The organism is Spirillospora albida (assembly GCF_000718255.1).
Classification (GTDB): domain Bacteria; phylum Actinomycetota; class Actinomycetes; order Streptosporangiales; family Streptosporangiaceae; genus Spirillospora; species Spirillospora albida.
The window spans coordinates 1-55,581 of record NZ_JOFJ01000024.1; the positions used below are offsets into that span (position 1 = coordinate 1).

Below are 55,581 nucleotides of genomic sequence, written 5' to 3' on the forward strand. Positions count from 1 at the left end.
GGACGCGACCCCTGACCCACCGCACATGCGCGCCGCCGACACGGCCAGCGAGTCCGGACGCGGCCTGTTCCTCGTCGACCAGTTCGCGCGCACGTGGGGAGTCCGTCCGCTGGCCGGCAACGGCGGCAAGGTCGTCTTCGCGATCCTCGACCCCACGTGAAGTCGGGACAAAACGCGCAGGCGGGGCGGGACCGGTGTCCTGGGAGGGTCCCGGCGAGAACAGGACCGGGGTACACGGCGCTCGGGACGCCGCGCAGCGTCTCATAGGGGACGCAAATCAACAAGGAGAAACATGATGCGCAGGTCCCTTCTCGTCCCCGCCGTGCTGGCGGTCGCCCTCACCAGCGCCTGCACGGTCAACCTCGGCGACCTCGGCGCCAAAGTGGAACGGGACAAGGTGGAGGAGCAGGTGAGCACCCGGCTCGCGTCGCAGCTCGGCGGGACGCCGCGGTCGGTGACCTGCCCCGGCGACCTCAAGGGCGAGGTCGGCGCCAAGCTCCAGTGCTCGCTCGTCACCGCCGCCGGCGAGACGCAGGACGTCGCCGTCAACGTCACGTCCGTGGAGGGCTCGACCGTCAAGTTCGACATCAAGTCGACCCCGCGGTCCTCGCCGACGCCGACCCAGTCGACGCCGTCGAACGTGCCCGCCGTCGAGCGGAACGTGCTGGAGCCGCGGATCTCGGAACTGCTGACCCCCTCGCTGGGCGCGGCCCCGAAGTACGTGGTGTGCCCGGAGAACCTCCGCGGTGTGCCCGGCGTCACGATGCAGTGCCAGCTGGTCGACCAGGGCGGCGTGGAGCGGCAGGTCCTCGTGACGGTCACGTCGGTGGTCGGCACCACGGTCAACTTCAACCTGAAGCTGCTCAGCTGAGCCGCCGCGCGAGGTATCGTCCTCTTGAGTGATAGGGGACGACTATCAGTAGGCCGACGGTGGCGCAGTTGCGGGCGTTCGCCGCGCTCGCGGAGCACCTGCACTTCCGGGACGCGGCGGCCGCCCTGCGGATGAGCCAGCCCGCTCTGTCGGGGTCGGTGGCCGCCCTCGAGGACGCCCTCGACACCAAGCTGGTCGAGCGGACCACCCGCAAGGTGCTCCTGACTCCCGCCGGGGAGCGGGTGGCCCGCCGCGCCGAGATCGTCCTCGCCGAGCTGGACCGGCTCGTCGAGGAGGTCCAGGCGGTGCGGGGGCCTCTCGTCGGGCCGCTGCGGGTCGGGGTGATCCCCACCGTGGCGCCCTATCTGCTGCCGGTCGTCCTGCCCCGGCTCGCGGACGAGTACCCCGAGCTGGCGCTGGCGGTCCGCGAGGACCAGACGCAACCGATCGTCACCGAGCTCCTCGCCGGACGGCTCGACGTGGTGATCATGGCGCTGCCCTCGCCGCTTCCGGGGGTGACGGAACTCCCCCTGTACGACGAGGACTTCGTGCTGGTGGCCCCCTCGTCGTTCGATCTTCCGGCCTCCCCCGTCCCCCGGGAGATCCTGGGGAAGCTCGATGTGATCTTGCTGAACGAGGGGCACTGCCTGCGTGACCAGGCCCTGGACGTGTGCCGGGAGGCGGGGGCGCGCGCGGCCGCCGCCACCTATGCCACGAGCCTCGCCACCCTCGTGCAGCTGGTCTCCGGGGGGCTCGGCGTGACGCTCGTCCCGGAGACGGCCCTTCCGGTGGAGACGCGGCGGGCGCCCGGCCTGGCGCAGTACCGGTTCGCGCCGCCGGCGCCGTTCCGGCGGATCGGCCTGGCCTACCGGACGACCTCGCCCCGGACGCCGGAGTTCGAGGTGCTCGCGGAGAGTATTCGCGCCGCGGTGGGAATGCACAACGGTGCGGCATCCGTTCTACACCGTGAGTGATGACCGATCGTGGTCAGCGTTCGCCAGTATCGAGCACCCGATCGGTGTGACCTCTCGTGCCGCAATTGCTAACGTCGTGTGGTCGCACCGCTCCCGTGTGTGAACATCCGTTGGAGTGCCGTGAAACTGCTCGCCGCCACCCTGCTCGCCGCGCTGGTCCCCGCCGCGGCACCCGCCGTCCAGGAGGCGCCCGCCGCCCGGCCGTCGGCGACCGCCCGGCAGGCTTCCGAGCTGTGCGATCCCTCGACCGCCCGGGTGCGGACGGGTTCGGCGCACCGTGATCACAACGAGGTCACCGCGGCGGAGGCCGCCGCCGTCGACCGCGAGCTGGCCCGGCTCCGGCCCGGCACGGTGACGCGGGCGCGGATCACCGTCCCGGTGTACTTCCACGTCCTGCACTACGGGGCGCAGGGCAAGCTGTCCAAGAAGGCGATCAACGGGCAGATGCGCGTGTTGAACGCCTCGTACGCGGGCACCTACGGCGGCGCCGACACCGGCATCACATTCCAGCTGAAGGGGATCACCCGGACGGACAAGAAGTCCTGGTTCCGCAACCCCGAAGGATTCGAGCGGATCTTCAAGGCGCAGCTGCACAAGGGCGGCCCGCGGACCCTCAACCTCTACAGCGCGAAGATCCCCGGCGAGCTGCTCGGCTGGGCGACGTTCCCGTGGCGGTACAAGGCCAAGCCCAAGCAGGACGGCGTGATCATCCACTACGGCAGCATCCCGGGCGGGTCGATCGCCCACTTCAACCTGGGGTACAGCGCCACCCACGAGGTCGGGCACTGGCTCGGGCTGTACCACACCTTCCAGGACGGCTGCGGGGGCAAGGGCGACCGGGTGGCCGACACGCCGCCCGAGCGCGACCCCACCAACGGCTGCCCGACCGGCAAGGACACCTGCACCGCGCCCGGGGTCGACCCCGTCCACAACTTCATGGACTACGGGTTCGACGAGTGCATGACGGAGTTCACCGCCGGCCAGGCCGCCCGCGTCCGCCAGATCTGGTCGGCCTACCGCGCCTGACCGGCGGGAATGCCCGCCGGTGGGCGGCGTCCTAGGTGATGTCGACGATCGGGAGGTTCAGCGCTCCCGGCGCCCCCGCCGGGACGACCGGGTTCTTCGGCGGCACGGCGTTCAGCCTCCGGTAGCCGTGGCCCAGCTCGGGGCGGGCGTCCGGCTCGCCCTTGTTGGGCCACAGCGACATCGCCCGCTCCGCCTGCGCGGTGATCGTCAGGGACGGGTTCACGCCGAGGTTCGCCGAGATCGCCGAGCCGTCGACGACGTGCAGGCCCGCGTGCCCGTAGACGCGGTGGTAGGCGTCGATCACGCCGGTCTCCGGGGAGTCGCCGATCGCGCAGCCGCCGAGGAAGTGCGCGGTCATCGGGACGTCGAACAGGTCGCCCCAGCCGCCGCCGGGCATCCCGCCGATCTCCTCGGCGATGAGGCGGGTCGCCTCGTGCCCCTCCGGGATCCACGTCGGGTTCGGCTCGCCGTGCCCGGCGCCCGCGCGGACGTCCCAGCCGAACGGGCCGCGCTTCGGCCGCAGCGTGATCGAGTTGTCGCGGGTCTGCATGACGAGCGCGATGACCGTCCGCTCGGACCAGTGCCGGACGTCGAACAGCTGGATGAGGTCCTGCGGCCGCCGGAGGATCTCCTTGCCGAACTTCAGGATGCGGGGGGTGTGCTTCCCGCCGGGCTCGTCGCCGTCCACGAGGAGCGTCTGGAGCATCGCGAGCAGGTTGGAGCCGCGCCCGTAGCGGACGGGCTCGATGTGGGTCTCCGGCGTCGGATGGAACGACGACGTGATCGCGACGCCCTGGGAGAAGTCGGGGCCGGGCTGCCCGTTGCGCCGGCCGCCGCCGAGGATCGCCTCGGAGTTCGTCCGGGTCAGCGCGCCGAGCCGGTCCGACAGCCGCGGCAGCCGGCCGGTCGACTTCAGCTTGTGCAGCAGCTTCTGCGTCCCGTACGTGCCCGCGGCGAACACGACCTGCTCGCAGGTGAACGTCTTGCGGTTGCGGCCGAGCGACCCCGTCCGGACGATCTGCACCTCGTACCCGCCGCCGGGCAGCGGCGTCACCTTCGTGACGCGGCTGAGCGGCATGACCTTCGCGCCCGCCTTCTCGGCGAGGTACAGGTAGTTCTCGGTGAGCATGTTCTTCGCGCCGTGCCGGCAGCCGACCATGCACTCGCCGCACTCGGTGCAGCCCTTGCGACGCGGCCCGGCCCCGCCGAAGTACGGGTCGTCGCTCTCGACGCCGCCGCCGTCGCCGAAGTAGATCCCGACGGGCGTCTTGACGAACGTGTCGGCCTTGCCCATCCGCTCCGCGACCCGCTTGATCACCTTGTCGGCCGCGGTGATCGTCGGGTTCCGGACGACCCCCAGCATCCGCTTCGCCTGCTCGTAGTAGGGCGCGAGCTCGGCCTGCCAGTCGGTGATGTGCGCCCACTGCCGGTCCTTGAAGAACGGCGCCGGCGGGACGTACAGCGTGTTGGCGTAGTTGAGGGAGCCGCCGCCGACGCCCGCCCCGGCGAGCACCATGACGCGGCTGGCCTTCTCGCCCCGGATGAAGTGGATCCGCTGCATCCCGGTGAGGCCCAGCGCGGGTGCCCAGATGTAGCGGGACACGCGCCAGTTCGTCTTCGGCAGCGCCGCGTACCGCGCCCCGGGCGGGCCGCCCGGGTTCGTGTCGAAGCGGCGGCCCGCCTCGATGACGCCGACCTTGTAGCCCTTCTCGGTGAGGCGCAGCGCCGAGACGCTGCCGCCGAACCCCGAGCCGATGACCAGGACGTCGAAGTCGTGCTTCACGGGGGGCACCTGTCCTCTTACTTGATACGGAGCTTCTTCATGACCTTGATGCCGGTGGACATGACGTCCGCGAACTTCTCGTAGCCCACGGCCGCGGGGGGCTCGAGGTCCATGAAGTGCTGGCTCGCGACCGTCTGCACCTCGGTGAACTTGAGGATCCCCTCGGCGCCGTGGCGGCGGCCGACGCCGGACTGCTTCATGCCGCCCATCGGGGCGTCGTAGGACGCGAACGCCGCGCCGTACCCGTCGTTGATGTTGACGGTGCCGGCCTGGACGCGGGCGGCGATGCGGCGCCCCCGCGCGACGTCCTTCGTCCAGATGGACGCGTTGAGGCCGTAGGCGGTGTCGTTGGCGCGGGCGACGACCTCGTCCTCGTCGCGGAACCGGTAGACGGACACGACCGGCCCGAACGTCTCGTTCGCGCACAGGTCCATGTCGCCGTTGACGTCCGCGAGGATCGTCGGCTCGTAGAAGAGGGGGCCGATGTCCGGGCGGGCCTTGCCGCCCGCGAGGACGGTGGCGCCCGCCTCGACGGCCTGCTCGACGTGCCGGCTGACGGCCTCCAGCTGGCGGGCGTGGGTGAGCGAGCCCATCTCGGCCTCGAAGTCGAGGCCGGTGCCGAGCTTCATCGCCTTGGTGAGCTCGGCGAAGCGCGCCACGAAGCGGTCGTAGACGTCCTCGTGGACGTACATCCGCTCGATCGAGATGCACAGCTGCCCGGCGTTGGTGAAGCAGGCGCGCATGGCGCCCCGGGCGGCCCGCTCGATGTCGGCGTCCGCCAGGACGATCATCGGGTTCTTGCCGCCGAGCTCCAGGGAGTAGCCGACGAGCCGGGGCGCGACCTTGGCGGCGATGGCCCGGCCGCCTCCGGTCGAGCCGGTGAACGACACGTAGTCGGCGTCGTCGATCAGCGGGTCGCCGATGTCGGCGGGGTCGCCGACGACGATCTGCCACAGGTCGCGGGGCAGCCCGAGCGCGACGAGCAGGTCGAGCACCCACAGGCTGGACAGGCACGTCTGCGTGTCCGGCTTGTGGATCACGGCGTTCCCCGCCATCAGCGCGGGCGCGATGTCGCTGGCGCCGAGCGAGAACGGGTAGTTCCAGGGGGCGATGAGCGCGACGACGCCCTTCGGGTGGCGCAGCTCCTGGACGCGGGTGACGCCCGGCATCATGCCCTTGCGGCGGCGGGGCTTCAGCAGGCCGGAGGCGCGGCGGGCGTAGTAGAGGGAGCAGAGCGCCACGTCCAGGAACTCCTCCATGGCGTGGCGGCGGGCCTTGCCCGTCTCCAGCTGGATGACGTCCAGGATCTCCTCGCGCCGGTCGACGAGCGCGTCGGCGAGCCGCAGGAACGGCTTGACCCGCTCGGAGACGGGCTTGGCCGCCCAGGCCCGCTGCGCCTCGCGCGCCCGCGCGTAGGCGGCGCGGACGTCGTCGGCGGTGGACACCGGCACGGTCGCGAGCGGCTCGCCGGTGAAGGGGGTCGGGATCGTCACGGTGGCGGCGCCCTCGGAGGCGACGTGGGACGCCAGCCGGTCGAGGAGGGTCTGCGGAAGCGTGTGCGTCGTCTCGCCTGCGGCGGCCGTCGGGGTTGCCATGGATGCACACTATGACCCACCGGCCATATCTGGCTACCTGCAAGTAACGGTGTGCTTTGGGTGATATCCGCTACTCCGTTGCACGTCATTCGACGGAAGGTGATAACCGGAACTCGGCTGGAGCGATCCAAAGACAACGGAGTCAGCAACCCGGTGGCCTGTCATGACGCTCCGGTGTATCCCGGATACAGAGGGAGAAACCGGCGTCCACCCCCGGCCGCTCCGGCGTCCGCTGCCGCCCGTCCGGGCACCCCGGGGCGCGCGCCCGCATGCCTGGAGGAACGCGCACATGAACGACGCCCCCGCCACCGCAGGCGACCCGGCGGACGCGAGCGGCAGCCCACGCGCCCGGCGAGCCCGCCGGGAGCAGACCCGCGACGCCCTGCTCGGCGCCGCCGAACGGCTCTGGGCGGAACGCGGCATCCACGGAGCCTCACTGGACGACATCGCCGCCGCGGCCGGCCTCACCAAGGGCGCCGTCTACTCCAACTTCGCGGGCAAGACCGACCTGCTCCTCGCCCTCCTCGACCGCTTCACCCGCGACCGCGCCGGCATCGACGTCTGCGCCGAACTCCACGCCGCCGCCCAGCCCCAGGACGAACCCGGCGGCCCCGCCGGACGCGCCCCCCGGCACGACCCGGCCGACCGCGCCCGCCTCCCCGCGCTGCTGCTCGTGGAGTTCTGGCTCTACGGGATGCGCGACTACGCCGCCGGCTGGCGCATCGCCGACTGGTACGCCGAACGCCGCGCCCGCATGGCGGAGGACCTGGCCGGGGACGGCACGGAACGCGCGGCGGCCGTCCCCCCGGAAGCCGTCGCCCCGGACGAGCGGGCCGCCCTCGCCATGGCGCTCGACCTGGGGCTCGCGTTCCAGCACCTGCTCGACCCCGACCGCGTCCCGGCCGACCTGTACTCGACGGGCCTGAACCTGATGCTGCGCCGGTCCGCCGGCTGAACGGGAACGGGCCGCGCGGCCGTGAAGCCGCGCGGCCCGTTCCGGCGCCGAGCGCCGGGCCTACTCGCCCGAGGCGGGCGGGAGGTTCTCCGTCGGCGGCGTCGTCGCGGTGTCGGTCGGCGGGATCTCGACCTCCGGCGCGACCGGCTCGCCCGGCTTCGTCTCCGGCTCCGCCCCCGGCTCGGTGGCGTTGTTCGGGACGGTCGGCACCTTCGGCGCCCACGGGGCGATGATCAGCGTTCCCTTGGCGGCGGCGTACACCCGGTTGAAGTTCTCCAGGTACCGGTCGTACGTCCAGCCGTGGGAGACGGTGACGATGGCCTCGTCGTTCCAGCGCAGCGCGTCCGTCGTGTAGCTGTGGCTGCCGGTCATCACGATCTTGCGCTTGGCCCCGCCGTACGTGCCGTCGATCAGCAGGTACTTGGAGTGCGCCCGCTTCGTCTGCGCCTTCGTGAAGTACTTGACGGACACCCCGCCGTTCGGGCCCGGCCGCGACAGGGACTCGACCGCCGCCTCACCGTAACTGCCGCTGACGATCTTCACGTCGCAGCCCCGGTCGTCCAGCCGCGTCAGCCGGGACGTGATCCCCGTGCGGGTGAACAGGCCGCTGGACATCCGGATGCGGGTGCCGCCCGTGCAGCTCACCTTGTCGAGGGCCTCGGCGATGGGGTCGGCGCCCGACGCCTTCGGATAGAACGTCACGGAACGGTAACCGGCGTTGTACGTCCGGTAGTAGTTGGCGTTCGGGACGTGCTTCAGCAGGTCGTAGAAGTACTTGCGGTACGCCGCGTAGAGCTTCGCGTCGACCATCGTGTAGGCGTCGTTGTACTGGTTGTACATGCCGCCGGTCGCGTTTCCGGACGCCTGCACGACGATGTTGCGCGACTTGTAGGTGTGGGAGAACGCGTAGAACTTGTTGTGGTTCTTGGCCCACTGGCCCTTCACCGCGGGGGCGATGCAGCCGCGCCCCTTCGGGCAGACGTAGATCCAGGACGACTTGGCCGTGTTCGCGCCCAGATTGGCGCGCAGGTAGTCGTAGGTCTCGCGGCGGTGGTTCAGCGAGTCGGAGTCGACGATGACCCGGACCTTCGCACCGCGCCGCTTGGCCGCGACGAGTTCCTTCGCCATTCCGGTCGTCTGCAGCCGGAACAGCGAGACGTCGATCTCGCCGCCCTTCGGCGTGTGCCGGATCAGCTTCTTGATGTAAAGGTCGATCGCGCCCGCCTGCGCGGTGCTCCCTGTCGGCAGGTTGAACCGCGGCCCCTGCGGGACGGTCCCGGACGGCCGGGATCCGCCGAACGTCGTGTACGCGCCCTCCTGACGGGAGCGCACATCGGGACCCGCCGCCAAGGCGCCGGACGCCAAGGCGATCTCGGCGGAGGCGACCCCCGCCACGATGAATCCCGACACGACCGCTGAGCGCCGCACTGATGCCCTCCCCACAGGACCGGTCTTTTGACCGGCACAAGGGCAGGACATTAGCAGTTATGGATCACTCAATGATCTCGTGTCTGGTTATCTGCGATTTCCGCATCCGGACAGTGCGTGAATTCGGACACACCCATCACGGACGAGCGTCAGGGTGTAGCGGTCGGCACGATGTCGGGGGCGCCGCGCCGGTGCGCGTCGGCCTCCTGGTCGTCCACCTGGGACTGCGACGCCCGCTCCGCCTCGACCCGCTTGCGGTAGTACTCGATCTCCCGGTCGCGCTGCTTCTTCGACCAGCCGAGGACGGGCGCGAGCAGGTCGGCGGCCTCCTGCGCGACGCCGACGCCCCGGTCCCACGTCTCGAACGAGATGCGGGTCCGGCGGCCCAGCACGTCGTTGAGGTGCCGGGCGCCCTCATGCGACGCGGCGTACACGATCTCGGCGCGGAGGTAGTCGTCCGCGCCGTTCAGGGGCTTGCCGAGGTCCGGCTGGCCCGCGATCAGGCCGAGCAGGTCGTCCATCAGGGTCCCGTAGCGGCGCAGCAGGTGCTCGATGCGCGCCACGTGCAGCCCGGAGCGGGACGCCAGCCGGTGCCGCGCGTTCCACATCGCCTGGAACCCGTCGCCGCCGACGAGCGGGATCCGGTCGGTGCACGACTCGGCGACCTTGCCGTCCAGGCCGTGCGCCACCGCGTCGATCGCGTCCTTCGCCATGACCCGGTACGTCGTGTACTTGCCGCCCGCCACCAGGACCAGGCCCGGGACGGGGTGCGCTACGACGTGCTCGCGCGACAGCTTCGACGTCTCCTCCCGCTCCCCCCGCAGCAGCGGCCGGAGCCCCGCGTACACGCCCTCCACATCGTCATGGGTGAGGGGCGTGTTCAGGACGGCGTTCACATGGTCGAGGACGTAGTCGATGTCGGTTTTGGACGCGGCCGGATGCACCTTGTCGAGATCCCACGCGGTGTCGGTCGTCCCGATGATCCAGTGCCGGCCCCACGGGATGACGAACAGCACCGACTTCTCCGTGCGCAGCAGGATGCCGGTCGCGGAATGGATCCGGTCCTTCGGCACGACGAGATGGATGCCCTTGGACGCCTTCACATGGATCTGCCCGCGCCCGCCGACGAGCTCCTGAATGTCGTCCGTCCACACGCCGGTCGCGTTCACCACCTGCTTCGCGCGGACCTCGCACGTCGTGTTCGCCTCCAGGTCGCGGACCCGCAGGCCGGTGACCCGCTCGCCCTCCCGCAGGAACCCGACGCACTGCGTCCGGGACGCGATCCGCGCCCCGTACGCCGCCGCCGTCCGCAGCGCCATCATCACGTAGCGGGCGTCGTCGACCTGCGCGTCCCAGAGCTGGATCGCGCCGGTGAACGACTCCTTGCGCAGCGACGGCGCCAGCTTCAGCGCGCCCCGCCGCGTCAGATGCCGGTGGTGCGGGACGCCCCGCGTGCTCCCCATCTGGAACGCCAGCGCGTCGTACAGCGCGACGCCCGCGCCGATGTAGCCGCGCTCCCACACCCGGCGCGTCGTCGGCAGCAGGAACGGCACCGGACGGACGAGATGCGGCGCGATCGTCTGCAGCAGCAGGCCCCGCTCCGTCAGCGCCTCCCGCACCAGGTCGAAGTCGTACTGCTCCAGGTAGCGCAGGCCCCCGTGGATCAGCTTCGACGACCGCGACGACGTCCCCGACGCGAAGTCGCGCGCCTCGACGACCGCGACCGACAGGCCCCGGGTGGCCGCGTCCAGCGCGGCGCCCGCCCCGACGATGCCCGCCCCGACCACGACCACGTCGAACTCCTCGCGGGACATGCGGTCGAGCGCCGCCGCCCGCTCGGCCGGACCGAGCCGCGCACTGCCGAGACCGGTCACCGGTGATCCCGCCATCGATATCCCCCCAGAGCGATCGGGTGCACTGCCGTACCTACCCAACAGTAGGGTGGGGGCACTCCGGGGGAAGGTCCGATTGACCGGCCGGTGCCGCCGGCATGGCGCCCGCGGCTCCCCCGCCTACACCGCCTGCGGCGCGACGACCACCTGGACCCGCTGGAACTCCTTCAGCTCCGTGTACCCGGACGTCGCCATCGCGCGGCGCAGCGCCCCGATCAGGTTCATCGAGCCGTCCGTGACGTGGGACGGGCCGAACAGCAGCTGCTCCATCGTCCCGATCGTGCCGAGGTCGAGGCGGGTACCGCGCGGCACGTCACCGTGATGCGCCTCACTGCCCCAGTGGTAACCGCGTCCGGGCGACTCCGTCGCGCGGGCGAACGGCGACCCCACCATCACCGCGTCCGACCCGCAGGCGAACGCCTTCGCGATATCGCCGCTGTTCACCATGCCGCCGTCGGCGATCACGTGGACGTAGCGTCCGCCGGACTCGTCCATGTAGTCGCGGCGGGCCGCCGCCACGTCCGCGACCGCCGTCGCCATCGGCACCGCGACGCCCAGCACCGTGCGGGTCGTGTGGCCCGACCCGCCGCCGAACCCGACGAGGACGCCCGCCGCGCCGGTCCGCATCAGGTGCAGCGCCGCCGTGTACGTGGAGCAGCCGCCGACGATGACGGGCACGTCCAGGTCGTAGATGAACTGCTTGAGGTTCAGCGGCTCCGCCCGCCCGGACACGTGCTCCGCCGACACCGTAGTGCCGCGGATCACGAACAGGTCGACGCCCGCGTCGATGACGGCCTTGTGGAACTGCGCCGTCCGCTGCGGGGACAGCCGCGCCGCGACCGTCACGCCCGCCTCACGGATCTCCGCGATCCGGCGGCCGATCAGCTCCTCCTTGATCGGCTCGGCGTAGATCTCCTGGAGCCGGCGGGTCGCGCGGACGTCGTCCAGCGACGCGATCTCGGCGAGCAGCGGCTCGGGGTTCTCGTAGCGCGTCCACAGCCCTTCAAGGTCGAGGACGGCGAGACCGCCGAGGCGCCCGATCGCGATCGCGGTGGCCGGGCTGACGACGCTGTCCATCGGCGCGACGACGAGCGGCATGTCGAAGCGGTAGGCGTCGATCTGCCAGGCGACGCTGACCTCCTCGGGATCGCGCGTCCGGCGCGACGGCACGATGCCGATGTCGTCGAAGGCGTACGCCCGACGGCCGCTCTTCCCCCGGCCGATCTCCACCTCAGCAGCCAATCTGTGTTCCTTTCATTGCCCTTGGCGTCAGGCCCTGACGGCCTGCCTTCGGCGGGCAATGCGGCGATCGCTGCATCGCTCCGACTCGCCCAGGGGGCTCACGATCAGGTTCTCGCAAGCTCGAACCTGGCTTCGCTCGCGATCGCAACGTTTCGGTTGTTGCAGGCTTGGGTTCCTGCCCTGGGATTCTACCTACCCTGGTAGTTGGGGGCCTCTACGGTCATCTGGATGTCGTGGGGGTGGCTCTCGCGCAGGCCGGCGGAGCTGATCCGCATGAGCTGGCCGCGCTCCTGCAGCTCGGGGATGGTGCGCGTCCCGGCGTACCACATCGACTGGTGCAGGCCGCCGACGAGCTGGTGCGCGACGTTCGCGAGCGGGCCGCGGTAGGGCACCTGGCCCTCGACGCCCTCGGGGATCAGCTTCTCCTCGCTGGCCACGTCCGCCTGCGCGTAGCGGTCCTTGGAGAAGGAGGCGCCGCGCTCCCGGTTGCGCATCGCGCCGAGCGACCCCATGCCCCGGTAGGACTTGTACTGCTTGCCGTGGACGAAGATCAGCTCGCCGGGAGACTCCTCGATGCCCGCGAGCAGGCTGCCGAGCATCACCGTGTCGGCACCCGCGACGATCGCCTTGGCGATGTCGCCCGAGTACTGGACGCCGCCGTCCCCGATCACCGGGACGCCCGCCTCCTTGGCGGCGCGCGCCGCCTCGAAGATCGCGGTGAGCTGCGGCACGCCGACCCCCGCCACGATGCGGGTGGTGCAGATCGAACCCGGCCCGACCCCGACCTTCACGGCGTCCGCACCGGCCTCCACCAGGGCCTTCGCGCCCGCGTAGGTCGCGACGTTCCCGCCCACCACCTGCACGGGCGCGTTCGCCTTGATCGCGGCGATGGTGTCGGCGACGCCCTTGGAGTGCCCGTGCGCGGTGTCCACGATGATCACATCGGTGCCCGCCTCGATCAGCGCGTGGGCGCGGCGGAGGGCGTCCTGCCCGACGCCCACGGCCGCCGCCACAAGCAGCCGCCCGTCGGCGTCCTTCGTGGAGTGCGGGTACTGCTCGCTCTTCGTGAAGTCCTTGGTGGTGATCAGCCCGCGCAGCCGGCCCTCGCCGTCGACCAGCGGCAGCTTCTCCACCTTGTGGGTGCGCAGGAGCCGGAACGCCTCCTCGCGCGACACGTCCTCCGGCGCCGTGACGAGCGGCATCGCCGTCATCACCTCGCGGACCGGACGGGCCGGGTCGGTCTCGAACCGCATGTCGCGGTTGGTCACGATGCCGACCAGCACGCCCCGCACGTCCGTGACCGGCACTCCGGAGATCCGGTAGCCGGCGCACAGCTCCTCGACGTCGGCGAGCGTCGCGTCCGGCAGGCACGTCACCGGATTGGTGATCATCCCGGCCTCGGACCGCTTCACCCGGTCGGCCTGCTCCGCCTGCTCCTCGATCGCCATGTTCCGGTGCAGGACGCCGATACCGCCCTGGCGCGCCATCGCGACGGCCGTCCGGGCCTCGGTCACGGTGTCCATCGCCGCCGACACGAGCGGGATCCGCAGCGAGATCTCCCGCGTCAGCCGGGTCGTGGTGTCGGCCTCGCCGGGCTGGAGATCCGAGTACCCGGGCAGCAGCAGGACATCGTCGAAGGTCAGGCCCTGCGGAAGGAATTTGGCGGTCTCGGCGGCGGGGTTCATGACAACCTTTCCCATGGTGGCGGCATCCGGCCAGGTCATGGCGACCCTGTGCCCATGGTACGGGGCTGAGCTCCGCTGACATGGGGCAACGGTGCTTTCGCTCCTGTGCGCTGGACCACCCCGCCCCCGCGCAGAGTGATTGTTCGCGCACAGAAGACGGCGCGGGGTGCACCCTTCCGGGCGGCGCGCAGTAGCGTGGGGGTGTGCAGGACGATGCCCCGCTCGACCCGTTCGCCGGAGACCCGGAGGATCCGGCGGCGTCGCTCGGCGACCCCACGGACGAGGCCGCCCCGCTCAGCGTGACGGAACGCGAGGACGTCCTCGCCGACCTCGCCGACCTCGAGGTCTTCCGCGCCCTGCTGGAGCCCCTGGGCATCCGCGGCCTCACGGTCGACTGCGCCGACTGCGGCAGGCTCCACTACATCGACTGGGACCTCCTGCACGGCAACCTGCGCCACCTCCTCGACCGCGGCCTCCCCCGCGTCCACGAGCCGGCCCTGGCACCCGACCCCATCGACTACGTGAGCTGGGAGTACGCCCGCGGCTACGTCGACGGCGTGATCGACAGCGAAGAGAGCAACGACGACGACTGACCGTCCGGTCGGCCCGACCGGGTCAGCGGTGGCGGTATCCGTTGAGGTGCTGTTCCGTCCGTTTGCGGAGGTCTTCCAGGCGCAGGCGGCGCAGGTCGTCGGGGGCGTCGCGGCGGACGGTGCGGCCGGGCGGTCCGTAGCGGACGGGGGCGCGGCGGTCGGGACGGTCCGCCAGCAGGCTCTCCAGGTACCGGCGCAGGCGTTCGAGTTCGGCGCGGCCCGGGTTCTCGGGCCGCTTCGCCACGGCGCGCCCACGGCCGCCGGACGGGCGGGACGGAGCGGCGGCGCGCGGCGGGTCGGGGCGCTCGTGGGTGCCCGCGGCGCTGTCGCCGGCCTCGCGCTCGACGGCGGGCGCGATGGCGGCACGGGCCGGCGGCTCGACCGGGCGCTCCTCGACGAGGCCGCCGCCGGCCGCGGCGACCCCGGTGCTCGCGAGGACCAGCCCCGACACGCCGAGCGTCACGATCGTCCGGGGGCCGTGGCGGCGGCGCGGACCCGGGCCGGAGGGGTCGCCGCCCGGTTCACCGCCCCGGCCGGCGGCCGGGGGGTCGTCCACGTCCTCGATGAGCGCGCGGAGCAGCCCGGCCGCGGGGTCGGACTCGCCGGGGCCGGGCGCGCGGCGCGCGGCCAGCGACTCGATCAGCGCGTCCGTGCGGCGCACCTCGCCCAGGTCGGAGAGCAGGCTCCGCTCGGTCAAGCGATCGGCTCCTCTCTCGCCATCGCCCGCAGCCGGGCCAGCGCCCGATGCTGGGCGACACGGACGGCCCCCGCGGTCATGCCGAGCACGCTGCCGGTCTCCTCGGCCGACAGGCCCGCGACGACCCGCAGGAGCACGAGCTCCCGCTGGTGCTCGGGCAGCCGGGTGAGCAGGTCGCGGGCGCGCTGGGCCTCGATGGTCCGGACGACGGTCTCCTCCGGGCCGGGCCGGTCGTCCGGGCCGTCCGGGAGGTCCTCGGTGGGAACCGCGGCGCGGACGGCGCTGCGCAGCGCGTCGGCGATCTTGTGGGCGGCGATGCCGAACACGAACGACGCGAACGGGCGGCCCATGTCGCGGTAGCGGGGCAGCGCCGACAGGACGGCGATGCAGACCTCCTGGGCCACGTCGTCCGCGATGTGGTACTGCCCCGAGACGCGGCCGAGCCGGGCCCGGCAGTAGCGCACCACCATCGGGCGCACCTCGGCGATCAGGACCTCGATGGCGCCGGGATCGCCCTGGACGGCGAGCGTCGTCAGCTCCTTGAGGTCGCCCTCGCCGTCGCGCGCGGCGCGTAGCGCCCGTACGCGGCCGGTCGCGCGGGGAGGGGCGGACCCTCCCGAGGGTACGGCGCGCGCGGTCATGGTCCCGGCGTAGCTTCCCTCGGTCACGTGAGCATGATGCCCAGAGCCCGCGCGGCCTGTCCCACCGTCCCCGGCAACGGAATGGTCACAGTGGTCCGGCGCTCCTGGGGATACTACGCACCGCGCCTGCGCGGTCTCCCAGCGTCCACCGAAAACGGCGAGGCCCCCGTCCGGAAAAGGGAACGGGGGCCTGGGCCGGGATCGCCGTGAGCGCGGCCGGGACTTGCTCGGACTCAGTGGCCGTGGCCGTGACCGTGACCGTGGCCGCCGGCGGCGGGCTCCTCCTCCTCGGGCTTCTCGACGACGAGAGCCTCGGTGGTGAGCAGCATGCCGGCGATCGACGCGGCGTTGGTGACCGCGGAGCGGGTCACCTTGACCGGGTCGATGACGCCCTGGGCGATCAGGTCGCCGTACTCGCCGGTGGCGGCGTTGTAGCCGTGCCCGGCCTTGAGCTCCTGGACCTTGGAGACGACGACGTAGCCCTCCTGGCCCGCGTTCTCGGAGATCCAGCGCAGCGGCTCGACCAGCGAGCGGCGGACGGCCTCGGCGCCGGTGGCCTCGTCGCCGGACAGGCCGAGCGCGTCGAAGCCCTCCTTGGCGACGTGCACCAGGGCGCTGCCGCCGCCGGACACGATGCCCTCCTCGATCGCGGCGCGGGTCGCGGAGATGGCGTCCTCGAGGCGGTGCTTCTTCTCCTTCAGCTCCACCTCGGTCGCCGCGCCGACGCGCAGGACGCAGACGCCGCCGGCCAGCTTGGCCAGGCGCTCCTGCAGCTTCTCGCGGTCCCAGTCGGAGTCGCTGTTGTCGATCTCGACCTTGATCTGGGCGATGCGGCCCTCGATCTCGCCCGAGTCGCCCTCGCCGTCGACGACGGTGGTGGCGTCCTTGGTGACGGTGACGCGGCGGGCGCGGCCGAGGTCCTCAAGGCCGATCGAGTCGAGCTTGAGGCCGATGGCCTCGCTGACGACCTGGCCGCCGGTGAGGACGGCCATGTCGCCGAGCATCGCCTTGCGGCGGTCGCCGAAGCCGGGGGCCTTCACGGCGACGGACGTGAACGTGCCGCGGATCTTGTTCGCGACGAGCAGCGCGAGGGCCTCGCCCTCGACGTCCTCGGCGACGACCAGCAGCGGCTTCTTGGTCTGGGCGACCTTCTCCGCCAGCGGCAGGAACTCCTGCACGTTGGAGATCTTGCCGTCCACGATGAGGATGTAGGCGTCCTCGAGGACGGCCTCCATGCGCTCGGGGTCGGTCACCATGTGCGGCGACAGGTAGCCCTTGTCGAACTGGAGGCCCTCGGTGAACTCCAGCTCGAGGCCCATGGTGTGGGCCTCCTCGACGGTGATGACGCCGTCCTTGCCGACCTTCTCGAACGCCTCGGCGATCAGCTCGCCGATCTTGGCGTCCTGGGCGGAGATGGTCGCGACGTGCGCGATCTCGCCCTTCTCCTCGACCTCGCGGGCCGTCTTCAGCAGCGTGTCCGACACGTACTGGGCGGCGATGTCGATGCCGCGCTTGAGGCTCAGCGGCGAGGCGCCGGCGGCGACGTTGCGCAGGCCCTCGCGGACCATCGCCTGCGCCAGCACGGTCGCGGTGGTGGTGCCGTCGCCCGCGATGTCGTTGGTCTTGGTCGCCACCTCCTTCGCGAGCTGCGCGCCGAGGTTCTCGTACGGGTCCTCGAGCTCCACCTCGCGGGCGATGGTCACGCCGTCGTTGGTGATGGTCGGGGCGCCGAACTTCTTGTCGATGACGACGTTGCGGCCGCGCGGGCCGATCGTCACCTTGACGGCGTCGGCGAGAGCGTTGACGCCGCGCTCAAGAGCCCGGCGCGCGTCCTCGTCGAACTCCAGGATCTTCGCCATGCGGATTCTCCCTTGTCACGCGATCCGCCCCGGACCGTCCCGCCGTCGGCGGCGCGATCCGGGGCGGGCGCATCACGTCTCGGTGATTACTTCTCGATGACCGCGAGGACGTCGCGCGCCGAGAGGACGAGGTACTCCTCGCCGTTGTACTTGACCTCGGTGCCGCCGTACTTGCTGTAGAGCACGACCTCGCCGACCTTCACGTCGACGGGGATGCGCTCGCCCTTGTCGTCGACGCGGCCGGGGCCAACGGCGACGACGGTGCCTTCCTGGGGCTTCTCCTTGGCGGTGTCGGGGATCACGAGCCCCGACGCGGTGGTGGTCTCGGCCTCAAGCGGCTGGACGACGATGCGGTCCTCGAGCGGCTTGAGAACAACCTTGGTGGCGGTCGTCACGATCTGACCTCCCCTTCGATCGGTCTCGGTCGGCCATGGCTGACCGACCGGCACTTTGGCAGAAGAGGCGACCCTGGACCGGCCTGCCGTCGCGGGTGCCAGACCGACCTTGTCGCTGATTGGCACTCTACCGTGGAGAGTGCCAGTAGTGGACACTATGCCGCGCCTGGCACGCCGTCAACACGGACACGGCACCGCCGCGGACGCGTCGCGGCCGGGCCGCCGGACGGCCCGTCCCCATTTCCCGGGCCGCTACCTTCCAGCCTATGGACATCGCGTCGTTCCTGCGCCTGCTGACGCCCGCCGGCCAGGAACTTCTCGCCGCGGCGGCCGCCGCGGACACCGGCCGGGACGGGCTGATCGGCACCGCGTCCCGGCTCCGGGAGCGGCACGATCCGCGGCTCGTCGCGGCGGCGCTCACCCAGGTGCGGCTGCGCGAGCGCGGCCGGGCCAAATTCGGTCACGACGCCGAGCGGATGTACTTCACGCGGGCGGGTCTCGAGCAGTCGACGCGGGCGGCCGTGGCCGCGTACCGCGCCCGCCGGTTCGCCGAACGGGCGCCGGGGGCGCGGGTGCTGGAGCCGGGCTGCGGCATCGGGTCGGACCTGCTGGCGCGGGCTCGGGCGGGCCTGGCGGGCGAGGGCGTCGAGCGGGACCCGCTGACGGCGGAGGTGGCGCGCGCGAACCTGGCGGTGTTCGGGCTGGACGGGGTCGCGTCCGTGCGGGTGGGCGACGCGGCGGACGAGGATCCGTCCGGGTTCGGGGCGGTCTTCGCCGATCCGGGGCGGCGCACCGCGCGGGGGCGCGTGTTCGATCCGCGCTCCTACGAGCCGCCGCTGGACACCGTCCTCGCCATGACCGGACGGGTCCCCGCGGCGTGCGTGAAGGTCGCGCCCGGCATCCCGCACGAGGCCGTCCCGGAGGGGGCCGAGGCGGAGTGGATCTCGGTCGGCGGCGAGGTGAAGGAGGCCGCGCTCTGGCTGGGCGGTCTCGCCGGGGAGGTGGAGCGGCGGGCCACGCTCCTCTCGTCCGGAGACGATCCCGAGGTGCGGACGCTGACGCCCGGGGGGCTGGGCGACCCGGACGTCCGCCCCTGGGGGCGGTACCTGTACGAGCCGGACGGGGCGGTCGTCCGCGCGCATCTCGTCGCGGAGGTCGCGGCGCTCGTCGGCGGCGGTCTCGCCGACCCGCGGATCGCGTACGTCACCTCGGACGAGCTGCGGCGCACGCCGTTCGCCGCGGCGTACGAGATCGAGGACGTCCTGCCGTTCTCGGTCAAGCGGCTGCGCGCGGAGCTGCGGCGCCGGGAGATCGGCGTTCTGACGGTGAAGAAGCGCGGTTCGGCCGTGGACGTCGAGAAGCTGCGGCGCGACCTGGGGTTCGGCGGCCGGCGGCCGGGGTTCGGGGACGGCGCGCTGACCGTCGTGGTCACCCGCGTGGGGCGCGATCCGGTCGCGCTGCTGGCCCGGCCGCGGCCCCTTTCCGGATGATCCTGCCCAAAGATCTCCCCGGCTCCCGAGTTCCACAAAGCGCCACCCCCGGACACGCCACGGGAAGGTAAAGCATCGTCGCGTTCCGGCATTCTTGCGTCGGCGGGCGGGAACGGGCGGTAAATCCATCGCCCGGTGCGCCGGGCGGGGCCGCGAGATCAACGGGCGGCCGCACGCCAAGATAGGTTCAGTGTCGGATGCGGATGCGCCCCTGAATGATCGGTCCGACATTACCTCACGCCCTCGGACGACCGCCCTGATGGAGCCTCACACTGGGCGAGAAGGTCGGATTTCGTAGGGCATATACGGACACTCTCCGGCCCGTCCGGCGCCGTCGCCTGACGTCTAGAACGGACGATACCGGCACAATTACTCGATTGCCGTATAACCGGGTAACAGGCGCATTCCACAGAACCCGCGATGTTCTCCATTACCCGTTTTCGTAACGCCTGACACGCACTACAGTGACGACTTCACGATTCATCGCCGGTCGCTATTTCGCCGCGTCGGCACACGAAGGAGCATCGGGTGGAAACGAATCACAACTTCCTGCAGACGGGAGGTCAACCGGTCTCGGATCGGATGCGGGAGTTGCTCGCCCGTGCGGCGCAGGACCATGTCTACGAACAGCGCTCGCAGAGTCAGGTGCTCGACGAGATACGGCAGCGGCTGGAAGGCATGGAGTGGCTCCTCCGGGAGGTCCGCGAGCGCGAGCTCACCGGCCTGACCGGGCAGCTCGAGGACGTGCGCGGCCAGGTCGACGCGCTGTCGAGCAAGCGCCCGCCCGAATGGGCCGCGGGGATGGCCCAGCACATCGAGCTGTTCGGCGAGCGGGTCAAGCCCGTCGCCGAGCTGCCCGCGCTGTGGGCCGACGTCGGCGTCGTCTCCGAGAACGTCGACGAGGGGCTGAACCGCCTCCAGGCGGTCCTCGACTCCGCCCAGCACATCGCCGACGCCACCCAGGCGGCCGCGCAGCGCATGGACGAGATGACCAAGCGGCTCGACAAGCTCCAGGGCAGCATGGAGGCCGCGTCCGTCCGCTTCAACCGGCTCGACAAGTCGCTCGCCGAACTCGGCCACCGCTCCGAGCGGCTCGAGCACTCCATCAACGGCGTCACCACCCGGGTCGACCAGTCCCTCGGCGAGTTCGCCGAACGCATGGACCAGGGCCTCGACGCGGTCGGCGGCCGGGTCGAGGGCGTCAGCGGCCGGCTCGACGGCATCGACGGCCGCCTGGAAGGGCTGTCGGGCAAGCTGAAGGGCGTCGACGGCCGGTTCGAGGGCCTGGAGGGCCACGTCGAGGCGGTCGCCGAGCACGTCGCGCGGCTGCCCGACACCCTCGAGATGGCCGAGCTGCACCGGCTGCTGGCCGAGCTGCTGCAGCGGCCCATCGACAACGGCGACCGGTTCGACGCGCTGGAGAAGTACCTCGCCGAGGCGGTCGACCCGCTCATCCACGAGCTGCGCGCCCGGCCGGACCGCGCCGAGGTCCGCGCGACGCTGTCGGAGATCACCGAGACGGCCTACAGCGACGTCGCCAAGCGGATGGACGAGTTCTCCCGCCGCTTCGAGGACGTCCACGACGACGTCCGTAAGCGCATCGAGGGCATCCACGACGGCGTCACCAAGCGCGTCGACGGCGCGCTGGACGAGTTCACCGCGCAGATCGACATCGTGTCGCGGCGCGTCGAGTCCGTGCACGGCGAGATGACCCGCCAGGTCGGCGGCGTCCAGGACGAGTTCGGCCGCCGCATCGGCGACATCCACGAGGACGTCAGCCGGCAGGTCGGCAACCTCCAGGAGAGCGTCACCAAGCAGGTCGGCAACCTCCAGGAGGACGTCCTCCGGCAGGTCGGCGGAGCGCACGACGAGTTCGCCCGGCGGGTCGACGGCGTCCAGGACGAGGTCACCCGGCAGGTCGGCGGCGTCCAGGCCGACCTGGGCAAGCGCTTCGCGGACGTGCAGCGCGAGCTCGGCCGCCGCGTCGACGGCGTCAGCGAGGACGTCTCCCGCCAGGTCACCGCGGTGCACGAGGACGTGCTGAAGCGGCTGTCCACGCTGGAGGAGACGATGCTGGCGCTCGCCGAGGCGCTGCTGCGGCCGCGCCGGGACGGCAAGGACTGACCCCGCCCACCCGGCGGGCGGCATGCCGCGGGTGGGGCCGCAAGCACGGCCCCACCCCCCATGACATGCGATTCGTTACGGTCCGCCTCTACGAAATCACTCCCGATACCCTTCGGAATCCGTTTACATGGATCTCGTGACCCATACCTCGGCAGCCGCTCCACCGCTCAGCGCCCCACCCGGCGACGCCACCCTCCGCTGGGTCGCGGCGTGTTTCGGGCGCGGCGCCGAGGTGCGGATGGTGCGGGCCCTGCCGGGCGGCTCCGCGCACGCCAACCACGAACTGCTCGTGGAGACCGCGTCCGGGACGCCGCATCCGCTGGTGCTGCGCCGCTGGACGGCCAGGGGCCCCGGCCCCGAGACGGGCGCCGGGCGCGGCCCCGACACCACCCGCCGGCACGGCTTCCACGGCGACGCCGAGTTCTCCCCCGAGCGGGAGATCGCCGCGCTCGCGCTCCTCGCGGGCTGCGAGATCCCCACGCCCGCGCTCGTCGCCGCCGACCCGGCGGGCGCGCACTGCGACGCCCCGGCGCTGCTCATCACCCGGCTGCCCGGCCACGCCCCGCGCCCCGCGCCCGGCGACCTCGACGAGTACATCATCCAGCTGGCCGCGGCGCTGCTGGCCGTGCACGCCCTGAACGGCACGGGCACCATGCCGCCGTACGTCCCGCACAACCGGCGGGACACGCGCCTCGCGCCCAAGCACGCCCTGCGCCCGGAGCTGTGGGAGCGCGCGTTCGAGGCGACCGCGCGGCCCGCGCCCGCCGCCCCGGCCCGGTTCATCCACCGCGACTACCACCCCGACAACACGCTGTGGGGGTACGGGCGCCTGACGGGCGTGGTCGACTGGTCGGACGCGTCGTCCGGCCCGGTCGCGATCGACGTGGCGTGCATGCGCCTCGGCCTCGCGCTCCGCTACGGCCCGGAGGTCGCCGACCGGTTCCGCGCGTCGTTCGACCAGGTGTCGGGCGGGCACCGGCACGACCCGTACTGGGACGTCCTGACCGTCCTCGACCTGCTCCCGGAGGACGACGACCGGGTCATCGGCGAGGCGGCCGTGCCCGCCCTGGAGACCTACCTGGCCGCCCTGCTCGCCGAACTGCGGGGCTAGCGCCCTACAGCGCGACGGTCTGGATCGGAAGGCTCGAGTCGGCGGGGACGTCCAGGCCGGAGGGGGCCAGGCCGGAGGCGACCAGCTCCGCGCCGAGGGCCGCGACCATCGCGCCGTTGTCGGTGCACAGCTTCGGGCGCGGCACCCGCAGCCGGACCCCGGCGGCCTCGCAGCGCTCCGCGGCGAGGGCCCGCAGCCGCGAGTTCGCCGCGACACCGCCGCCGATCAGCAGGTCGCGGACGCCGTTGTCCTTGCAGACCTTCAGCGCCTTCCGCGTGAGGACGTCCACGACGGCCTCCTGGAACGACGCCGACACGTCCGCGACGGGGACCGGCTCGCCGGCCCGCTCCCTCGCCTCGACCCAGCGCGCGACGGCCGTCTTGAGGCCGGAGAACGAGAAGTCGTAGGTGCCGTCGTTGTACTTGCCGCGCGGGAACGGGATCGCGGCCGGATCGCCGTCGCGGGCCATCCGGTCGATCACCGGGCCGCCCGGGAAGCCCAGGTCGAGGACCCGCGCGACCTTGTCGAACGCCTCGCCGGCCGCGTCGTCCACGGTGCCGCCGAGGGACCGGACGTCGGACGCCACGTCCGGGACGAGCAGCAGCGACGAGTGCCCGCCCGACACCAGCAGCGCGACGCAGGGCTTGGGCAGCGGGCCGTGCTCCAACTGGTCGACGCAGACGTGCGCGGCCAGGTGGTTCACCCCGTACAGCGGCTTTCCGAGCGCCAGCGCGTACGCCTTCGCGGCGGCCACGCCGACCATCAGCGCGCCCGGCAGGCCCGGACCGGCCGTCACCGCGAACGCGTCGACGTCCCGGAGCGCCACGCCCGCCTCCGCGAGCGCCCGGTCGACGGTCGCGGTCATCGCCTCAAGATGCGCGCGGGACGCGACCTCCGGCACGACGCCGCCGAAGCGGGCGTGCTGGTCGACGCTGGAGGCGATCGCGTCGGCCAGCAGCGTGTGGCCCCGGACGATGCCGACGCCGGTCTCGTCACAGGACGTCTCGATGCCGAGGACGAGCGGCGCACTGTCACGGATCACTGGTTCCCCCTGGTGAAGCCCGCCGCCGGACGCCGCCGGAGCTCGCGGCGCATCACGATCGCGTCGACGTTCGCGGGCTGGTAGTAGCGCTTGCGGACCCCGACCCGCACGAACCCGAACCGCTCGTACAGGCGGTGCGCGGCGGCGTTGTCGGCGCGGACCTCCAGGAACACGGCCTCGCAGCCGCGCCGGGCGGCCTCGTCCAGCAGCTCGGTCAGCAGGGCCGCGCCGATCCCGGAGCGGCGGCGGGCGGTGCCCACCCCGATGGTCTGCACGTCGGCCTGGCCGGCCACCGCGGCGAGGCCCGCGTACCCGACCAGCCGTCCGTCCGGGTCCTGCGCGACGACGTAGTGGCGGGTGGCGGGGCATCCGGCCAGCTCCTCCAGGAACATGGCCTCGCTCCACGCGTCCTCGGGGAAGAGCTCCTTCTCCAGCCGCTGGACGGCCGGCAGGTCGGCGTCCGCCATCGGCCGCAGGACGGCCTCGCTCACGGGCGCGTCACTTCCCACCGGGACGCCGTGACCCTCTTGCGGGGGCCGGGCTCCTTCGCGTCGGGACGGCGCAGGTAGAGCGGCTCGGGCGGGAGCAGCTCGGGGCCGGGGCCGCCGGACAGCCGGGCGATGGCCAGCTCGGCGAGCGCCGTCGCCGACGGCATCAGCGGCTCGTGGTCCATCCCGCCGAGGACCCCGGCGTACAGGGCCGCGCCCTCGCCGATGACGGGCAGGCCCTCCGGCGCCCCGTCCAGCACATCGGCCGCGGGGCCGACGGCGGGCTCGGTGGCGCGCACGGCGGACGACGCGTACCGCGCCCAGTAGACCTCCTTGCGGCGGGCGTCCGTCGCGACGGCGAACGGCTCCGTCCGGGCGCTCGCCCAGGCGATCGCGTCCAGCGTGCAGACCCCGTGGACCGGGATGCTCAGCGCCTCGCCCATCGCGCGCGCCGTCACGAGCCCGACCCGCAGCCCCGTGTAGGGGCCGGGGCCGACCCCGACGGCGATCGCGCTGAGGTCGTCCGGCGCGGCGCCCGCCTCCGCCAGCACCCGGGCGATGGAGGGCGTGAGCAGCTCGGTGTGCCGCCGGTCGGCGGCCTCGGCCGCGGCGCGGCGCCGCGCGCCCTCGCCGGGGATCCACTCGTACAGCGCCACGGTGACCGCGGCGGTCGCGGTGTCGAAAGCCAAGACCAGCACGGATTAAGAGCGTAGTGCAGAACCGCCGTGCGCCGGGCGTCCCCGGATCAGGAGGTCCCGAGGTTCTCCAGGACGGCCTTGCCGGTCTCGACGGCGCCGTCGACGGCGCTCTTGGCCGACAGGGGCTGCTTCTTGTCGCCGCCCGAGTAGTGGATCGTCACCAGGACGTTGCCGTCCCGGATGTTCGCGATGGCCTCGCCGGAGTCCTGCCGGTCGTCCACGCTGTAGACCGCGTAGCCCTCGTCGCCGACGCCGGTGAGGCGCGTCTTCTGCGCGAGCCTCTGGCCGGGCAGCAGCACCTTGCCGGACTCGTCCGCCTTCTGCTCGGAGGCGTACATGGTGCGCGCCGCCTCCGTCGGGGTGCTGTCGCTCCCCCCGGCGATCGCGCGGATCTCGACGGTCAGCTGGCGCTTGCTGCTGCCCGCGTAGACGCCCCACACGCACTGCGTCTGCCGGTCGCTGCTCTGGTAGTTGTCGCCCGGGTTGCGCTCGCCGCTCGGCACGAGGCGGTTCGCGAGGTCGTCCCTGACGACCGTGCAGGCGTCCGGCACGCCGGTGCGCTCGCCGGTCGCGGTCGGCGCGTTCTCGGACGCGCCGCTGCCCACGACCTGGCCGCTGCCCTCGTCGCCGCCGACCCCCGAGCCCTGCATGATCGCGAACACGGCGAGCACGCAGACGACGATCCCGGCGCCGACCCCGGCGAGCGTGATGCCGAGGCGCCGGCCCGAGCCGCGCTCGCGGACGACGCGGTGGCTGCCCGTCCGGTAGCCGGGGCCGCTCGCCCGGTGGCCGCCCGAGCGGTACTCGCCGCTGCCGGAGCGGTAGCCGCCGGTACGGGAGCCGCCGCCGGACGGGTAGCGTCCGCTGCCCTCGCCGTACTCGCCGCTGCCCGCCGGGTAGCGTCCGCTGCCCTCGCCGTACTCGCCGCTGCCCGCGCGGTAGCGCCCGCTGCCCGCGCCGTACTGGCCGCCGGCGGTGTAGCGCCCGCTGTCGCCGCCGTACTGCCCGCCGGCCGCACGGTAGTCGCCGGAGCCGGTGCGGTAGTCGCCGCTTCCCGTGCGGTAGTCGCCCGAGCCCGTCCGGTAGCCGCCGCCCGCCGGGTTCCCGCCCGCCCGGCGACCGGACCACCGGTCGCCCGGCCGGGCCTGGGCATGCGGGCCGTACTCTCTGTCGCCCATGCCGTATCCACCGCCGTCCGACCGGTAACCGTCGCCTCCGGCGCCGTGCCCACCGCCCGAACCGCGGTAGCCGTCCGTGCGGTCGCTATCGCCGCGGTGGCCACCACTCAACGGATCCCACTCCTGCTATTCGGAAACTCTCATATGTCGCGTAGGCGAGGTTCGTCCGGCAAAGAGTACGACATGAACCGGCAAAGTGGTCCGATCGGACTTCAGAAAATTGGCCGAGCTTGCCGAACCCTCTCAGCGGTGCCCCGGCGCCAGGTCGAGCCGCAGGCCGGACCAGCGATCACCGACCCCATCGATCCTTACTTCGCGGTCCTCTCCCGGCCCGTCCCCGCGCGAAATGATCACTTCCAGCCGGTCGTCGGCAAGGCCCTCCGCGAGCCCTTCGCCCCATTCCACGATCGTCACCGATTCGTCCACCGAGGCGTCCAGATCAAGGTCGTCCAGTTCCGCGAAACCGCCCAGCCGGTAGGCGTCCACATGCACCAGCGGCGGCCCGTCCCCGAGCGGCGGATGCACCCGCGCGATCACGAACGTCGGCGAGGTGACCGGCCCGCGGACCCCGAGGCCCGCGCCGATCCCCTGCGTCAGCGTCGTCTTGCCCGCCCCGAGATCGCCGGTGAGCACCAGCAGGTCCCCGGCCCGGACCAGCCCCCCGAGCCGGACGCCCAGCTCATGCATGTCCGCCGCCGTCGGCACCGTCACCATCGTGCTCACGCGCTCCGCTCCTCAGTCTCGTCGTTCCGTCCCCCGGCGGCTCCCCCGCCCGCGGCCGGCTCCGGCCGGATCCGGTCGATGAGCCGGCGCAGCCCGCCCGTGACCACCCCCGGGTACTCCAGCGGCAGGACGTGCCCCGCCTCCTGCACCTCCACGAGCTCCGCGTCCGGCAGCGCCTCCGCGATGCGCCGCCCGTGCTCGGCCGGCGTCAGCCGGTCCCGGCCGCCGCACAGCACCACCGCGGGCACCGACCCGATCACATCGAGCGCCGCCGACCGGTCGTGCGCGACCAGCGCCGGATAGAACTCCGCGATCACGTCGATCGGCGTCGCCCGGATCATCTCCTCCAGGAACCCGACCACCGTCGGGCTGACGTACCTGTCCGCGAACGCCATCCGCTTCGTCACGATGAACGCGAGGTCGGCCCCCATCCCCCGCGCCCGGTCGACGAACTCGGCGCGGCGGCCGAGGCCCCGCAGCGTCCCCGGCGCCAGCGGCCGGACGAGCTTCGCCAGCACCAGCGGCAGCCCCAGCGTCATCTCCGCCAGATCCCCGCACGACGTGTTGATCAGCGCGACCCCCGCGACCTGCCGCGCGAAGACCTCCGGGTGCCTATCCGCGAACGCCATGATCGACATGCCGCCCATCGAATGCCCCGCGAGCACGACCGTCGCGTCCGGCGGGACCGCCGCGCGCAGCACCGCCAGGAGATCGTCACCGGTCTGGTCGATGGTCGCGTGCGTCGGCTTGCTGCGGCCCGACCGGCCATGGCTCCGCTGGTCCCAGAACACCATGCGCGCCGTGCCCTGAAGGTCGCGCCGCTGGTAGTGCCACGAATCCTGGTTGAGCGTGTAGCCGTGGCAGAACACGACGGTGAGCGGCGCGTCGTCCGGACCGTCCACCTCGACGTGCAGCGGCAGCCCGTCATCGGCCTGGACGATCAACTCCCGGCCGCGCAGCCCGCCGAACGGCTCGGCCGCGTCCGGATCCGGACGCAGCCGGACCCGCCCGACGGCGAGGCGCCGCGCCCCGACGGCCGCGCCGACCCCCGCCGCGCCGATCCCCGCGACCGCCCCGGCGATGCCGATCCTGCGCCTTCTCCTGCTGTCCATGTGCGCGCCCCCTACAGCGCCCGTCCCGGATACGCCCTCGGCACCCGGGACCCGATTCGCGTGACGATCTCATACGAGATCGTGCCCAGGGCGTCCGCCCACTCCTGCGCGGTCGGCTCCCCCCGGTCCCCCGGCCCGAACAGGACGACCTCGTCACCCGCGGCGGCGGTGTCGTCCCCCAGGTCGACAACGAACTGGTCCATGCAAACGCGCCCGGCGATCCGGCGCCGCCGCCCCGCGGACAGGACCTCCAGCAGGTTCGACCCGTGCCGGGGGACCCCGTCCCCGTACCCGGCGGGCACCACCGCGAGGGTGGTCTCCCGCTCGGTCGTATACGTGTGCCCGTACGACACGCCACTGCCCGCCGGGACCCGCTTGACCAGCGCGAGACCGGCCACGAGCGTCATCGCGGGCCGCAGCCCGAACGTGCCGAGGTCCGGCACCGGCGACAGGCCGTACACGGCGATCCCCGGACGCACCAGGTCGAACCGCGCCTCCGGCAGCGTCAGCGCCGCCGCCGAGTTCGCCATGTGCCGCACCTCGAACCGCGCGCCCGCCCGCTCCGCGTGGGCGACCATCTCCGTGAACGCGCCGAGCTGCCGCCCGATCGAGGGATGCCCCGGCTCGTCCGCGCATGCGAAGTGCGAGTACACCCCCACCACCCGTAGATGCCCGGCCGCCTCCGCCTTCAGAGCGGCGTCCACCAGCCGAGCCCAGTCACCGCCCCCCGCACCGCCCCGGCTCATCCCGGTATCGGCCTTCAGATGCACCCGCGCGACCCGCCCGGCCCGCTCCGCCGCCGCCGCGATCTCGTCCACGAGCCACACCGCGCCCGCCGTCAGGTCAACGTCCCGCGCGACGGCCTCGCCGTACGCCTCGCCCGGCACCCCAAGGCACACCAGCGTCCGCGCCGTGACCCCCGCGTCCCGGAGCCGCAGCGCCTCCGCGAGCTTCGCCACCCCGAGCCACGACGCCCCACCGGACAGCGCCGCCCGCGCCGCCTCGACCAGACCGTGCCCGTACGCCTCGGCCTTCACCATGGCCATGACCTCGGCTCCGCCCGCCCGCTCGCGCAGGAGGACGACATTTCCCCTGATGGCGTCCAGATCGACCCGCGCCTCCGCCGGAACCCTCATACGCTCAAATTTATTGCAGTTCCCTCGGCGTCGGGCGCAGAGCGCCCTCCTTCGGCGGGCACTGCGCGCGATCGCTGTGTTTCGTTGCAGTGTCTTGGCGTCAGGCGCTGGGCGCCTTCCTTCGGCGGCCACTGCGGTGCGATCGCTGCATCGCTCCGACTCGCCCAGGGCTCGCTGCGCGATCAGGTTCTCGCTTCGCTCGAACCTGGCTTCGCTCGCGATCGCGACGGTTCCGGCGGTTGACGGCTGAGGCGGCGGCTGGGGCGGTCACGATCGGGTCCACAACCCCACGGGAATGTGCGGAGGTCGGTCCATACCCTTGCGGGTGTCTACGGTGGGTGGCCGGGGCTTCACTGTCGTGGCCACTGTTCACGGGAGTGTTCTGAAGGCGGCGGGGAGGGCTTCCAGAACGTCATCGGCGGTGATCGGGGCTTCGCCTGTTCCCAAGTGCGGGGCGGTGGCGAGGCGGGCGGCCAGGCCGTGGAGGTAGGCGCCGGCGGCGGCCGCGTCCAGGGCGGGCATCCCGTTCGCCAACAGGGCGCCGATCAGGCCGGCCAGGACGTCGCCCGTACCGGCCGTCGCCAGGCGGGGGGTGCCGGTCGGGTTGACGCGGACGGGACGGTCCTCCTCGGCGATCAGCGTCGTGGAGCCCTTGAGAAGGACGGTCGCCTGCAGTTCCGTCGCGGCGCGGCGGACATGCTCCAGGCGGCGGGCCTCGATCACCTCGCGGTCGGCGCCGATGAGGCGGGCCAACTCCCCCGCGTGGGGCGTGAGGACGGTGGGGGCCGCCCGGCGCAGAAGGTCGCGGCGGCGGGCCAGGACCGTCAGGCCGTCGGCGTCCACGAGAACGGGCAGGTCTGTGGACAGGGCCGCCGCCACGAGCCGCTCGGCGGCGTCGTCCGTCCCGAGGCCGGGGCCCACCACCCACGCCTGCACCCGGCCGACGCGTTCGAGCAGCTTGCCGCCCTCACCGCGCTCGGCCACCGTGGTCACGGCCTCCGGCCAGCGGTGGCGGACCAGCTCCACCGGGTGGGCGACGGACGCGAAGCGGACCATCCCGGCACCGCCCCTCAGCGCGCCGCCCGCGCAGAGGACCGCCGCGCCGGTGAACTCGTCCCCGCCCGCGAGGATGCCGGCCACGCCCCGGCGGTACTTGTCGGATTCCGGGCCGGGCTCGGGAGGCCGGACGTCCACGGGGCGCGCGGCCACCACATCGGGGTCGGGCAGGTCGGCGCCCAGGCCGATGTCGACCAGTTCGACGGCGCCGCAGCGGGACGCGCCGGGGTCGATGAGAAGGCCGGGCTTGTGGGTGCCGAAGGTGACGGTCACGTCGGCGCGCACCGCGACGCCGTCGACGCGTCCGGTGCTCGCGTCCACGCCGCTCGGCAGGTCGCACGCGACGACGATGCCCGGCGCCTCGGACGCCAGCGCGGCGAGGCGGGCGTGCGGTTCGCGGAGGCCGCCCGTCCCTCCGATGCCCGTCAGCCCGTCGATGATGAGGTCGGCCGCGGCGATCACGTCGTCGTGTTCGTCCGTGAAGCGGCCACCGGCGGCCCGCAATGCCGCCGCACCGCCCTGGTGCGGCGAGGACCCGGCCTGGACGGCGGTGACCCGCGCGCCGCGCCGGGCCAGCCGCGCCCCCGCATGCAGGGCGTCGCCCCCGTTGTCGCCCCCGCCGACCAGGAGCACGACGCGCGCCCCGTACACGGCCGGCAGCAGCCCGGCGCACACGGACGCCAGCCCGGCGGCGGCGCGCTGCATGAGCGTCCCCTCCGGAACACGCGCCATCAGCGCCCTTTCGGCCGCCCGCACCTTCCCGACCTCATGCGCGAACCTCATCCGAGCCCCCTGTCCCACCGGTCGGGTCACCAGGGTGCCACGCGAACGTCGCGCGGCGTATGAAACTTGCACCGCCTGTTGCATGGATGGAATTGAGTGACCGTTAGAATCGAGCAGGTCGGTTCGGTCGTCATCTCTGGGCTGGAGAGGCCGCAGCATGAGCGCATCCCGAGGTCCCTCGGTCCGGCAGCGCAGGCTGGCGGCGGAGCTGCGGCGACTCCGAGAGCGCGGCAACCTCACCGGCGACGACGTGGCCTTCCAGCTCAAGTGGTCCACGGCCAAGGTGAGCCGGATCGAGAACGCCCGGACGGCAGTCAAGATCAACGATGTGCGGCGGCTGCTCGACCTCTACGCGGTGACGGGCCCGCACCGGGACGAGATCATCGCGCTCGCCCACGACGCCGCCGAGCGCGGCTGGTGGGAGGAGTACCGGGATCTCGTGGGCGGCTACCCCGCCTACATCGCACTGGAGGCGGAGGCCGGGTCGATCCGGCAGTGGGAGTCCCACAACATGCCGGGCCTGCTGCAGACCCATGACTACGCTCGGGCGACGATCCTCGGCTGGAACGCGATCTCCGCGACGCCGCCCCGGGAGATCGACCGGCGGGTGGAGGTGCGGCTGCGGCGGCAGCGGATCCTCATGGGGGACCGTCCGACGGACCTCTCGGTCGTGGTGGACGAGTCGGTCCTGCACCGCAGGGTGGGCGACGCGGCGGTGATGCGTGCGCAGTTGCGGCATTTGCTGGACGTTTCGCAACGTGACAATGTGCATCTGCGCATTCTTCGCCTTGACGGCGACCATCCTATCATGGAGGGATCTTTCACGTTGCTTGAATTCCCCCCCGTGCACGATGTGATCTTCCCGGATATGGTGCACACCGAGAGCTTAACGGTCAGCCATTTCGAAGACGAGATGACCACTCACCTGTATCGTCTCGCCTACGAGTCGCTCGCTCGGGCGGCACTGTCCCACGAGGACTCGCGCGAGCTTATCTCCGCAACGCTCCGCATCTGGAAGTAATACTTCCGTCACCTATCCACTGGCACAAAAGGACCTTACGTGTTCTCCAACGATGACGGCGCGATCTCCTGGCGCAAGAGCAGCCGCTGCGCGGCCAACGGCACCTGTGTCGAGGTCGCCGCGATCCACACCGCCGGGACGATCGCCGCGCGCGACGCCAAGTACGGCGACGCCAGTCCGGTGCTGATGTTCTCCACGGGCGAGTGGCGGGCCCTCACGGAGCGTATCAAGTCGGGTCGACTGGACCTTCCCTGAGAAGGACGATCGCACCGCACGGATCGCATTCATGGGCGTCCCCCGGGGAGAGAGGTCATCCGGGGGGCGCCCGTTGCGTCCGCGACAGCAGATTTGAGAATCTCAAATAATCGGACTATAGGAAGAGAATTATCTGACCGGTCGCGACCACATTTATCTCCGCGGGAGCGGGTACGAAGGTAGGCGGCAACGGCGCCAACCCCTTCAGATTCCCCGAGTAGGAGGTGGGATGCGCTCCGAAGTGAATTTCCGGGCCGCCCGCTGGCGTAAGAGCACCAGCTGCGGCGCCAATGGGACATGCGTGGAAATCGCCGGGCTCCCAGGCCGGACCGTCGCGATCCGGGACAGCACCGGAGGTGAGGGCGGGCCCGTGCTCGTTCTCTCCGCGGCGCAGTGGCGCGCGTTCCTCACCGGTGTGAGGACGGGCGGGTTCGAGCTGCTCTGAACCACCGGGTGTGCCGGTCCGCCCCGTTCCCGGCACACCCGGCCTCGCCCCCCGCCGAGTTCCGTTTCAGGCCACGCGGACGCCGCGCGGCACGTGGTACATCGGCGTGCGCAGGCGGCGGGCCGAAAGCCACAGGGCGCCGCCCGCGAGCGCGAGGTCGAACGCGAGGCCGTACGGCCAGACGGGGCCGGCGTCCTCGTCCCGGTCGTTCCGGTCGATGTAGCCCTTGTCGCCCTCGCGGATGTCGCGGACCTCGCGGCTGATCCCGCCGAGCGGGTCGTTCGGCGGCGACTCCGTGAACGTGCCGTGCGGCGTCTGCACGGTGCGGCGGGTCAGCCGCGGCGCCGCGTCCGCCAGGACGACGACCGGGTTGGGCGCCAGCATCCACCACACGCGCTCGGGGTGGTCGCGGTCGTAGCCGCTTCCGGTCGGCGCGGCGGTGAACGGCAGCGCGATCGTGAACAGCAGGGGCGTGCCGACCAGCAGCCCGAAGACGGTCAGGTACGACATCAGCACCGCGGTGATGCTGCGCGCGAGCAGCGCCGACCAGCCGAGCGCCAGCGCGCAGCTCACCCCGATCAGCAGGCCGGTGACCAGCAGGACGACGATGGCGCGGCCGATCCCGATCGCGCCCTCCGCGACCGGCAGGAGCAGGCTGGGCAGCGTCAGCAGCAGGACGATCAGGCCGGTCCCCCAGCCCGCGAGGAGCTTGCCGAGGACGATGTCGCCCGGCTGGAGGCGGGTGAGCTGGAGCGCGGCGAGCGTGCCCCGCTCCCGCTCCCCGTTGATGGCCTGCGCGCCGAGCGCCGGCGTGACCAGCAGCGTCAGGATGAGGACGGCGAGCAGCACCCCGCCGAACATCGGAACGCCGGAATGCCCGAAGTCGCTTTGATCGTCCATCTCCAGGGCGAGCCGGAACATCATCGCGAGGCCGTTCACGAGCACGGCCCACACGACGAGCAGCGCCTTCCAGCGGCCGGTGCGCAGCCGGGTCCTGATCTCCTGCCGGGCCACCAGCCCGATCCCCTGCGGTGTCATCGGCCGCTCACCTCCGGTCGTCGGTCATGGCCAGGTACACGGATTCGAGGGCACCGGACGCGGGCGCCAGCCCGGTGACGGGCACCCCCGCGGCGACGAGCTCGGCGAGCAGCGCCGCGGCCTCCGCCTCGGTGAGCGGGCCGACCTCGGCGGCACCGGGCAGCGGCTGGACGTCGGCGCGTCCGGCGAGCGCGGCCATCAGCCGGCCGGGGTCGAGGGAGCGGACGCGCCAGCGGCTGCGGGTCGCGGCCGCGAGGTCCGCCATCGCGTGCTCGCCGACCGTCCGGCCCCGGTCGACCAGGACGACCCGGTCGGCGATCTCCTCCAGTTCGCTGAGGATGTGGCTGGACACGAGCACCGCGACGCCCTCCGCCGCCAGCGACCGCAGCAGGTCGCGCAGTTCCACGCGGGAGCGGGGGTCGAGGCCGGACGCGGGTTCGTCCAGCAGCAGGACGCGGGGCCGGTGCACCAGTGCGCGGGCCACGCCGAGCCGCTGCTTCTGTCCGCGCGACAGGGCGTGCACGGGCTGCCCGAGCTGCTCGTCGAGGTGGACGAGCGACAGCAGCGCGCGGATCCGGCGCGGCCGCTCGTCCTTCGGCAGGCCGTGGGCCTCGGCGAAGAACGCGAGGTACTCGTCGACGGTGAGCTGGTCGTACACGCCGAGGGTGTCGGGCATGTAGCCGACCGCGTCGCGCGCGAGGCGCGGATGCGTCCGGACGTCGTGCCCGGCGATCCGGACGACGCCGTGGTCGGGGCCGAGGAGGGTCGCGAGGATGAGCAGCAGCGTCGTCTTGCCCGCGCCGTTCGGCCCGACGAGCGCGGTGACCTGCCCGTACGGGACGGTCAGGTCAAGGCCGCCGAGGGCCTGGACCATCCCGAAGCGGCGCGCCACCCCGTGCGCCTCGACGCCGAGCCCGTCCATACCGTCCCCCTCCGCACCGCACCTCCGAGTGAGATGCGGCACGGCGGCGGGAGGTTCCCGGCGAGCCGGATTATTCGACCGTGACGGACTTCGCCAGGTTGCGCGGCTGGTCGACGTCGTGCCCCTTGGCGGTCGCCAGCTCGCACGCGAAGACCTGCAGCGGGACGGTCGTGACCAGCGGCTGGAGCAGCGTCGGCACGGCCGGGACGCTGATCAGGGTGTCGGCGTACGGCTCGACGGACGCGTCGCCCTCCTCGGCGATCACGATCGTGCGGGCGCCGCGGGCCCGGATCTCCTGGATGTTCGACACGATCTTGTCGTGCAGGACGGCCCGCGCCCGCGGCGGCACGACCACCACGACCGGCAGGCCCTCCTCGATCAGCGCGATCGGCCCGTGCTTCAGCTCGCCCGCCGCGAATCCCTCCGCGTGCATGTAGGCGAGCTCCTTGAGCTTCAGCGCGCCCTCCAGCGCGACGGGGAAGCCCACGTGCCGGCCGAGGAACAGCACGCACCGCTCGCCGGCCAGGGACCGGGCCAGCTCGCGGACCGGCTCCATCGTCTCCAGGACCTTGTCGACCTTCTCCGGCATCCCGTCCAGCAGCTGGACCATCGCGAACACCTCGTCGCCCCACTTGGTGCCCCGCACCTGCGCGAGGTAGAGGGCGATCAGGTAGACGGCGACGAGCTGCGTCAGGAACGCCTTCGTGGACGCGACCGCGATCTCGGGCCCGGCGTGCGTGTAGAGGACGCCGTCGCACTCGCGCGGCAGCGTCGACCCGTTCACGTTGCAGATGCCGAGCAGCTTCGCCTTCTGCTCCCGGGCGTGCCGGACGGCCATCAGCGCGTCCATCGTCTCGCCCGACTGGGAGATCGCGATGACGAGCGTCGTCGGCGACAGGATCGCGTCCCGGTAGCGGAACTCGCTGGCCAGCTCGACCTCGCAGGGCAGCCCGGCCCAGTGCTCGATCGCGTACTTGGCGATCAGGCCCGCGTGGTAGGACGTCCCGCACGCCACGATGATGATCTTGTCGACCTCGCGGAGCTCCTGGTCGGAGATGCGCATCTCGTCCAGCGTCAGCCGGCCGTCGGTCCCGATCCGGCCGAGCAGCGTGTCGGCGACCGCGCGCGGCTGCTCCGCGATCTCCTTCAGCATGAAGTAGTCGTAGCCGCCCTTCTCCGCGGCCGACACGTCCCAGTCGACGTGGTACTCCTTCACCTCGGCGGGCCGGCCCTCGAAGTCGGTGACCGCGACCCCGCCGGCGCGCAGCTCGACGACCTGGTCCTGGCCGAGCTCGATCGCGTCCCGGGTGTGCTCGATGAAGGCCGCGACGTCGCTGGCGAGGAAGTTCTCGCCGTCGCCGACCCCGACGACCAGCGGCGAGTTCCGGCGCGCGCCGACCACCAGGTCCGGGTCGCCGGTGTGCATCGCCACCAGCGTGAACGCGCCCTCCAGACGGCGGCATACGCGGCGCATCGCGTCCGCGAGGTTCCCGCCCGCCTTGAGCTCGTCCTCCAGCAGGTGCGCGACGGCCTCGGTGTCGGTGTCGGAGCCGAGCTTGTGCCCGGCCTCCTCCAGCTCGCTCCGCAGCGCCGCGAAGTTCTCGATGATCCCGTTGTGGATCACGGCGACCGTGCCGGAGCAGTCGACGTGCGGGTGCGCGTTCCGGTCGTTCGGCGCCCCGTGCGTCGCCCACCGGGTGTGGCCCATGCCGAGGGTGCCGGCGGGCGGCGGCTCCTCCGCGAGCGCCTCCCGCAGGTTCACCAGCTTGCCCGCGCGCTTCGCCGTCGTGAGCGCCCCCTCCGCGAGGATGGCCACGCCGGCCGAGTCGTAGCCGCGGTACTCCAGCCGGGCCAACCCGTCGACCACGACGTCCAGCGCCGGCCTGCCCCCTACGTACCCCACGATTCCGCACATGGCGGCAAGCCTATTCGCTGTCCGGCGCGGGGCCTACCTGCGAGGGCGGACGAGCGAGCCACTACCGTGGTCGCCCGGCGACCGGCCGAGCCGGTCGTTAAGGTTTCAAACATGACGAGCGGATGGGACAGCGTGCCGAGCCCCTACCTGGAATTCTCCCGCGCGGACTGGCGTCCGCTGCGCGAGAGCACCCCGCTCCCCCTGACCCCCGGCGAGCTGGACGCCCTGCGCGGCCTGCGGGACCCGATCGACATCACCGAGGTCGAGGAGGTGTACCTGCCGCTGTCGCGGCTCCTCAACCTGTTCTTCATGTCGGACGGGCGGCTCCGCGACACCGTCGGGGAGTTCCTCGGCGGCGAGGTCCGGCCCACCCCGTTCATCATCGGGGTCGCCGGGAGCGTCGCGGTCGGCAAGTCCACCACGTCCCGGCTGCTGCGGACGCTGCTGGCCCGCTGGCCCGAGCACCCCAGTGTGGAACTCGTCACGACCGACAGCTTCCTGTACCCGAACGCCGTCCTCACCGAGCGCGGGATCATGGACCGGAAGGGGTTCCCCGAGTCGTACGACCGGCGCTCGCTCGTCCGGTTCGTGTCGTCGATCAAGGCGGGCGCGGCCGAGTGCGACATCCCCGTGTACTCCCATCTGGAGTACGACATCGTCCCGGACGCGAAGCAGACCGTCCGGCGCCCCGACATCCTCATCGTCGAGGGGCTGAACGTCCTGCAGGCGGCCCCGGCGGGCCAGCTCGGCGTATCCGACTTCTTCGACTTCTCGATCTACGTGGACGCCCGGGTGGAGGACATCCGGCAGTGGTACGTCGACCGGCTGTTCGCGCTGCGCCGCACCGCGTTCACCGACCCGCGCTCGTACTTCCACAAGTACGCCCACGAGATGGACGAGGACGAGACCGCCGCCTTCGCCCAGCGCGTGTGGCGCGACGTCAACGAGATCAACCTGGTGTCGAACATCCTGCCGACCCGGGCGCGGGCCACGCTCGTCCTGCACAAGGGCAAGGACCACTCGATCGAGCGCGTCCGCCTGCGGCGTATCTGACCGCGTCCGCGACGATCGCGGTCGCCGACGGTCACTCGGCGCTGGCGACCGTCAGGGAGCGCAGCCGGTACGAGGCGAGGAGCACGCCGGCGACCGTGACGGCGGCCAGCAGAGGGCCCGCCACGGCCAGGTCCACGGTCGAGTCGATCACCGACGCGGGGGTCAGCGCGTCCGTCACCGACAGCGCCCACTGCTGGATCGACGCCGACTTCGCGCCCGGCGCGAAGTTGCCGAGCAGCGCCTCCCACACGAGCGCGTACAGCAGCCCGATCGTGACGGCGTTGCGGCTCAGGACGGCGAGCGCCACGAACACGGCGCTGTAGGCGATGCCGCCGACGAGGACGCCGACGGTGAAGGCGGACGCCATCCCGGCCGTCGTGCCGGTGAGCAGCAGGCCCGCGATCAGCGTCGGGACGACCGCGAACAGCGTCACGAGCACGACCGCGACCGCGTACTTCGTCACCACGACCACCGGCCGCGGGATCGGCTTGGTCAGCACGTACATGATCTGGCCGTCGTCGATCTCCGGCCCGATCACCCCCGTGCCGGCGATCAGCGCCAGCAGCGGCAGCAGCGTGGCCAGCGCGAACCGCTGCATCACCTGCGCGGACGTGTCGAGGTCGTTGAAGTCCGACAGCCGCAACGCGGCGGCCAGCACCAGCAGCAGCACGGGCAGCAGGAGCAGCAGCAGCGCCCGCCGCCGCCCCAGCATCGCCCGGAACGTGATCATCGCGATGGTTGCGTTCATCGTGCCACCAGATAGGAGAAGACGCTTTCGAGGGACTCGTCCGCCGGGGAGACCTCCCAGAGGCGGACGTCGGCGTCGCGGGCCAGCCGCGGGAGGAGCCAGGTGAAGCGCTGGAAGTCGGTCGCCTCGACGCGCAGGCCCTTCTCGGTGAGTTCGACGCTGCTCGCGCAGCCGTCCGCGATGACCTCGGCGGCCAGCCGCCGGTCGTCGCCGGAGCGGACGAGGAAGATGTGCGGGCGGTCCGTCATCAGCCGGCGGATCTTGCGGAAGTCGCCGGACGCGGCGTGCCGGCCCGCGACGATCACCTCGATATGGCTGGCGAGGCGCTCGACCTCTTCCAGAATGTGCGAGCTGAACAGGATCGTGCGGCCCTCGTCGGCCATCCGGCGGATCAGGTCCATGAGCTGGAGCCGCTGCCGCGGGTCCATGCCGTTGAACGGCTCGTCGAGCAGCAGCACGGGCGGGTCGTGGACCAGCGCGGACGCCATCTTGATCCGCTGCTTCATGCCCTTGGAGTAGTTCCCGATGGGCCGGTTCGCGGCGTAGTCCATCTCGACGAGGCCGATGGCGCGGCGGGCCGCGGCGGACGGGTCGGGCAGCTTGTGCAGCTTCGCCATCGCGTGGATGAACTGCTCGCCGGTGAGGAAGTCGTAGGCCGCCTCGCGCTCGGGCACGAGCCCGAGCCGCCGGTACACGTCCGGGTTCTGCCAGATCGGCGCCCCGTCCAGCGTCACCGTGCCGGACGAGGGGGCCAGGAACCCGCCCATCATGTGGATGAGGGTCGACTTCCCGGCGCCGTTCGGCCCGAGCAGGCCGGTCACGCCGGGGCCCACCGTCATCGAGACGCCGTTGACGGCGACGACGTTGCCGTACCAGCGGGAGACGCTCTCCAGCTTCAGTTCACTCACGAGAGGCCCGCCTTCCGGAAGCGGCGGTACAGGACCGCGACAGAGCCGGCGACCAGGGCGGCGCAGATCGCGAGCGCGATGAGGCCGGCGGCGGTGCCGGACGGGACGCCGGCCGACGACGACTCCGCGCCGAGCAGCCGGACCTGGACGATGTCGACCAGGTTGAACGGGGCGAACAGGCCCGCCCAGCCCTGGAGGGTGAAGTTCGTCCGCGCCTCCGCGATTTCCTGCACGATCGCCACCACCGTGGTGCTGATCATGAAGACCGCGATGACGGCGGCGACGCCGAGGCCGCGGCGCGGGGTGAACGCGGCGACCGGCATCGCGATCGCCGACAGGACCAGCGCGAACAGCCCGCAGCCGACCAGCCCGGCGAGATAGTCCAGGAGGTGCTGGGAGGAGTCCGGCGCCTTGGCGACCAGCCCGCCGAAGTACAGGACGCTGACCGGCACGGCCGTCAGCGCGAACGCGGCGGTCGCCAGCGCGCCGAGCTTGGCGAGCACGAAGTCGAGATGCCCGACCGGCCGGGAGAAGTACAGCGGCACGACCTGGAACCGGATCTCCCGCGACGCGAGCACGGGCGCCTGTGTCGCCAGGAAGATCGAGATGATGACCGACAGCGTGACCGCGTACGAGGAGTAGGGGATCAGCGCCTCCTCCTCGCCGGTGAACGCGAACGCCGCGACCGACCCGGCGGCGGGCAGCAGCATGATCGCGGCCAGCAGGAACGGCATCACCTTGGCGCGGGCGGGCCGGCCGAGGCCCCACGCGGCCCGCAGGTTGTGGACGTACAGGGACCGGAGGACGTAGCCGCGGCCGCTGCGGCGGCCCTCGTAGTGCCGGTAGCCGATGTCGTGGATCGTGCTGGTGCTCATCGCGGCGCCCCCTGCTGCGGGACGGGCGCGGGCGGCCCGTCCTGGAAGACCTCTTCGATGTGGTGGCGGCGCTGCTCCATCCGGACCAGCCGCAGCCCGAGTTCGGCGACGCCGTCCCGGACGAGGTCGTAGGTCTTCTCCCCGGCGATGTCGATGACGAGGAACCGGCCCTCCGGACGCACCGAGACGCCCTGGTCGAACAGCATCCGGCCGAGGTCGTCGCGGCCCTCGTCCACCTCGACGGTGAGGGCGCCGGACGCCGCCGTGTACGCCTCGACGGCCTGGGAGCGCAGCAGCCTCCCGCCGTCGATGATGACGACGTGGTCGCAGACCCGCTCCAGCTCGCCGAGCAGGTGCGAGGTGACGAGCACGCTGATGCCGAACTCGGCGCCGATGCGGCGGATCAGGTCGAGCATCTCGTCGCGTCCGGCCGGGTCGAGGCCGTTGGTCGGCTCGTCCAGGAACACGAGCTTCGGGTCGTGCACCAGCGCCTGCGCGAGCTTCACCCGCTGCCGCATGCCCGTCGAGTAGCCGCCGATCGGGCGGTAGCGCTCCTCGTACAGGCCGACGTGCCGGAGCGTGTCGGCGGCGCGCTCGCGGGCGGCGGTGGGCGGCAGCCCGCACATCCGGGCCATGTGCACGACGAACTCGGTCGCGGACACGTCCGGCGGCAGGCAGTCGTACTCGGGCATGAACCCGACGCTCTCCCGGATCCGCAGCCCGTCGCGGGCGATGTCGTACCCGAGGACGGTCGCTGTTCCGGCGGTCGGGGGCTGCAGCCCGAGGAGGATCTTGATGAGGGTCGACTTGCCGGCGCCGTTGGCGCCGACGAGGCCGACGACCCCGGGTTCCACGGCCACCGTGAGGTCGTCCAGGGCGGTCACCCGGGGAAACCTCATCGTCAGCCCCTGGATGGCGATGATCGGCATGATCCGAACCTAGCGGCCGGACGGCCGGCGCCGCGTCACCCTGAAGTCTGACGCACGGCGCGCCCGCCCTTCCTGCGGAGGACGGCCGACCACACCGTCCGCTGGACGACGAGAGTCAGCGAGCCCGCGATGACCATGCCGGCGATGTTGACGCCGAGCTGCGTCAGCGACCCGGCGACCTCGCTGCCGTGCCGCAGGGCCAGCGCGACCGCGAGGTTGCCCGCGGCGGGGACCGTGGTGACGGAGATGAAGACGCCGACGAGCGCGGACGACTTGCCGGCGGTGAGCGAGAGCACCCCGGCGGCGCCGGCCAGCACCGCGACGATGAACGACCAGCGGTCGGGGCTGTAGATGAAGGCGGTGAGCGGCCGCTCGTCCGGCAGCCGGTCCAGCGAGATCACGCCGGCCCACCGGCCGGCGAGCGCGCAGGCGTAGGTGACGGCGACCGCGACGGTGAACCCGATGGCGAGCGTGCGGATCGCCCGGCCGATCCTGCGCGGCTGGAGGGTGATGACGCCGAGGCAGATCGCGGCGATCGCGGCGAACTCGGGGCCGAGGACCATCGCGCCGACCACGAGGATCGGCGAGTCGATCAGCGCCGCGATGCCGGCGAGCTGCGTGGCGAGCACGAGGAACACGAGGAACGCCCAGGTCAGCTGGGTCCCCTCGGTGACGTGCCGGTCGAGCTCGGCCCAGACGACGGCGTCGTCGCCGTGCCCGGGGGCGCGCTTGGACGCGACCGCCGCGGCCGTCGACATCGACAGGTCGATGTGCTCGAGGGCGATGGAGCCGTCCTCGTGCAGGCCGAGGTCGCGCAGCGCGTCCAGTATCTCGTTCGCGGACTCGCGCGCGATGTCGCAGGTCACCAGGTCGCCCTTGGGGAGCCGCGCGGCGCCGGGCAGGACGATGACGTTGGTGGCGCCGGGGAACTCCTCCAGGAGCCCGCCGACGGCGTCGGTGCGGTCGACCGGGACGATCGCTCTCAGGTGCAGCACGTCCCACATCGTGCCGGATAACGCGGCCGTACGGGGGGAGAGACCGCACCGTAGGCTTCGTGAAAAATCATCTAGTTGGTGGTGAATTGTCGATGCAGGTCCGGACGACGCTCGCGGCCCTCGCGCTGACCGCTCCCCTCGCCCTCGCGGGCTGCGAGGGGAGCGTCGGCCTGTCCGACACCGCGAGCCCCGCCCCCGGCGGCTCGCGGCCCCCGTCCGGCGCGGCCGCGGAGGCCCGCCGCGACCTGTCCGCCCTCCCCGTCAGGGCCGAGGGCGACGGCGGCGGCTACGAGCGCGGCAGGTTCGGGACGCGCTGGAAGGACACCGACCGCAACGGCTGCGACCAGCGCAACGACGTCCTCGCCCGCGACCTCGCCGACGTCGCCAAGCGCGGGAACTGCGTCGTCGTCTCCGGACGCCTGAGCGACCCCTACAGCGGCAAGACCATCACGTTCAGCAAGTCCGACGCCGCCGAGGTCCAGATCGACCACGTCTACCCGCTCGCCCTCGCCTGGCGCATGGGCGCGTCCCGCTGGAGCGAGGACCGGCGGGAGCGCTTCGCCAACGACCACGCCAACCTGCTCGCCGTCTGGGGGGTCCCGAACCGGCAGAAGAGCGACTCCGGCCCGGGCGAGTGGAAACCGCAGAAGTCCTTCCAGTGCGCCTACGCCGTCAAGTACATCGCGGTCGCCGACGAGTACGACCTCGCCGTGACCTCCGGCGACAAGGCCGCCCTGCAGACCTTCCTCGGGCGCTGCTAGCCGAGCGAGGACCGGACGACGCCGGCGAGGCGCTCGGCCACCCCCTGCGCCTGGACGTGGGACGCCGCCTCGACCATCACGCGGACCATCGGCTCCGTGCCGCTCGGCCGGATCAGGACGCGGCCGGTGTCGCCGAGCTCCGCCTCCGCCTCCGCCACGGCCGCCGCGAGCTCCGGCGACGACTTCGCGCGCGACTTGTCGACGCCCTTCACGTTGATGAGGACCTGCGGAAGCCGCGTCATCGCCTTCGCCAGCTCGTCCAGCGAACAGCCCCGCCGGACGATCGCCGCGAGCAGGTGCAGACCGGTCAGCACGCCGTCACCGGTGGTCGCGTGGTCCAGCATGATCACGTGGCCGGACTGCTCGCCGCCGAAGCCGAACCCGCCCTCCTTCATCGCCTCCAGGACGTACCGGTCGCCCACCGCGGTCTCCACCACGGTGATCCCGGCCTCCTGCATGGCGAGCTTGAACCCCAGGTTCGACATCACGGTCGCCACCACCGTGTCGGCGGCCAGCGCGCCCGCCTCCTTCAGCTCCAGCGCCAGGACCGCCATGATCTGGTCGCCGTCCACGACCTCGCCCGACCCCGTCACCGCCAGGCAGCGGTCGGCGTCGCCGTCGTTCGCGATGCCCGCGTCCGCGCCGTGCTCCCGGACCGCCGCGACCAGCGCGTCCAGATGCGTCGAACCGCAGCCCGCGTTGATGTTCAGCCCGTCCGGCGCCGTCCCGATCGAGATGACCTCCGCGCCCGCGCGGCGCAGCGCCTCCGGCGCCACCTCCGCCGACGCGCCGTTCGCGCAGTCCACGACGACGCGCAGCCCGTCCAGCGACACCGGCAGCGTCGACAGCAGATGCGCCACGTACTGCTCGACGGCGCCGTGCGCCTCCCGGACCCGGCCGACGCCCGCGCCCGTCGGCGGCTCCCACGCCTCCCCCAGCCGCGCCTCGATCCGGTCCTCGATCTCGTCCGGCAGCTTGTACCCGCTGCGGTCGAAGAACTTGATCCCGTTGTCGGGGGCCGGGTTGTGCGACGCCGACAGCATCGCGCCGAGGTCGGCGTCCAGCGTGTGCGTGAGGTACGCGACCGCCGGGGTCGGCAGCACCCCGAGCCGTAGGACGTCCACGCCCGCGCTCGCGAGGCCCGCCACGACCGCCGCCTCCAGGAACTCCCCGGACGCCCGCGGGTCGCGGCCCACCACCGCCAGCGGACGGTGCCCCTTGAACGCGCCCTCCTCGGCCAGGACCCGCGCCGCCGCGACCGACAGGTCCATGGCGAGCGGAGCGGTCAGATCGCGGTTGGCGAGCCCGCGCACGCCATCGGTCCCGAACAGACGTCCCACAGTTCAACTCCTGGAAAACGACGAAGACCGCAGAGGGGCGGGTCCCTGCGCGTGGCGCGGGCCGTCCCGTGCGGTCGAATCTAGTGGGCGCGCGTGCCGCGCCCCAGGGTCTCGCGCCCCCGGCCGCCCGTCCCCGCGGGACACGTGCCCCGCGAACGAAGGGACCGGTGTCCCGGAAACGCGGACGAGCCGCCGCCCCCGCGCCGAGGCGGGGTGCGGCGGCTCGTGCCGACGATCAACGCTTGCTGTACTGCGGCGCCTTGCGGGCCTTCTTGAGGCCGGCCTTCTTGCGCTCGGGCACCCGCGCGTCGCGGGTGAGGAACCCGGCCTTCTTCAGCGCGGGGCGGTGCTCGATGTTCGCGAACTGCAGCGCGCGGGAGATGCCGAGGCGCAGCGCACCGGCCTGGCCGGTGGTGCCGCCGCCGTTCACGCGCGCGAGCACGTCGAACTGGCCCTCCAGGCCCAGCAGGACGAACGGCTCGTTCACGATCTGCTGGTGGACCTTGTTCGGGAAGTACTGGTCCAGCGTCCGGCCGTTGATCTTCCACTGGCCGGTGCCCGGGACGATCCGGACCCGCGCGATGGCCTGCTTGCGGCGGCCGGTCCCGGCGGCCGGGCCGGTCGCGACCGGCTGGCCCAGGAACGCCTCTCCGGCGGCCTCGGGGGTCTCGGTGGTGTACTCGGACGGCGCGTCCTCGTACGAGTCGGTCTCGACGCCCTCGGCGGGCGTCTCCGTGCCGGTGGACTGGTCCACGGTTCTCCTCATCGGTCTTCTGGCCAGGGCGGCCGACCCGATCCCTCGGGTGCCCCGGCGGCCACTACTTCGGGTTCCCGCTCCGCGCCGCGGCGGTGCGGGACGCGTGCGTCACCGCACGCGCGAGGTCACTTCTTGATCTGGCTGATCTGGGTGATCTCGAAGGGGACGGGCTTCTGCGCCTGGTGCGGGTGCTCCGGGCCGCGGTAGACCTTCACCTTGCCGAACATCTTCCGGCCGAGGGAGTTCTTGGGCAGCATGCCCTTGATCGCCTTCTCGACGGCCCGCTCGGGGTTCTTCGCCAGCAGGTCACCGTAGGCCACCGAGCGCAGACCGCCCGGGTAGCCGGAGTGACGGTAGGCCTTCTTCTGCTCCAGCTTGCTGCCGGACAGCGCCACCTTGTCGGCGTTCACGATGACGACGAAGTCACCGGTGTCGAGGTGCGGCGCGTAGATCGGCTTGTGCTTACCCCGGAGCAGCTGCGCGACCTGACTGGCGAGACGGCCCAGCACGACATCGGTCGCGTCGATGACGTACCACTGACGCTGTACGTCAGCGGGCTTAGGGGTGTACGTGCGCACGGTCGTGGCCTTCGTTTCTCGTCGACTTCTCAGCGGATATCCCGCTCGCGCCGATCGATGTTCACAATCCGACCTGGCGCTCCGGGAGGCCGGGGCCCGAGCGTGCGAGAGCACAGCGGACGCGCCGACACGTCGTTGTCATGCGTCCCCACCCGCGTGCGCGGGCATGCGGACATACAACAAACCCGCAGGATACCCATCCGCGCGGGCACGGGTCAAAACAGAACGCTGTGCGGAACGCGCGGCAGACTCCCGGCCACCGTCCAGTATGCAGCATCGCCCCTCGTGCGCCGTCCGCCGGGAGGCGGCGGGGGCCTCCGGTGGCACGGAAGGATCATTTATGGGATCTTCCGTCTCGGCCGCCCGCAGCGGTATATGGTGCGGCCGACCGGTCCACGCCGGCTCCGCCGGCCCGCACCCGGGAGCCCCCACTGTCTTCCCCCCGCAGATCCGGCCACCAGGCCGACCGCCCCGATCCCCGGCACGGCGCCCCGCGCGACGGCGCGCCCCGCCGGCCCGCCGACCCCCGATCCGGCCCGCGCCGGGCCGCGCCCCCGCGCCGGGCCGCGCCCCCGCGACGGAAGGCGGGGAAGGGCCGGCTGCGGTCCGCCACCGCCGTCGGCGCCGCGGTCGCCGCGTCCGTCCTCGCGATCGGCACGGGCGTCGCGCTCGACCGGCTCGTGCTGCCCGAACTGCGCTCCGAGCCCGCCTCCGCGGCCGGTCCCGACGCGCGCCCCGTCGGCCTCGACCCGACCGGCCCGGACGCCCTGCCCACGGGTGGGGACGGCACGGACGGCGGCGCCCCCGGCGACGGCAAGCGGGGCGCGAAGCCCCGGGGCGTCACGGCGACCTCCGTCACCGACGCCCCGACGCCGCCGCTGAAGACGATGCGGGCGCCGTCGAGGCCGACGCCGACCCCCTCGAAGAGCTCCTCCGCCCCGTCCGGCGGCGGCGGCGCGCCCGCCCCGTCCACGCCCGCGGGCGGCGGCGGCATGTCCGCGGCCGAGGCCGCCGTCGTGTCGCTGACCAACGCCGAGCGGGCCAAGGAGGGCTGCCCGGCGCTGCGCGCGGACGCGCGGCTCACCACGGCGGCGCGCAGGCACTCCGCCGACATGGCCGCCAACAACTACTTCGACCACACGTCGCAGAACGGCGACAGCCCGTGGAAGCGCATGGAGGACGCCGGCTACCCGAGCCCCGGTGCCGAGAACATCGCCAAGGGCTACCCCACCGCAGCCGCGGTCGTGAAGGGCTGGATGAACAGCCCCGGGCACCGCGCCAACATCCTGAACTGCGGCCTGCGCGCGATCGGCGTCGGCAAGGCGGACGGGCCCGGCGGGCCGCTCTGGACGCAGAACTTCGGCTGGAAGTGACCATGCGAAAGGAACGGTAAGGTCCATCGCATGGGTTATCCGGGCGAACAAGGCAAAACCGGCGACTGGCCCGCTCAGCCGCCGTACGAGCCGTACGGCCCCGGAGGACGGACGCCCGAGGCGGCACCGTACGGCGATGACGCGTCCCCCTTCCGGCCGCGCGGCGACGAGCCCGTCGCGGGCGGCGCACACGGCGAGCCCGGCGCCGCCTACGGCGGGGCCGGCAGCGAGCACGTGGGGGCCGGCGCCGCCTACGGCGGGACGGGCGGCGCGTACGGCGGGGCCGATGACGGCCCCTTCGACGCGGACCCCGGCGCCTACCCACCCGACCCCTACGCGGGCGACGGGTTCGGCACGGGGCCGTACGCGCGCCCCGGCGAAGGCCGCGGGAAGCCGGAACGGCGCCGCAACCTGCCGCTCATCATCGGCGCCGCCGCCGTCGCCGGGCTCGTCCTGGTCGGCGGCGGCATCGGGCTGTCCTCCATGCTCGAGGACGACCCGAAGCCGAAGAAGCCCACCGCGCAGAGCCCCAGCCCGTCCGCGAAGCCGACGACCCCCGCGACACCGTCCGTCCCGCCGCTGGAGCCGGTCAAACTCAAGAGCCGCGCCACCGACCCGAAGCCGTTGACGCTCTCGGAGGTCTTCGGCAAGAAGACCTTCAAGGCCGGCAAGCAGAAGTACGTGCGGACGGCCTGGAACGCCAAGCGCGGCTGCACCGGCATCGTCGGCGGCGCCGCGCTCGTCACCGCCCTCAAGAAGGGCTCCTGCTCGCAGGCGCTGCGCGCCACCTACGCGCTGAGCAACGGCAAGCTGATCGGCACCGTCGGCGTCCTCAACCTCAAGACCGAGGCCGCCGCCAAGCAGGCCGTCAAGGCCGCCGCCGCGAAGGACGCCTACCTCCGGGCGCTGCCCGGCACCGGCATCACGAGGACCAACGGCAAGGGCGAGGCGCTCGGCACCTCCGAGGCGCGCGGCCACTACGTCGTGATGACCTGGGTCCAGCGGCCGGACGGCAAGAAGATAGCGTCCTCCTACCACCCTGTCGTCAGCGCGTTCGGCGCGCAGCTCGTCAAGGGCAGCGACCTCGCGTTCGCGCTCGCCTACCGGGAAACCGAAGGCAAGCCCCTCCAGAAGTGATTCGTTGAATACCCTGGCTGCTTATGTCTGGTCCTGAAGAGACCCGGGAGACCGCCCAGCAGGCGGGGACGTCGCCCGCCGCCGCGGCGCCGCCCAGCTTCGGCGGGGCGGAGACCTCGGAGGGCGCGCCGCCCACCGGGCTGCCGACGCTGCCCCCGTTCGGCCTGGAGACCCCGTGGTGGGCGTCCGACGACCCGTCGTCCGACGAGCCGCCCGGCGACATCGCGCAGGCGGCCGACACCGCGCCGCCAGCCGAACCCGCGCCGCCCGCGGAACCGATTCCCGAGCCGGACGCCGAGCAGCCGTCCGAAGCGCCCACCGAGCAGACCAGCGAGCAGCCCGTGCCGACGAGCGAGCAGTCCACCGGAACCGAGCAGGCCGCCTTCGAGCGGGCACGGGAGGCCGAGGGGGCGTCCGCGTCGCTCGCCCCCGTGCTCGTCCCGGACGCGATCCATCCGCCCGGGTTCGTCCCGCCGACCGGCAGTGGACCGCATCCCCAGATGACCCCGGCGCAGCCGGACCCCACGCCCACCGAGGCCGCCCCCGACGCGGGCGGCACGGTGATCGCCCCGGCGTACCACGCCGAGGGCGGCCGGCCGATCGACGTCCCGCCGCCGATCGACGTCCCGCCGCCGACCGGCGGCGCCGGGCGGCCGCCCACCCCGCCGACCGCCCCCGGCACGCCGAAGACCCCCGGGAGCAGACGCCGGCCGCTGCTGATCGGCGCCGGCGCGGCCGTGGTCCTCGCCGCGGCCGGCGCGCTGTTCGCGCTGAACGGATCCGGTGAGGCGAAGGACGACACCGCCCGCCAGGCCGCCGGACGCCCCGCCGGGCAGGCCACATCGGCCGCGCCCGCGAGCCCGTCCGCCTCCGCGCCCGCGCGGCCCGCGATCCCGCCGGCCAAGCCCTCGAAGATCGACAACGAGAAGACCGACAAGAGGGACCTCGCGTTCACCGACGTCTTCCCGAGCGAGGCGTTCCGGCTCGCCGGCCACGCCTACGTCCGCGACCGCTGGTCCATCAACCGGACGTACCGCTACGCGGCGAACGGCGCGATGCTCGAAGCCCTCAAGCGGGAGAAGTGCCGCAAGGTCGTCCGCGCCACCTATATCGACAAGGAACGTTCTATCGCCGTCACGTCCGGCATCGCGGTGCTGCCGACCAGGGCCGCCGCGGTCGCCGTCAGCCAGGCCGGCGACCCCGCGAAGTACGAGTGGTTCCGCGGCATGGCGGGCAAGAACTCCGCCGCCATCGACCGGGCCGGCGGATACGCCAGCTCGACCGTCCGCGGCCGGTACGTGATCTACTCCTACGTCCAGTACGCCAACGGCAAGCAGGCCCAGCCGGGCGACCCCGTCATCAAGCAGGTCGCCCAGCAGTTCCTCGACTACACCGCCAAGCCCATCGACGCCCGCCGCTAGTTTTATTCAGTTCCGGCCCACTGCGCTCGCCTGGCGGCTCGCTTCGTGACCGTTCCTGGGCGAACGCGGCATCGCTTCGCGATCTTCCCGGTGCGGCTCGCCTCCGGCTTCGCCGCACCGGTCAGGTCACGCGTTCGCGCGCGGCGTTGAGGTCCCTGGGGAGCCCCACCCTACGGGGGGGTGCGGCTTCAGAGCCGGGGCTTAGGCAGGCGGAGCCGGGGCCGGGGCCTAGGCGGGTGGGGCCTGGACGGCGGGTGGGGCGGTCGGGCGTAGTGAGCGGACCCTCCGGGTCTCCTTCGCGCGGCGGGCCAGGCTGTCGTCGTCCGGGTAGCGGATCTCTTCCAGCGACAGCCCGTGCGCCGGGGCGACGTTCACCGCGGAGTCCCGGACCCGGGCCGACAGCACCGCGGCGGGCCACTCCACGTCCCGCCGCCCGTCCCCGACCATGAGCAGCGCACCGACCAGCGCCCGCACCATCGAATGGCAGAACGCGTCGGCCTCCACCGTCGCGTACGCCAGGTACGGGTCGCGGTCGTCGCGCGTCCAGTCGTAGCGGAGCAGCTCCCGGATCGTCGTCGCGCCCTCCCGGCGGCGGCAGTACGCGGCGAAGTCGTGCTCGCCGACCATCAGCCGGGTCGCCTCGTTCATCCGCGCCAGGTTCAGCGGACGCGGATGCCACAGCACGTCGTGGCGCCGCAGCGGCTCCACCCCGAACGGGTTGTCGCAAACCCGGTACGCGTAGCGGCGCGACAGGGCGGAGAACCGGGCGTCGAACCCCTCGGGCGCGATCGACACCCGCCACACCCGGACGTCGGGGGGCAGCAGGCCCGCCAGCCGGCGCGGCATCGTCCCGTTGATCGCCGAGTAGGCGACGACGGGCACGACGACGTGCGCGACCTGGCCGCGGGCGTGGACGCCCGCGTCGGTGCGCCCGGCGACCGTGAGCATGGGCGGCGGGTCGAGCCGCAGCATCCGCGCGAGGGCGTCCTCGATGACGCCCTGCACGGTCCGCTGGTTCGGCTGCCGCGCCCAGCCCGCGAAGTCCGACCCGTCGTAGGAGATGTCGAGCCGGAGCCGTACCAGTGCGGTCATGTCAGCGGGGGTGTCCTGTTCCAAAGCCCATCCGTTCCGCCCGATGAAGCCGAATGATCATCGGGCACTCCATCGACACGCTCCCCGGTTGATCGTCGCCCCCCAGACATGGCCATGCGATCAAGTCTGGCAAAGACGAGGCCCGCCGTCCCGGAGCGGGAGCGGCGGGCCTCTTCATCATGTCGGCCGAAACCGTCAACGCTATGGCCAAGGGGATGGACGACCCCGCGTGCGCGGGGAGCGCTTTCGGCCGGCGTCGCCTACTTGGCGTCGCCTGCGGTGTCCTCGGAGGCGGCCTCGGCGGCCGTCGTGTCCTCGGTCTTCGCCGCCTCGTCCTCGGCCGGCGCCTCGGACTTGGCGGGCTTCTCGTCGGCCTTCGGCGCCGCGGCGGTCTTGGCCGCCATCGGCTCGGTGACCAGCTCGATCACCGCCATGGGGGCCGCGTCGCCCTTACGGGGGCCGATCTTGGTGATGCGCGTGTAGCCGCCCGGCCGGGCCTCGAAGGTCGGCGCGATCTCGGTGAAGAGCGTGTGGACGACGCCCTTGTCGCGGATCGTCTGGGCCACGAGGCGACGGTTGTGCAGGTCGCCGCGCTTGGCCTTCGTGATCAGCTTCTCCGCCAGCGGACGGAGCCGGCGGGCCTTCGCCTCGGTGGTGGTGATCCGGCCGTGCTCGAACAGCGCGGTGGCCAGGTTCGCCAGGATCAGCTTCTGGTGCGCCGCGGAGCCGCCGAGGCGGGCGCCCTTGGTGGGCTGAGGCATGCTGCTTCCTTCCTGCACCGGCCGTACCAGGTACCGGTGTCAGCTGGTTCCGGAACGGCCGGGGAACGCGCCCCCGGCCGTCCGGACTCGGGTTTCTAGTACTGCTCGGTCTCGGCGTAGCTCTGGTCGTCGTCGCTGTAGGCGTCGGCCGCCGCGCTCGGGTCGAACCCGGGCGGGGAGTCCTTCAGCGACAGGCCCATGTCGTTGAGCTTCTGCTTGACCTCTTCGATCGACTTCGCGCCGAAGTTGCGGATGTCGAGCAGGTCCTGCTCGCTGCGGGCCACGAGCTCGCCCACGGAGTGGATGCCCTCGCGCTTCAGGCAGTTGTAGGAGCGGACCGTGAGGTTCAGCTCCTCGATCGGCAGAGCCAGGTCCGCGGCGAGCGCGGCGTCCGTCGGGGACGGGCCCATGTCGATGCCCTCGGCCTCGACGTTGAGCTCCCGGGCCAGGCCGAACAGCTCGACGAGGGTCTTGCCGGCGGACGCGACCGCGTCGCGCGGCAGCATCGAGTGCTTGGTCTCGACGTCCACGATCAGGCGGTCGAAGTCGGTGCGCTGCTCGACTCGGGTCGCCTCGACCTTGTACGTGACCTTCAGCACCGGGGAGTAGATGGAGTCGATCGGGATCCGGCCGATCTCCTGCCCCGGCTGCTTGTTCTGGGCGGCGGAGACGTAGCCGCGGCCGCGCTCGACCGTCAGCTCCATCTCCAGCTTGGCCTTGTTGTTCAGCGTGGCGATGCGCAGGTCGGGGTTGTGGACCTCGACACCGGCCGGCGGCGCGATGTCGGCCGCCGTCACCTCGCCCGGGCCCTGCTTGCGCAGGTACATGACCACGGGCTCGTCGTGCTCGGACGAGACGACGAGCTCCTTGAGGTTCAAGATGACGTCGGTGACGTCCTCCTTGACCCCGGGCACGGTGGAGAACTCGTGCAGGACGCCCTCGATCCGGATGCTGGTGACGGCCGAACCGGGGATCGAGGAGAGCAGGGTACGACGCAGCGAGTTGCCGATCGTGTAGCCGAAGCCCGGCTCCAGCGGCTCGATGGTGAACCGGGACCGGTACTCGTCGACCTGCTCTTCGGTGAGAGTCGGACGCTGAGCGATGAGCATGGTTTCGCCTTCTTCCCGCGGTGCCCGCTATTTGACGACCGCGTTCTGGAGTGTTCCCCGTCCCGCCGGGATCCCACGGGAAAGACCCGCGGAATCCCGGCGGACGGGACGAGCCCTACTTGGAGTAGAGCTCGACGATCAGCTGCTCCTGGACGGGAGCGTCGATCTGCTGCCGGACCGGCAGGGAGTGCACGAGGATCCGCATGCGGTCCGCGTCCAGCCCCAGCCACGCCGGGACCGGGCGCTCGCCGGCCTCGGCCTTGGCGACCTGGAACGGCGTCATCTCGAGCGACTTGCTCTTGACGTCGATGATGTCGGCCTCGCTCACCAGGAACGACGGGATGTCGACCTTCTTGCCGTTGACCCGGATGTGGCCGTGGCGGATGAGCTGGCGGGCCATGTCGCGGGACTTCGAGAAGCCCGCGCGGTAGACCACGTTGTCGAGCCGGCGCTCCAGCAGCGTGAGCAGGTTGTCACCCGTCTTGCCCTGCTGGCGGTTCGCCTCGACGTAGTAGTTGCTGAACTGGCGCTCCAGAATGCCGTAGATGCGCTTGGCCTTCTGCTTCTCGCGCAGCTGGAGGAGGTACTCGGTCTCCTTCGGCCGACCGCGACCGTGCTCACCCGGCGGGTAGGGACGGATCTCGATCGGGCACTTCGGGCCCTCGCACTTGCTGCCCTTGAGGAACAGCTTCATCTTCTCGCGGCGGCAGAGCTTGCAGTCCGCACCGGTGTAACGAGCCATTGTTCTGTGATCTCCCCTGCTCAGACGCGCCGGCGCTTCGGCGGACGGCAGCCGTTGTGCGGGACGGGCGTGACGTCCTGGATCGAGCCCACCTCGAGGCCGGTCGCCTGCAGCGAGCGGATGGCGGTCTCGCGGCCCGAGCCCGGGCCCTTCACGAAGACGTCGACCTTGCGCATGCCGTGTTCCATCGCGCGCCGGGCGGCGGCCTCGGCGGCCTGCTGCGCGGCGAACGGGGTCGACTTGCGCGAGCCCTTGAAGCCCACGTGGCCCGAGGAGGCCCAGGAGATCACGTTGCCGTTGGGGTCGGTGATCGAGACGATCGTGTTGTTGAACGTGCTCTTGATGTGGGCGTGCCCGTGAGCGACGTTCTTCTTTTCCTTGCGGCGCACCTTTTTGGCGCCGACACGGCTCTTAGGAGGCATCTGCTCTCTCTATCTTCGAGGTCATCGATCCGGAGGACCGACTCCGGACTACTTCTTGCCGGCCTTCTTCTTGCCGGCCACGGTCTTCTTCTTGCCCTTGCGGGTGCGCGCGTTGGTCTGGGTGCGCTGACCGTGGACGGGGAGCCCGCGGCGGTGCCGGATGCCCTGGTAGCAACCGATCTCGATCTTGCGGCGGATGTCCGCCTGGATCTCGCGGCGCAGGTCACCCTCGATCTTGTAGTTCGCCTCGATCCAGTCGCGCAGCTTGACCAGCTCGTCATCGCCGAGCTGGTGGACCCGCAGGTCCCCGCTGATGCCGGTGCCCGCGAGGGTCTCCAGCGCGCGCGTCCGGCCGATGCCGAAGACGTAGGTGAGAGCGACCTCGAGGCGCTTGTCGCGCGGGAGGTCGACGCCGAGAAGGCGTGCCATGTGGGCAGTTCCCTTCATGTCGCGGAGGTATGGACACATCGCGTCCGCACACACCCTGCCCGGGTGGCGGCCTCGGCCTCCTGCGTTCCGAGGGTGGTCCCTTCACACAGCGGTGCCGTACGTCCCCGGGATCCGGGAAACGTACGGCGACCGTGTGAAGGCTGCGATGCGCTTGCCTGGTAGGGCCGGAATCAGCCCTGACGCTGCTTGTGGCGCGGGTCGGAGCAGATCACCATGACCCGGCCGTGCCGGCGGATGACGCGGCACTTGTTGCAGATCTTCTTGACGCTCGGCTTGACCTTCACTGGGTCTCCTAAGGATCAGGGTCACCCCTGCGCCGCCACGCACAGGGAAGGCAACCCCAGTGGGATTTACTTGTAGCGGTAGACGATGCGACCGCGCGTGAGGTCGTAGGGACTCAGCTCCACAACGACGCGGTCGTCCGGCAGGATCCGGATGTAGTGCATCCTCATCTTGCCGCTGATGTGGGCGAGCACCTTGTGCCCGTTGTCGAGTTCGACCCGGAACATGGCGTTCGGGAGGGACTCGATGACGGTGCCCTCGATCTCGATGGCCCCTTCTTTCTTGGGCATGTCCTCCGCGCTTCGCTATCGACTCACTGGACGAACGGCCCGGCGCTCCCGAAGGAGACACGGCCGCACCCACGTCACGGCGCGATAGCGCTGAGCACAGGGATTCAGGCGGCCGACAACGGACCGACACAGGAGTGTACGCCACCCGGCCACCGAATGCGAAATTGTCGCACGATACGGCTGCGGAGACTGCTCCCGACACAAGCATACCCCGGCGCTCCGTTGTACCTTTCAGTATGAAGCCGGATGCGGGGCCGGCGACGCGGGCGGTCCGACAGCCCGCCGGGAGTGCGGAATTCGAGGGAGGGTCGGCATGCCGGGCTACGATTTCGCGCTGATCCTCAGCCGCCCCTACTACGAGGACGAACTCGACCCCCTGTTCGACCGGACCCACGGAGCGGTCACCGTTTCGATCATCGGCGAGGCGCAACACGCCGAACGCACCGGCAGCGCGACATGTTCCTGGGAGGGCCGCACCCTCGCCGCCGCGATCATGGAGATCGTCGAGCACGTCGAGGCCAGCGCCCCCGGCCTGCACGTCCTCCAGGTCGAGGCCGATCCGCTGATGACGATCCGCGACATCGCCGAGCGCGTCGGCCGCTCGTTCGACTCCGTCCGCCTCGCCATCACCGGCGCCCGCGGCCCGGGCGGCTTCCCCGCGTCCGAGATGTCCACCGCCGGGCACCGCCTGTGGCGCTGGTCGAAGGTGGCCGCCTGGTACGGCCTTGACGACCCGCAGCTCGTCGAGGCCAAGCCGACCGTCCAGGCGATCAACGGCTGGCTGGCCCTGCGCGGCGTGGTCCCCGACGTGGCCCCCGCCGCCGCCGATGTGACCTCCGCCCTGTCCCTCGTGATCCCCCACGTCGCCTGACGCGATAGAACGTCTCAGATCAGGACGAGTCGACAGTTCGGCGGTCCGGCGCGAAGATCGTCTCTGCGCCCGGACCCGCGGGCGGCGTCGACGGCGACCCCGGGATGCCCCGACGCGCGGGTCCGTGATGTGCTTGAGCAAGGGGGAAAGAGATCAATGGCGATCATCGCGCAGCTGAGCGATATCCACCTCGCGGCCGGACGCGACGGTGAGGTGGACGACGCGTCCGGCCCGGTGAGGGCGCTCCGCGCCGCCGTGTCGAGCCTGCTGTCGCTGCCCGCGCGGCCGGACGCGGTGGTGCTCACCGGCGACCTCGCCGACGGGGGCCTGCCCGCGGAGTACGCGCGGCTGCACGCCCTGCTGTCCCCGCTGCCGATGGCGGTCTACCCGATGGCCGGCAACCACGACGACAGGGACGCGCTCCGGGCCGCGTTCAACGACGAGCCCGCGGTGCGGGAGAGCGGGATCGAGCCGCAGGCGCCGCTCCAGTACGCCGTGGACGTGGCGGGCGTCC

At 72.2% G+C, this 55,581-nt stretch carries 55 protein-coding genes (1 of these 55 only partly in view); 18 read left to right on the forward strand and 37 right to left on the reverse strand.

Annotation, left to right across the window (positions count from 1 at the left end):
* Nucleotides 1-295: 295 nt before the first annotated feature.
* The 3 genes from IE99_RS0125210 to IE99_RS0125220 all read left to right on the forward strand — a co-directional run bounded on the left by IE99_RS0125210 (nt 296) and on the right by IE99_RS0125220 (nt 2,871).
* Entirely contained in the window at nt 296-871 is a 576-nt protein-coding gene (locus tag IE99_RS0125210; RefSeq protein WP_169744479.1) for a DUF4333 domain-containing protein, read from the forward strand.
* A gap of 59 nt (nt 872-930) precedes the next feature.
* Nucleotides 931-1,845, forward strand: coding sequence for a hydrogen peroxide-inducible genes activator (locus IE99_RS0125215; protein ID WP_245623340.1), 915 nt, complete (start codon nt 931-933; stop codon nt 1,843-1,845).
* A 120-nt stretch (nt 1,846-1,965) separates the two neighbouring features.
* On the forward strand, nt 1,966-2,871 hold the full coding sequence (locus IE99_RS0125220; protein WP_084219929.1) for a zinc metalloprotease: 906 nt from the start codon (nt 1,966-1,968) through the stop codon (nt 2,869-2,871).
* Nucleotides 2,872-2,902: 31 nt separating this feature from the next.
* Here IE99_RS0125220 and IE99_RS0125225 read toward each other — a convergent pair whose 3' ends face one another.
* Nucleotides 2,903-4,654 (reverse strand): GMC oxidoreductase, encoded by a 1,752-nt coding sequence (locus tag IE99_RS0125225; RefSeq protein ID WP_030175922.1) that lies wholly within the window; start codon nt 4,652-4,654, stop codon nt 2,903-2,905.
* Between the two features lie 17 nt (nt 4,655-4,671).
* Nucleotides 4,672-6,249 (reverse strand): succinic semialdehyde dehydrogenase, encoded by a 1,578-nt coding sequence (locus IE99_RS0125230; protein WP_030175924.1) that lies wholly within the window; start codon nt 6,247-6,249, stop codon nt 4,672-4,674.
* A 289-nt stretch (nt 6,250-6,538) separates the two neighbouring features.
* Here IE99_RS0125230 and IE99_RS0125235 point away from each other — a divergent pair, with 289 nt between their 5' ends.
* Nucleotides 6,539-7,204: a TetR/AcrR family transcriptional regulator gene (locus IE99_RS0125235; protein WP_051713216.1), complete on the forward strand. Its 666-nt coding sequence runs from the start codon at nt 6,539-6,541 to the stop codon at nt 7,202-7,204.
* Between the two features lie 60 nt (nt 7,205-7,264).
* On the opposite strand, the gene IE99_RS0125240 is transcribed toward IE99_RS0125235, so the two are convergent.
* From IE99_RS0125240 to guaB, 4 genes are all read right to left on the reverse strand, one after another.
* The gene (locus IE99_RS0125240; protein ID WP_051713217.1) at nt 7,265-8,632 is read right to left on the reverse strand and encodes a phospholipase D-like domain-containing protein; all 1,368 of its coding nucleotides are present in this window, start codon (nt 8,630-8,632) and stop codon (nt 7,265-7,267) included.
* A 149-nt stretch (nt 8,633-8,781) separates the two neighbouring features.
* Nucleotides 8,782-10,521: a glycerol-3-phosphate dehydrogenase/oxidase gene (locus IE99_RS0125245; protein WP_030175933.1), complete on the reverse strand. Its 1,740-nt coding sequence runs from the start codon at nt 10,519-10,521 to the stop codon at nt 8,782-8,784.
* A gap of 123 nt (nt 10,522-10,644) precedes the next feature.
* Nucleotides 10,645-11,754 carry a GuaB3 family IMP dehydrogenase-related protein gene (locus IE99_RS0125250; protein WP_030175935.1) on the reverse strand — a complete coding sequence of 370 codons (1,110 nt, stop codon included), beginning with the start codon at nt 11,752-11,754 and terminating at the stop codon, nt 10,645-10,647.
* Nucleotides 11,755-11,954: 200 nt separating this feature from the next.
* Nucleotides 11,955-13,451 carry an IMP dehydrogenase gene (guaB, locus tag IE99_RS0125255; RefSeq protein ID WP_030175937.1) on the reverse strand — a complete coding sequence of 499 codons (1,497 nt, stop codon included), beginning with the start codon at nt 13,449-13,451 and terminating at the stop codon, nt 11,955-11,957.
* Between the two features lie 203 nt (nt 13,452-13,654).
* Between guaB and IE99_RS0125260 the strand changes: the two genes are divergently transcribed.
* The gene (locus IE99_RS0125260; protein ID WP_030175939.1) at nt 13,655-14,044 is read left to right on the forward strand and encodes a DUF5319 domain-containing protein; all 390 of its coding nucleotides are present in this window, start codon (nt 13,655-13,657) and stop codon (nt 14,042-14,044) included.
* A 22-nt stretch (nt 14,045-14,066) separates the two neighbouring features.
* Here the strand turns inward: IE99_RS0125260 and IE99_RS0125265 are convergent, their stop codons facing one another.
* The 4 genes from IE99_RS0125265 to groES form a co-directional block, all read right to left on the reverse strand.
* Complete coding sequence (locus IE99_RS0125265) at nt 14,067-14,741, reverse strand: hypothetical protein (protein ID WP_030175940.1); 675 nt, start codon at nt 14,739-14,741, stop codon at nt 14,067-14,069.
* Nucleotides 14,738-15,382: a sigma-70 family RNA polymerase sigma factor gene (locus IE99_RS0125270; protein ID WP_051713219.1), complete on the reverse strand. Its 645-nt coding sequence runs from the start codon at nt 15,380-15,382 to the stop codon at nt 14,738-14,740. The genes IE99_RS0125265 and IE99_RS0125270 overlap by 4 nt, the downstream gene beginning before the upstream one ends.
* 233 nt (nt 15,383-15,615) lie before the next feature.
* Entirely contained in the window at nt 15,616-17,241 is a 1,626-nt protein-coding gene (gene groL / locus IE99_RS0125275) for a chaperonin GroEL (protein ID WP_030175945.1), read from the reverse strand.
* 86 nt (nt 17,242-17,327) lie between these two features.
* Nucleotides 17,328-17,636 carry a co-chaperone GroES gene (groES, locus tag IE99_RS0125280; protein ID WP_030175948.1) on the reverse strand — a complete coding sequence of 103 codons (309 nt, stop codon included), beginning with the start codon at nt 17,634-17,636 and terminating at the stop codon, nt 17,328-17,330.
* A 266-nt stretch (nt 17,637-17,902) separates the two neighbouring features.
* Here groES and IE99_RS0125285 point away from each other — a divergent pair, with 266 nt between their 5' ends.
* The 3 genes from IE99_RS0125285 (at nt 17,903) to IE99_RS0125295 (ending at nt 22,361) form a co-directional block, all read left to right on the forward strand.
* Nucleotides 17,903-19,126 (forward strand): class I SAM-dependent methyltransferase, encoded by a 1,224-nt coding sequence (locus tag IE99_RS0125285; RefSeq protein WP_030175951.1) that lies wholly within the window; start codon nt 17,903-17,905, stop codon nt 19,124-19,126.
* Nucleotides 19,127-19,654: 528 nt separating this feature from the next.
* Nucleotides 19,655-21,250: an apolipoprotein A1/A4/E domain-containing protein gene (locus IE99_RS0125290; RefSeq protein WP_030175954.1), complete on the forward strand. Its 1,596-nt coding sequence runs from the start codon at nt 19,655-19,657 to the stop codon at nt 21,248-21,250.
* Nucleotides 21,251-21,377: 127 nt separating this feature from the next.
* Complete coding sequence (locus IE99_RS0125295; RefSeq protein ID WP_030175957.1) at nt 21,378-22,361, forward strand: phosphotransferase family protein; 984 nt, start codon at nt 21,378-21,380, stop codon at nt 22,359-22,361.
* 4 nt (nt 22,362-22,365) lie between these two features.
* Here IE99_RS0125295 and tsaD read toward each other — a convergent pair whose 3' ends face one another.
* From tsaD to IE99_RS0125335, 8 genes are all read right to left on the reverse strand, one after another.
* Complete coding sequence (gene tsaD / locus IE99_RS0125300) at nt 22,366-23,403, reverse strand: tRNA (adenosine(37)-N6)-threonylcarbamoyltransferase complex transferase subunit TsaD (protein ID WP_030175959.1); 1,038 nt, start codon at nt 23,401-23,403, stop codon at nt 22,366-22,368.
* Nucleotides 23,400-23,870, reverse strand: a complete 471-nt coding sequence (rimI, locus tag IE99_RS0125305; RefSeq protein ID WP_030175962.1) for a ribosomal protein S18-alanine N-acetyltransferase — start codon at nt 23,868-23,870, stop codon at nt 23,400-23,402. Before rimI ends, tsaD begins: the two co-directional genes overlap by 4 nt.
* A gap of 20 nt (nt 23,871-23,890) precedes the next feature.
* Nucleotides 23,891-24,589 carry a tRNA (adenosine(37)-N6)-threonylcarbamoyltransferase complex dimerization subunit type 1 TsaB gene (gene tsaB / locus IE99_RS0125310; RefSeq protein WP_030175965.1) on the reverse strand — a complete coding sequence of 233 codons (699 nt, stop codon included), beginning with the start codon at nt 24,587-24,589 and terminating at the stop codon, nt 23,891-23,893.
* A 47-nt stretch (nt 24,590-24,636) separates the two neighbouring features.
* Nucleotides 24,637-25,767, reverse strand: a complete 1,131-nt coding sequence (locus IE99_RS0125315) for a hypothetical protein (protein ID WP_030175968.1) — start codon at nt 25,765-25,767, stop codon at nt 24,637-24,639.
* A 243-nt stretch (nt 25,768-26,010) separates the two neighbouring features.
* On the reverse strand, nt 26,011-26,481 hold the full coding sequence (gene tsaE / locus IE99_RS0125320) for a tRNA (adenosine(37)-N6)-threonylcarbamoyltransferase complex ATPase subunit type 1 TsaE (RefSeq protein ID WP_030175971.1): 471 nt from the start codon (nt 26,479-26,481) through the stop codon (nt 26,011-26,013).
* 5 nt (nt 26,482-26,486) lie between these two features.
* The gene (locus IE99_RS0125325; RefSeq protein ID WP_051713223.1) at nt 26,487-27,602 is read right to left on the reverse strand and encodes an alpha/beta fold hydrolase; all 1,116 of its coding nucleotides are present in this window, start codon (nt 27,600-27,602) and stop codon (nt 26,487-26,489) included.
* Between the two features lie 11 nt (nt 27,603-27,613).
* A complete protein-coding gene (gene alr, locus IE99_RS0125330) occupies nt 27,614-28,738 on the reverse strand; it encodes an alanine racemase (protein WP_030175975.1) in 1,125 nt (374 codons plus the stop codon).
* A 369-nt stretch (nt 28,739-29,107) separates the two neighbouring features.
* On the reverse strand, nt 29,108-30,577 hold the full coding sequence (locus tag IE99_RS0125335) for a bifunctional ADP-dependent NAD(P)H-hydrate dehydratase/NAD(P)H-hydrate epimerase (RefSeq protein WP_030175979.1): 1,470 nt from the start codon (nt 30,575-30,577) through the stop codon (nt 29,108-29,110).
* 157 nt (nt 30,578-30,734) lie between these two features.
* Between IE99_RS0125335 and IE99_RS0125340 the strand changes: the two genes are divergently transcribed.
* The 3 genes from IE99_RS0125340 to IE99_RS0125350 all read left to right on the forward strand — a co-directional run bounded on the left by IE99_RS0125340 (nt 30,735) and on the right by IE99_RS0125350 (nt 32,298).
* Nucleotides 30,735-31,598, forward strand: a complete 864-nt coding sequence (locus IE99_RS0125340) for a helix-turn-helix domain-containing protein (protein WP_030175982.1) — start codon at nt 30,735-30,737, stop codon at nt 31,596-31,598.
* Nucleotides 31,599-31,637: 39 nt separating this feature from the next.
* Complete coding sequence (locus tag IE99_RS0125345) at nt 31,638-31,853, forward strand: DUF397 domain-containing protein (RefSeq protein ID WP_030175985.1); 216 nt, start codon at nt 31,638-31,640, stop codon at nt 31,851-31,853.
* Nucleotides 31,854-32,082: 229 nt separating this feature from the next.
* On the forward strand, nt 32,083-32,298 hold the full coding sequence (locus tag IE99_RS0125350; RefSeq protein ID WP_030175988.1) for a DUF397 domain-containing protein: 216 nt from the start codon (nt 32,083-32,085) through the stop codon (nt 32,296-32,298).
* Between the two features lie 66 nt (nt 32,299-32,364).
* Here the strand turns inward: IE99_RS0125350 and IE99_RS0125355 are convergent, their stop codons facing one another.
* The 3 genes from IE99_RS0125355 to glmS all read right to left on the reverse strand — a co-directional run bounded on the left by IE99_RS0125355 (nt 32,365) and on the right by glmS (nt 36,173).
* A complete protein-coding gene (locus IE99_RS0125355) occupies nt 32,365-33,336 on the reverse strand; it encodes an ABC transporter permease (RefSeq protein ID WP_030175991.1) in 972 nt (323 codons plus the stop codon).
* Nucleotides 33,337-33,343: 7 nt separating this feature from the next.
* The gene (locus IE99_RS0125360; RefSeq protein ID WP_030175994.1) at nt 33,344-34,258 is read right to left on the reverse strand and encodes an ABC transporter ATP-binding protein; all 915 of its coding nucleotides are present in this window, start codon (nt 34,256-34,258) and stop codon (nt 33,344-33,346) included.
* Nucleotides 34,259-34,328: 70 nt separating this feature from the next.
* Nucleotides 34,329-36,173: a glutamine--fructose-6-phosphate transaminase (isomerizing) gene (gene glmS, locus IE99_RS0125365; RefSeq protein ID WP_030176006.1), complete on the reverse strand. Its 1,845-nt coding sequence runs from the start codon at nt 36,171-36,173 to the stop codon at nt 34,329-34,331.
* 111 nt (nt 36,174-36,284) lie between these two features.
* Here glmS and coaA point away from each other — a divergent pair, with 111 nt between their 5' ends.
* Nucleotides 36,285-37,226 carry a type I pantothenate kinase gene (gene coaA / locus IE99_RS0125370; protein ID WP_084219931.1) on the forward strand — a complete coding sequence of 314 codons (942 nt, stop codon included), beginning with the start codon at nt 36,285-36,287 and terminating at the stop codon, nt 37,224-37,226.
* A 31-nt stretch (nt 37,227-37,257) separates the two neighbouring features.
* On the opposite strand, the gene IE99_RS0125375 is transcribed toward coaA, so the two are convergent.
* From IE99_RS0125375 to IE99_RS0125395, 5 genes are read right to left on the reverse strand one after another with little or no spacing between them, the layout of a single operon-like run.
* Entirely contained in the window at nt 37,258-37,974 is a 717-nt protein-coding gene (locus IE99_RS0125375; protein WP_030176012.1) for an ABC transporter permease, read from the reverse strand.
* Nucleotides 37,971-38,882 carry an ABC transporter ATP-binding protein gene (locus tag IE99_RS0125380; protein ID WP_030176015.1) on the reverse strand — a complete coding sequence of 304 codons (912 nt, stop codon included), beginning with the start codon at nt 38,880-38,882 and terminating at the stop codon, nt 37,971-37,973. The genes IE99_RS0125375 and IE99_RS0125380 overlap by 4 nt, the downstream gene beginning before the upstream one ends.
* Entirely contained in the window at nt 38,879-39,757 is an 879-nt protein-coding gene (locus tag IE99_RS0125385) for an ABC transporter permease (RefSeq protein WP_030176018.1), read from the reverse strand. Before IE99_RS0125385 ends, IE99_RS0125380 begins: the two co-directional genes overlap by 4 nt.
* A complete protein-coding gene (locus IE99_RS0125390; RefSeq protein ID WP_051713225.1) occupies nt 39,754-40,686 on the reverse strand; it encodes an ABC transporter ATP-binding protein in 933 nt (310 codons plus the stop codon). The genes IE99_RS0125385 and IE99_RS0125390 overlap by 4 nt, the downstream gene beginning before the upstream one ends.
* A gap of 35 nt (nt 40,687-40,721) precedes the next feature.
* Nucleotides 40,722-41,681, reverse strand: a complete 960-nt coding sequence (locus IE99_RS0125395) for a DUF389 domain-containing protein (RefSeq protein ID WP_030176022.1) — start codon at nt 41,679-41,681, stop codon at nt 40,722-40,724.
* Between the two features lie 92 nt (nt 41,682-41,773).
* On the opposite strand from IE99_RS0125395, the gene IE99_RS0125400 reads away from it, so the two are divergent.
* Nucleotides 41,774-42,442, forward strand: a complete 669-nt coding sequence (locus IE99_RS0125400; RefSeq protein ID WP_030176025.1) for an HNH endonuclease family protein — start codon at nt 41,774-41,776, stop codon at nt 42,440-42,442.
* On the opposite strand, the gene glmM is transcribed toward IE99_RS0125400, so the two are convergent.
* The 3 genes from glmM to rplM all read right to left on the reverse strand — a co-directional run bounded on the left by glmM (nt 42,439) and on the right by rplM (nt 45,117).
* Entirely contained in the window at nt 42,439-43,782 is a 1,344-nt protein-coding gene (gene glmM / locus IE99_RS0125405; RefSeq protein WP_030176028.1) for a phosphoglucosamine mutase, read from the reverse strand. The genes IE99_RS0125400 and glmM overlap by 4 nt on opposite strands.
* Before the next feature lie 235 nt (nt 43,783-44,017).
* Nucleotides 44,018-44,536, reverse strand: a complete 519-nt coding sequence (gene rpsI, locus IE99_RS0125410; RefSeq protein WP_084219933.1) for a 30S ribosomal protein S9 — start codon at nt 44,534-44,536, stop codon at nt 44,018-44,020.
* Between the two features lie 128 nt (nt 44,537-44,664).
* Nucleotides 44,665-45,117 carry a 50S ribosomal protein L13 gene (rplM, locus tag IE99_RS0125415; protein WP_030176034.1) on the reverse strand — a complete coding sequence of 151 codons (453 nt, stop codon included), beginning with the start codon at nt 45,115-45,117 and terminating at the stop codon, nt 44,665-44,667.
* A gap of 320 nt (nt 45,118-45,437) precedes the next feature.
* On the opposite strand from rplM, the gene IE99_RS32130 reads away from it, so the two are divergent.
* Genes IE99_RS32130 through IE99_RS0125430 form a run of 3 tightly spaced genes read left to right on the forward strand, consistent with a single transcriptional unit; the run spans nt 45,438 to nt 49,048 of the window.
* Nucleotides 45,438-46,490, forward strand: coding sequence for a CAP domain-containing protein (locus tag IE99_RS32130; protein WP_169744480.1), 1,053 nt, complete (start codon nt 45,438-45,440; stop codon nt 46,488-46,490).
* A 30-nt stretch (nt 46,491-46,520) separates the two neighbouring features.
* Nucleotides 46,521-47,627 carry a hypothetical protein gene (locus IE99_RS0125425; RefSeq protein WP_030176040.1) on the forward strand — a complete coding sequence of 369 codons (1,107 nt, stop codon included), beginning with the start codon at nt 46,521-46,523 and terminating at the stop codon, nt 47,625-47,627.
* Between the two features lie 23 nt (nt 47,628-47,650).
* Nucleotides 47,651-49,048, forward strand: a complete 1,398-nt coding sequence (locus IE99_RS0125430) for a hypothetical protein (RefSeq protein WP_030176043.1) — start codon at nt 47,651-47,653, stop codon at nt 49,046-49,048.
* A gap of 228 nt (nt 49,049-49,276) precedes the next feature.
* Here the strand turns inward: IE99_RS0125430 and truA are convergent, their stop codons facing one another.
* The 8 genes from truA to infA all read right to left on the reverse strand — a co-directional run bounded on the left by truA (nt 49,277) and on the right by infA (nt 54,196).
* Nucleotides 49,277-50,140, reverse strand: a complete 864-nt coding sequence (gene truA, locus IE99_RS0125435) for a tRNA pseudouridine(38-40) synthase TruA (RefSeq protein ID WP_030176046.1) — start codon at nt 50,138-50,140, stop codon at nt 49,277-49,279.
* Between the two features lie 260 nt (nt 50,141-50,400).
* Nucleotides 50,401-50,901: a 50S ribosomal protein L17 gene (gene rplQ, locus IE99_RS0125440; protein ID WP_030176049.1), complete on the reverse strand. Its 501-nt coding sequence runs from the start codon at nt 50,899-50,901 to the stop codon at nt 50,401-50,403.
* 95 nt (nt 50,902-50,996) lie between these two features.
* Nucleotides 50,997-52,010, reverse strand: a complete 1,014-nt coding sequence (locus tag IE99_RS0125445) for a DNA-directed RNA polymerase subunit alpha (protein WP_030176062.1) — start codon at nt 52,008-52,010, stop codon at nt 50,997-50,999.
* A 115-nt stretch (nt 52,011-52,125) separates the two neighbouring features.
* A complete protein-coding gene (rpsD, locus tag IE99_RS0125450; RefSeq protein WP_030176065.1) occupies nt 52,126-52,752 on the reverse strand; it encodes a 30S ribosomal protein S4 in 627 nt (208 codons plus the stop codon).
* 20 nt (nt 52,753-52,772) lie between these two features.
* Nucleotides 52,773-53,174 carry a 30S ribosomal protein S11 gene (gene rpsK, locus IE99_RS0125455; RefSeq protein ID WP_021596710.1) on the reverse strand — a complete coding sequence of 134 codons (402 nt, stop codon included), beginning with the start codon at nt 53,172-53,174 and terminating at the stop codon, nt 52,773-52,775.
* 48 nt (nt 53,175-53,222) lie between these two features.
* On the reverse strand, nt 53,223-53,603 hold the full coding sequence (rpsM, locus tag IE99_RS0125460) for a 30S ribosomal protein S13 (RefSeq protein WP_030176069.1): 381 nt from the start codon (nt 53,601-53,603) through the stop codon (nt 53,223-53,225).
* A gap of 191 nt (nt 53,604-53,794) precedes the next feature.
* Nucleotides 53,795-53,908, reverse strand: a complete 114-nt coding sequence (gene rpmJ, locus IE99_RS0125465; protein WP_021596712.1) for a 50S ribosomal protein L36 — start codon at nt 53,906-53,908, stop codon at nt 53,795-53,797.
* A 66-nt stretch (nt 53,909-53,974) separates the two neighbouring features.
* On the reverse strand, nt 53,975-54,196 hold the full coding sequence (gene infA, locus IE99_RS0125470) for a translation initiation factor IF-1 (protein WP_018657567.1): 222 nt from the start codon (nt 54,194-54,196) through the stop codon (nt 53,975-53,977).
* 313 nt (nt 54,197-54,509) lie between these two features.
* Between infA and IE99_RS0125475 the strand changes: the two genes are divergently transcribed.
* The gene (locus IE99_RS0125475) at nt 54,510-55,067 is read left to right on the forward strand and encodes a hypothetical protein (protein ID WP_030176075.1); all 558 of its coding nucleotides are present in this window, start codon (nt 54,510-54,512) and stop codon (nt 55,065-55,067) included.
* Nucleotides 55,068-55,223: 156 nt separating this feature from the next.
* Nucleotides 55,224-55,581, forward strand: partial view of a phosphodiesterase gene (locus tag IE99_RS0125480; RefSeq protein WP_030176078.1) — the 5' end (the start) only. 458 nt of this gene lie beyond the right edge of the window; only the first 358 of its 816 coding nucleotides appear in the window; the start codon lies at nt 55,224-55,226; its stop codon lies off the right edge, out of view.

What these genes read in the sequence shown, in the direction of transcription:
- rimI (WP_030175962.1), bottom strand. Translation starts at nt 23,870, where the DNA reads ATGGCGGACGCCGACCTGCCGGCCGTCCAGCGGCTGGAGAAGGAGCTC.
- glmS (WP_030176006.1), bottom strand. Translation starts at nt 36,173, where the DNA reads ATGTGCGGAATCGTGGGGTACGTAGGGGGCAGGCCGGCGCTGGACGTC.
- IE99_RS0125425 (WP_030176040.1), top strand. Translation starts at nt 46,521, where the DNA reads ATGGGTTATCCGGGCGAACAAGGCAAAACCGGCGACTGGCCCGCTCAG.
- IE99_RS0125285 (WP_030175951.1), top strand. Translation starts at nt 17,903, where the DNA reads ATGGACATCGCGTCGTTCCTGCGCCTGCTGACGCCCGCCGGCCAGGAA.
- alr (WP_030175975.1), bottom strand. Translation starts at nt 28,738, where the DNA reads ATGAGGGTTCCGGCGGAGGCGCGGGTCGATCTGGACGCCATCAGGGGA.
- IE99_RS0125340 (WP_030175982.1), top strand. Translation starts at nt 30,735, where the DNA reads ATGAGCGCATCCCGAGGTCCCTCGGTCCGGCAGCGCAGGCTGGCGGCG.
- IE99_RS0125245 (WP_030175933.1), bottom strand. Translation starts at nt 10,521, where the DNA reads ATGGCGGGATCACCGGTGACCGGTCTCGGCAGTGCGCGGCTCGGTCCG.
- rpsM (WP_030176069.1), bottom strand. Translation starts at nt 53,603, where the DNA reads ATGGCACGCCTTCTCGGCGTCGACCTCCCGCGCGACAAGCGCCTCGAG.
- IE99_RS0125355 (WP_030175991.1), bottom strand. Translation starts at nt 33,336, where the DNA reads ATGACACCGCAGGGGATCGGGCTGGTGGCCCGGCAGGAGATCAGGACC.
- tsaE (WP_030175971.1), bottom strand. Translation starts at nt 26,481, where the DNA reads ATGGTGACGGTGCCGACGGCGGCGGACATGCATGAGCTGGGCGTCCGG.
- rpsK (WP_021596710.1), bottom strand. Translation starts at nt 53,174, where the DNA reads ATGCCTCCTAAGAGCCGTGTCGGCGCCAAAAAGGTGCGCCGCAAGGAA.
- rplQ (WP_030176049.1), bottom strand. Translation starts at nt 50,901, where the DNA reads ATGCCTCAGCCCACCAAGGGCGCCCGCCTCGGCGGCTCCGCGGCGCAC.
- IE99_RS0125335 (WP_030175979.1), bottom strand. Translation starts at nt 30,577, where the DNA reads ATGAGGTTCGCGCATGAGGTCGGGAAGGTGCGGGCGGCCGAAAGGGCG.
- IE99_RS0125400 (WP_030176025.1), top strand. Translation starts at nt 41,774, where the DNA reads ATGCAGGTCCGGACGACGCTCGCGGCCCTCGCGCTGACCGCTCCCCTC.
- IE99_RS0125210 (WP_169744479.1), top strand. Translation starts at nt 296, where the DNA reads ATGCGCAGGTCCCTTCTCGTCCCCGCCGTGCTGGCGGTCGCCCTCACC.
- IE99_RS0125360 (WP_030175994.1), bottom strand. Translation starts at nt 34,258, where the DNA reads ATGGACGGGCTCGGCGTCGAGGCGCACGGGGTGGCGCGCCGCTTCGGG.
- IE99_RS0125375 (WP_030176012.1), bottom strand. Translation starts at nt 37,974, where the DNA reads ATGAACGCAACCATCGCGATGATCACGTTCCGGGCGATGCTGGGGCGG.
- truA (WP_030176046.1), bottom strand. Translation starts at nt 50,140, where the DNA reads ATGACCGCACTGGTACGGCTCCGGCTCGACATCTCCTACGACGGGTCG.
- guaB (WP_030175937.1), bottom strand. Translation starts at nt 13,451, where the DNA reads ATGAACCCCGCCGCCGAGACCGCCAAATTCCTTCCGCAGGGCCTGACC.
- IE99_RS0125230 (WP_030175924.1), bottom strand. Translation starts at nt 6,249, where the DNA reads ATGGCAACCCCGACGGCCGCCGCAGGCGAGACGACGCACACGCTTCCG.
- IE99_RS0125445 (WP_030176062.1), bottom strand. Translation starts at nt 52,010, where the DNA reads ATGCTCATCGCTCAGCGTCCGACTCTCACCGAAGAGCAGGTCGACGAG.
- groL (WP_030175945.1), bottom strand. Translation starts at nt 17,241, where the DNA reads ATGGCGAAGATCCTGGAGTTCGACGAGGACGCGCGCCGGGCTCTTGAG.
- IE99_RS0125385 (WP_030176018.1), bottom strand. Translation starts at nt 39,757, where the DNA reads ATGAGCACCAGCACGATCCACGACATCGGCTACCGGCACTACGAGGGC.
- coaA (WP_084219931.1), top strand. Translation starts at nt 36,285, where the DNA reads ATGACGAGCGGATGGGACAGCGTGCCGAGCCCCTACCTGGAATTCTCC.
- IE99_RS0125475 (WP_030176075.1), top strand. Translation starts at nt 54,510, where the DNA reads ATGCCGGGCTACGATTTCGCGCTGATCCTCAGCCGCCCCTACTACGAG.
- IE99_RS0125295 (WP_030175957.1), top strand. Translation starts at nt 21,378, where the DNA reads ATGGATCTCGTGACCCATACCTCGGCAGCCGCTCCACCGCTCAGCGCC.
- infA (WP_018657567.1), bottom strand. Translation starts at nt 54,196, where the DNA reads ATGCCCAAGAAAGAAGGGGCCATCGAGATCGAGGGCACCGTCATCGAG.
- IE99_RS0125430 (WP_030176043.1), top strand. Translation starts at nt 47,651, where the DNA reads ATGTCTGGTCCTGAAGAGACCCGGGAGACCGCCCAGCAGGCGGGGACG.
- IE99_RS0125390 (WP_051713225.1), bottom strand. Translation starts at nt 40,686, where the DNA reads ATGCCGATCATCGCCATCCAGGGGCTGACGATGAGGTTTCCCCGGGTG.
- IE99_RS0125350 (WP_030175988.1), top strand. Translation starts at nt 32,083, where the DNA reads ATGCGCTCCGAAGTGAATTTCCGGGCCGCCCGCTGGCGTAAGAGCACC.
- IE99_RS0125270 (WP_051713219.1), bottom strand. Translation starts at nt 15,382, where the DNA reads ATGACCGCGCGCGCCGTACCCTCGGGAGGGTCCGCCCCTCCCCGCGCG.
- IE99_RS0125235 (WP_051713216.1), top strand. Translation starts at nt 6,539, where the DNA reads ATGAACGACGCCCCCGCCACCGCAGGCGACCCGGCGGACGCGAGCGGC.
- IE99_RS0125315 (WP_030175968.1), bottom strand. Translation starts at nt 25,767, where the DNA reads ATGGGCGACAGAGAGTACGGCCCGCATGCCCAGGCCCGGCCGGGCGAC.
- rpsD (WP_030176065.1), bottom strand. Translation starts at nt 52,752, where the DNA reads ATGGCTCGTTACACCGGTGCGGACTGCAAGCTCTGCCGCCGCGAGAAG.
- IE99_RS0125325 (WP_051713223.1), bottom strand. Translation starts at nt 27,602, where the DNA reads ATGGACAGCAGGAGAAGGCGCAGGATCGGCATCGCCGGGGCGGTCGCG.